Source organism: Acinetobacter sp. 226-1 (genome assembly GCF_030329325.1).
In the GTDB taxonomy this organism is placed as follows: domain Bacteria; phylum Pseudomonadota; class Gammaproteobacteria; order Pseudomonadales; family Moraxellaceae; genus Acinetobacter; species Acinetobacter sichuanensis.
This window is the reverse complement of sequence record NZ_JACANU010000013.1, coordinates 1-57671: the sequence shown is the minus strand read 5'-3', so window position 1 is coordinate 57671 and position 57671 is coordinate 1. Positions and strand designations below refer to the sequence as shown.

Genomic DNA, 57671 nt, shown 5'->3' with positions numbered 1-57671 from the left:
TGGTGCTGCTTCACTCGGTACGCGTATGTATCCACTTGCTGATGCGACTAATAGTGTCTCGTTCAATGGTTTCCATCGTGCCTTTATTCCAGATGTATTGAAGTCACAATTGGAAGAGCAAACACAACACAATAAATCTACAGGGGAAAATTCATGACGATTCTCCAATCTGAAATTGCTGTGGGTAGTGAGCAATTTGAACAGAATAAAGAAGCCTTGCTTGCACAGATTGCAGAAATTCGTGCAGTACAAAATAAAAGTATTGAAAAATCTTATACAGCAAAGCCGAAGTTTGATAAACGAGGCAAAATCTTACCACATGAACGTGTTCGTCTTATTTTAGATGCAGATTCACCTTTTGTAGAACTATGCGGTTTGGTCGGCTATGGCATGCATGATGATAAAGATGGTTCTGATGCAGGTGGGGGAATTCTTGCAGGAATTGGATTTGTCAGTGGTGTACGCTGTTTAGTCACAGCAAGCAATAGCGCAATTAAAGGTGGCACAATTTCCCCGATGGGTGTCCGTAAAACGCTACGTATCCAAGAAATTGCCATGAAGCAAAAACTTCCTGTCGTGGCTTTAACTGAAAGTGGTGGGGCAAACCTAACCTATGCGGCAGAAGTATTTACTGATGGTGGTAAAACTTTTGCTAATCAAGCACGTATGTCAGCAATGGGTATTCCACAGATTTCTGTGGTACATGGTAATGCTACAGCAGGTGGTGCCTACCAACCGGGTTTATCTGATTATGTGATTTCAGTGCGTAAAAAGACCGAGATGTTTTTAGCTGGACCACCTTTGTTATTGGCTGCAACAGGTGAAGTGGCAAGTGCTGAAGAATTGGGTGGTGCCGAAATGCATGCTCAAGTTGCAGGTACTGCAGAATATTTAGCTGAAAATGATGCTGATGGTTTACGAATCGCTCGTGAAGTTCTTGAGCATTTAAATTGGAAAGAACAAACGCATTCACTGGATGAAAACTATAAAGAACCACGTTACGCCATTGAAGAACTACTGGGCATTATTCCCACTGATCCAAAACAACCTTTAGAGATGAAAGAGATTATTGCCCGTCTGGTCGATGATTCAGACTTTCTCGAGTTTAAACAAGAATACGACTCACATACGGTATGTGGATGGTCAAAAATCGGTGGTTTGAATGTCGGGATCATAACTAACAATGGTCCAATTACCACACAAGGTGCGGCAAAAGCGGCACAATTTATTCATCTTTGTGAGCAGACACAGCGACCGTTATTATTTTTGCATAACACCACAGGTTTTATGGTGGGAACAGATGCGGAGCAGAACGGCATTATTAAACATGGTTCTAAATTGATCCAAGCAGTAACCAATTGTACCGTTCCAAAAGTCTCGATCGTGGCACATGGTTCTTATGGTGCAGGGAACTATGCGATGTGTGGTCGTCCTTTAGATCCAGATTTTATTTTTGCATGGCCAAATTCGCATGTCGCCGTGATGGGTTCTGCACAGGCAGGTAAGGTTCTACGTATTGTGGCTGAAGAAAAGCAAAAAGCTGCGGGCATGGAACCCAATGCACAAATGTTAGATTTTCTAGAACAAAGTACAGCGGTCAAATTAGAGCAGCAATCTACTGCTTTATTTAATACGGCAATGCTGCATGATGATGGCATTATCGACCCACGAGACACACGTAAAGTACTTATTTTTCTATTTAAAACAATTTATGAGTCAAGAGCTCGTCAATTGAATACATCAAAATTTGGCGTATCCAGATTTTAAAAAATCAAAAATTGATCGTTGAAAAACGATCATATGGAACAGTAAAAATAAATTTAGGACAAAACAATGAAATTTACTCCAGAACATGAAGCGCTACGCCGTACCACACGCCAGTTTGTAGAAACTGAATTAAACCCTTATATCTCAACTTGGGAAGCGGAAGGTATTTTTCCGATTCACGATGTATTTAAGAAAATGTCAGATCTGGGTTTATTGGGCATTTGTAAACCTGAAGAAAATGGTGGTTTAGGTTTAGATTATTCCTATAACTTAGTGGTTGCAGAAGAATTAGGTCGTGCAGCATGTGGTGGTGTGCCATTGGCGATAGGCGTGCAAACCGATATGGCAACGCCTGCATTGGCACGTTTTGGCAGCAAAGAATTACGTGATGAGTTTCTGACTCCTGCCATTGCAGGTGAGTATGTGGCTTCGATTGCAGTTTCAGAAGTACATGCGGGTTCAGACGTGGCAGCCATCAAAACCACAGCAAAAAAAGATGGTGATGATTACATCATCAACGGCAGTAAAATGTGGATCACCAATTCATTACAAGCGGATTTCTTCTGCTTACTTGCTAATACATCTGACGACAAACCACACGTCAATAAATCAATGATTATTGTCCCTGCAAAAAGTGCGGGAATCAGTTTTTCAGAGCCATTAAATAAACTCGGAATGCGCTCCACTACAACAGCACAGGTTTATTTTGACAATGTCCGAGTGCCACAGCGTAACCTTGTTGGTGCTGAAGGCATGGGCTTTATGATGCAAATGATGCAGTTCCAGGAAGAACGCATGTGGGCAGCGGCAAATGCCATTGGGGGGGTGGAACATGTGATTAAACAAACCATTGAATATACCAAAGAACGTACCACATTCGGTCAACCGCTGATCAACAACCAATATGTACATTTCCGTTTTGCAGAAATGATGACGGAAGTCGAAGCCTTGCGTGCTTTGACCTATCGTGCCTGTCAGATTCATTTGGAAGGGGGCAATGCCACTGAAATTGCATCTATGGCAAAACTCAAAGCAGGACGTTTAACCCGTGAAGTGGCTGATAGTTGCTTACAGTTTTGGGGTGGCAATGGCTTTATGTGGGATAACCCTGCTTCGCAACTGTATCGTGATGGTCGCTTAGGTTCAATTGGTGGTGGTGCAGATGAAATCATGCTCGGCATTATTTGTAAATTGATGGATATTTTGCCATCAAAGCGTAAATAAGGAGAATCAGTATGACACTTTCAGTCTCTCTCACTTCGCAACAATTTGATGACAGTATTGAACTGGAACAAGAGGGAAGTATTCTGTATTTATGGCTTAATCGTCCTGAAAGCCGCAATGCCATGAGCTTGAATATGGTCAAAGCCATTCAGCAAGTCTTTAAAAGCATTGAAAATGATCTGTCGATCCGTGCTGTGATTCTGCGTGGCAAAGGAGGTCATTTCTGTGCAGGGGGTGACATTAAAGACATGACGCAACTGCGTGGCGAAGCTGCGAATGTGGGTTCAAACCAACCTTATGCAGATTTTAACCGTCAATTTGGCTATATGATCGAACAGGTGGATCAAGCACCACAAACAGTGGTGGCTGTGCTTGAAGGTGCCGTTCTTGGTGGTGGTTTTGGTTTGGCATGTGTATCAGATGTTGCTATTAGTCTTGCCGATGCCAAATTTGGTTTGCCTGAAACAGGTTTGGGCGTGATTCCTGCACAGATTGCGCCTTTCGTGGTGAAGCGTATTGGTTTAACTCAGGCACGCCGTTTGGCTTTGTTGGGTAATCGTTTTGATGGACAGACTGCACTGAAAGTCGGTGTAGTCCATGAAGTTGTGAATAGTGAAGATGCATTAAATGCAGTATTGTCTGAAACGATTCAGCAAATTAAACGAGCAGCTCCACAAGCATCTCGTGTCACCAAAGCCTTATTACATCGTACTTTGAATGAGCCTTTAAATAGCTTATTGGATGATGCTGCACAGCAATTTGCCAATGCAGTTGGTGGTGAAGAAGGAATGGAAGGTACGATGGCATTTATTCAAAAGCGCAATCCGAACTGGTTTGATGGTGGGTAATAATAAGTCTAGATCAATTTGGATACGTGAAAAGGTCATCCGCAACATGTTTGAGGCAGGACTAGTTTTGATAATTAATGTTTCTGCGATAAAGAAATCAAAAGCTGGTAGTGAACGAGTTTTGCGGATGACAATGGTTTTGCCTACTTTTCCCGAAAGAAAAGTAGGTCGAGCCGAAGGCTAAACCTTGAATTTAAATTTTAGATGTAAGACTCCGTCAAAAAAATTAATGGTTTCTAGATCAGATGATAAATTCAAAAATTGCTAAAACATTGAACTCTTACTGTGTTGGGATTTGTCTTATTCAACTGAGAATAAGTCGAAGTGAATAATATAAAGTAAATAATAGGGAAAACGAGAATGGCATTTTCAAAAGTATTGGTGGCGAATCGTGGTGAAATTGCTGTTCGCGTGATGAAAACAGCAAGGGCAATGGGCTATGAAACTGTAGCGGTGTATTCCGATGCAGACCGTCATGCACGTCATGTACAAGTTGCCGATGAAGCTGTATATATCGGCGCTTCAAAAGTTTCAGAATCTTATTTATCGATTCAAAATATAATCGACGCCTGTAAAAAAACAGGTGCCGATGCAGTCCATCCGGGTTATGGATTTCTGTCAGAAAATACTGATTTTGCAGCAGCTTGTGCTGAAAATGGGATTACCTTTATTGGTCCTCCTGCACCTGCAATTGAACTGATGGGCAGTAAGCGTCTTTCAAAAATCGCGATGATTCAAGCAGGTGTGCCATGCGTCCCCGGTTATGAAGGTGATCAGCAAGAGATTGAATATTTAGAACAACAAGCCAATCAAATTGGTTATCCATTGATGGTCAAAGCCTCGGCAGGCGGTGGCGGACGAGGAATGCGTTTGGTGCAAAGTTCAGCGGATATTGTTGAAGCATTGAAAACGGCACGTTCTGAAGCTGAAAATGCCTTTGGTTCAGGTGAATTAATCCTTGAAAAAGCCGTGATCGCACCACGACATGTTGAAATTCAAGTCTTTGGTGATACGCATGGCAATTATGTCTATTTATTTGAACGTGATTGTTCGATTCAGCGCCGTCATCAAAAAGTTGTGGAAGAAGCCCCATGTCCTGTTATGACTGAAGCTTTACGTCAAAAAATGGGCGAGGCAGCCGTTGCCGCAGCGCGTTCATGTGACTATGTTGGTGCAGGGACAGTTGAGTTTTTACTTGATCAATCAGGTGAATTTTATTTCTTAGAAATGAATACACGTTTGCAAGTAGAACATCCTGTGACTGAGTTAGTAACAGGCTTAGACTTAGTAGAGTGGCAACTCCGTGTTGCCAATGGTGAGAAATTACCCTTACAACAGTCTGAGTTGACGCTGACAGGTCATGCCATTGAAGTGCGTTTATATGCCGAAGATCCACGTCAGGACTTTTTACCACAAACAGGGCAAGTACAGCGTTGGTTGCCTGCGGATTTACCGAATGTGCGCATTGATCATGGTCTTCGTCCACAAGATGAAATCAGTCCTTTCTATGATCCAATGGTCGCGAAAGTCATTGCTTATGGTAAAACGCGTCAGGATGCAATTCGCCTCTTAGCTCGTGCAGTCGATGATTGCGTGCTGCTGGGTGTAAATAGCAATAAACAATTTTTGGTGAATTTATTAAAGCATCCAATTATTGTCAAAGGTGATACTAATACCGCTTTTATCCAAGAACATTTCCAAGATGATGTGAGTTTGCACAAACAAACTTTGGGTTTAGAGCATTTGGCGATCACGGCTGCTTTATTTACCAATGCATCGAGCAATAGTAGTTGGAATACAGGGATTGCTTTGTCGTTGCCATTAAAGCTTAAACATGATGATCAGCAATTGCAGGTTTTGGTGAAACGTGATCAAAATCAGGTTGAAGTTGAGATTTGCGGTCAGACTTTTGCAATTCAGATTCTTGAGCAAACTACACAAAAACTGATTTACGATGCAAATGGTGTACGCCGTTCGATTGATTATGTTCTGGATGGTACGAGTTTGTATTTGGATGCTGTGAATGGTAATATCAGTATTGAAAATGTTACTTATGCAGCGCCTGAAACGTCAGATGTAGCAGGGGATGGCAAGATTCGTGCGCCGATGGATGGCGCAATGATTAATATTTTGGTGAATGTTGGTGATACAGTCACAAAAGGTCAGACTTTAATTGTATTAGAGGCGATGAAAATTCAGCAACAAATTAAATCAGATAGTGATGGTATTGTTGAGGAAATCATTGCACAAATTGGGCAGCAGGTGAAAAAACGTCAAGTTTTACTGAATATTGCATTTGATACACAATAAAGATTGATCGAAGCGCAAAATAAAAGCCATTTCACTTGAAATGGCTTTTAAAAATTATTTATGAACCATGTGCTGCAATATTATTACTTGCGGTTTTTAGGTTATAAAGTAATTGTCCTAATAAAATATCTTTTGCTGCTAAGGTCACTAAAACCATAGGATGCTTGGCACATGGAACTGCTGTTAAAACAGCTTTACCATTTTCTGCATCTAAAGTTAAACTCTGGCAACCTACGAGTTCAATTTCACCTAAAAATGCGCTGACCATGGCTAAAATAGAACTACTTACCGCAGCGAGTTTACTTGAATTGTATTTATTTATTCTATAAACAGAGCATAATTCAAAACCATCAGTGGAGCATGCCATGACAAAGTTGATGCCTTTTACATTCATCAGTACATCATGAATTTGTGCTTTGGTAAATTCGATCAGCTCATCTGGTGCAGTGCGCTGTTCAGCAATATTCAGCATATAAGTTCCCTATAAGTACTTGATTTCTAGAGTGGTAATTAGTGTTTCAATTAATAATAAAACATGATCTTTAAGACGCGCATCAACCAAAAACAATGGATAATTTAAATTATTTTCAGTTAACCAAGTTCGATATTGATGAGTAGAAGTTTCAGTATTTTCATCAACATGAGTTATACCAATAACAATATTTTCACCATAACTTTTAAAGATATCAATGTAATATTTTAACTCATGTAAGCTATCTGGATGGCTATGATCAATCAGAATAATTGTTCCGATCGCACCTTGACATACAACGCCCCACATAAAATCGAAACGATCTTGTCCAGGTGTACCATACAATCCAATTTTATTGCCATCTTCTAAAGTGATTTCACCATAGTCAATACCAACGGTGGTATTGAGTTTTTTATGACGTTCTTGATCTGTATTAAAAGCTTCAGTTTCTAAGATTGAAATTTCAGAAAGTGTTTTAATGGCTTCGGTCTTACCTGACCCCATAGAGCCTGCAAAAACAATTTTATATTTTTGAATGATCATAAGTCGTCCTATTAAAAACCAAAGCGACGTTTTAATTTGCCAAAAAAGCTACGTAGCCCATTTACTTCTTGTTGATTTTTCTCTTGTTGGTTTGCATCTTGATCAAATTTACATTCTTTGGCACTCACTAATTCAGCATTCTGAATTGCAAGATTGGCAGTAATAAACCGTTGTACGAGAGGCAATTCGAGACCTAGTTTGGTAGCAACATGCTGAATTTCTGCACCTTGCATAAAACAAGCTGAAAGCTGCAAAATAATTTTTCGGTCTTCAGAGGTAGGTTGAGGCCAAAACTTTAATTTAAAATAGGCAAGCTCATATGGCGGCACACATAAATTTGGTGAATTCCAGACCAAAGCAAATAACCAATTTTCAAGGTTATCTTGGTGTTTTCTAGAAATTTCAATAAAATCTTCAATAGTTGCAGGCGCATATTGTAATGAGCCATTGGTTTGCCAGAGTGTGCGTTTAGGGTTAATCCATGCTAAGTGCATATGATGATCAATAATTGCTAAACTACCTAATTCATCAAATACATGAACTTTACGTTGAAAATGATCATATATATCAGTAATGAACTGTACATCTAAGGGCGCTAAGTTTTGTTGTAAAACGGGCTGTTCAGGCACAACAATCGCTTGAGGTTGTTCTTCTATTGGTGGTGGTTGAAGAGCACTCAAAACATTCTGCTGAATCCAGTCTTTTAAAGGTGCAATATCTTGGATGGGCAGATAGAGCATATTGTCTTCAATACGCGTTTGCACACACTCATCTTTAGACACTTTTAAATAGGCTAAATTTTTTCCAAAGATAATTTTCTGAATATTCTCAGTTTCAAAAAAGAATTCGTGAATTAAAACAAGTTGAATATCTTGATCGTTCATTTTTCCCCAATAAATTTCAAAAAATTGAGGAATGACTTCTCGTAGTTTTATTTTTAGCTTTTCAGTCGTAACTAAACCCAGTCCAGAGATTGCGATATTGATACGAGGTTTGTTCATAATATCACTTTAAGAAAAATTAAAAAAACGCGGGCACCTTTTATATAAATGAAATTTAAAAAAACCAGATATATACATCATCATTCCTTATATTCAAAGAAATAGAACCGCTCATGGAGAGAAAAGTCTCTCATATAAGCTTTACCGTCTTTATAAAAGAAACTTAATGTTTATAAACTATAGTTTTATATGTGTTTTAAATCACGTTTTTATAAATTACGTGATGAAAAATACATTTATTTAAAAATCAAAGATATAATATAGAATTATTATATTAGAGATATGCTTTAAAGCAATCATATTTATTGACTATTTTAGCTGATTTTTAAGTTTTTCTTCATTAATTTTGAAAAAATATTTGGATTTATTTTGCAAAAATATATAAAAAGAAAACTACAAAAAGCGGGTTAAGCCTGATGTAGTTGTCTTAAAAGAGACAATTTTAAAAAAGTCTACAATCTTAAGTTTAAGCAAAAACTTTTTGTAAGGCTTCAAACAAAATCCAAAGTACAACAAGAGCAACGATTGGTTCAAAAATTTTTGCCCAAGTTGGATTCAGTTGTGCAGTTGGTTCAAGGGCTAAAGGTTCAGCTTGAGTATGCTCTTTTTGCATATTGACCATGAGATTAAACTCCTTCATTGTTTCATCTAATGATATCTGTTCCTGCTCAATAGTTTTAGAACCTTTTAGCTCTTTTAGGTCATTGGTTAACCAAACCCAATCATCAGCATGACCTGCCAAATGTTCTACTTGCCCTAAAATTAGTTCACGCAGACCACGTTGACCAAAACTGCCTGTTTCATCAAGCTGCTTGATTTCTTTTAACTGAAACTCTAAGAGCTCAATAATCACTTGTTCTAATTCTGTCTTATTTAAACGAGAACGATTATGCGGCGAAGTTGTTAAATGACGGGCAACCTCTTGAACATATAAATGATCTAGACGTTGAATTTCCTGATAAACCACATTTTCATTTTGTTTCCATAAGCTAACGAGTTTACCTAAAGTTAAAGCATTAATTTCAAGTAAATACGTTCTTCTTTCATCAGGAGAATATTGGTTGAGAAGCTGAGGCTTTTGGATCTTAATCTGCTCAGCAAAATATTGTACGAGATCAAAAGCCATGTAGCTCTCCTTATTTATATGAACGTTTTTAATCTAAAAGTCTTAATGTTGGTTTTTTCTTTGGTGTTTCAACTTCTTCTGTTGTGTTTGATTCTGAAGTTTCTTCACGAGTTTCAACATTAGCATATTCTTCAGGATCAAAAAACAAGCCTTGTCCATTTTCACGTGCATATAAACCTAAAACAGCATTGATTGGTACATAAATATCTTTAGAAACACCACCAAAACGTGCTGAAAAAGTAATGGCTTCATTGCTCATATTGAGCATGTGTACAGCATGCGGCACAATATTGAGTACAATTTGCCCATCTTGGATAAACTGGGTGGGAACATCTGTATAGGGTTGAGTTGCATCTACAAGTAGGTAAGGGGTGAGATTATTGTCGCAAATCCATTCGTATATTGCACGAGCGAGATATGGGCGAGTTGGGCTAAGATTAAGTTCTGATTCAGACATGAGAAATTGCTCTATTCTTTGGCTAAAAAGGCTTGAAAACGATTTTTTTCTTGAAGTGTCATCGACTTTTGAAAGCTAGGACGATTAAAAATACGTTGACAATATAAGTGAATTGGGCGGCATTGCTGTTTGGGTAACTCAATTCCCATCTGCTTTAACCGTATAAAAATAGGTGCCAACATACAATCTAAAATTGTAAAGCTTTCAGACATGAAATAAGGAAAATGCTGAAAAAGTGGAGTCAGTGAAATTAAGGTATCTTTTAACTGTTTCTGTGCTTTTTTTTGTGCTTCAACATTAAGTGTGTCAGCATGACGTAACATAATATCCGCAAGTTTGAGCCAATCTTGTTCAAAGCGCCAAATATATTGACGTTGTTCGGCACGAGGTGCAGGCGCATCAGCATAAAGTTTATTTTGACGATAACGATCATCAATATATTCAGAAATAATCGCAGTATTAAAAAGTTTTAAATCATTTTCGATGAGCATGGGCAGTTGATTGTATGGATTTAAGCTTGCTAAGTCTTCATCATCCTCATCAACAATAATCAAGTTATGTTTAATTTGTTTCTCTGTTAGGACAAACCGTACCCAATGCGAGCGAAAATCATCTGCATGACTATAAAGTGTAATCCCTTGCAATTGTGTGTTTTCGAGGTTCATATTCCAAAAACTGAGCTGCGTGAATAGGATAGGATACTAAAATTAGACAGCAAAATCACGGAAACAATGTTATTTCACAACAAAACGAGAGAAAAGAAATACCAATGCTAAAAATTATAATTTATCTCTTTATTTTGATTGGAATGATCTGTTTAGGCACAGCAAATGGGTATTTTAGTCGTGCATTTTGGCGTAGTGAAGCATTGTGGTTAGACGAGGATGATTTTGATGAAGATGTTGATCGTTGGATGAGGTACGGAAATCTTACTTTGAAAATCAGTATGTGGAGTTTTGTAGTTGCTGTATTGCTTGGTGTGTTTTATTGGGTCTTAAAGATGTAGCCTTTTAGAACATAAAAAAACCTCGGCAAAAGCCGAGGTTTTTTGTCCGATTCGGTAAACGAATTAACGTTTAGAGAATTGAGGACGTTTACGAGCTTTACGTAAACCAAGTTTCTTACGTTCAACTTCACGAGCATCACGAGTAACGAAACCAGCTTGACGAAGAGCAGGTTTTAAAGTTTCGTCAGCAGCGATCAATGCACGAGTAATACCGTGACGAATAGCGCCAGCTTGACCACCGATACCACCACCAGCAACAGTGATGTAAAGGTCATATTTTTCAGTAGCGTCTAAAAGCTCAAGTGGTTGGTTAACAACCATACGAGCAGTTTCACGACCGAAGTACTGTTCAAGAGTACGGTTGTTGATTACGAGTTTGCCTGTACCAGCTGACAAGAAAACACGTGCAGTTGCGGTCTTACGGCGACCTGTACCATAATTAGTAGCCATGTGCTGTATCCCTTAGATGTCCAAAACTTGTGGCTGTTGAGCAGCGTGTGGATGCTCAGTACCTGCATACACTTTCATTTTCTTGATCATTGCATAACCAAGAGGACCTTTTGGTAACATACCTTTAACTGCTTTTTCAAGAACAAGTTCAGGTTTGTGAGCGATTAACTTTTCAAAGTTAGTTTCGCGGATACCACCAGGGAAACCAGTGTGGCGATAGTATTTCTTATCAAGTGATTTTTTACCAGTCACTTGAACTTGCTCAGCATTGATAACAACGATGTAGTCACCAGTGTCAACGTGAGGCGTATAAGAAGTTTTGTGCTTACCGCGTAAACGACGAGCGATTTCAGTCGCAAGGCGACCTAAAGTTTTGCCAGAAGCATCAACAACGTACCAGTCGTGTTGAACTTCAGCTGGCTTAGCGCTGAGAGTTTTCATTAAACCACTACCTATTATAGTTGGTTTGGACTATGGAATCTGTCCAAACAAAAGGAGCGCGAATTCTACCTGAAACTTGAAGAATCCACAATCGAAATATAGAATTTCAAGGCAACTATCTTAATTCAAAGCACCTATAAATGAAAGTATTAAAGTAATATTTAAAGAAATGAGTGTTAAATAATCAAATTTTAATAAATAAGATATTGAATTTTAATAAATTTTAAAATAATGAAAAATATTTAAAATAAATGGATTAAATTGTTCCTGTATTGGTGTAAAAGTGAACTTTTATATGGCTATTTACCTGAGAGATTAGCAGCGTAAATTTTTTTGAGTGAATGAGCATGGCGAACACTTTTGATGTTTAGCTCATTGAGGTGAGAAAGGATTTTTTTGTTGAGTTGCCATCGCTGAATTTTCTATGTCAGAAAAGGGTATACTTACAAAAAGTCACCTTTTCGAGTGAGTCTTATGCGTCCTTTATATATTACTAGTGGTGAACCTGCTGGCATTGGTCCAGATATTTGTTTGAGTTTGGCAAGTCGTGTTGATGAACGACCAATCGTGGTATTGGCAGACATCAATATGCTGCGTGATCGTGCCAAGATACTTCAACAGAATATTCAAATCATTGAATATATGGGGCAAACAGCATCTTCTGTACAAGGTCAACTTTATGTCGAACATGTTCCTTTATATGAAGATGTGGTCTTAGGTGAACTGAACCCAAATAATGCAGCTTATGTATTAGAACAATTACGTCGCTCAGCTTATTATGCGATGCAAGGACAGAGTGTTGGTGTGGCAACTGCACCAGTACAAAAGTCTGTGATCAATGATGCAGGTATCCATTTTAGTGGTCATACCGAATATTATCAGGAGTTTGCAGGTGTAGAACGTGTGGTGATGATGCTTGCCACCAAAACCTTACGAGTTGCATTGGCAACGACACATTTACCCTTACGTGATGTTGCAGATGCCATTACCAAAACGCGTTTGCATCAAGTCATCGACATCTTGATTCATGATTTAAAAACTAAATTTAAAATTGAGCATCCTCATATTTTAGTCTGCGGTTTAAACCCACATGCTGGTGAGGGTGGATATTTAGGGCATGAAGAAATAGACACCATTAACCCTGTGCTTGAAACTTATAGAGCAGATGGCATCAAAATGAGTTTAAGTCTACCAGCAGATACTTTATTTACTCCTGAAAATTTAAAAGATGCAGATGCAGTTTTGGCAATGTATCACGATCAGGGTTTACCTGTGTTAAAGGCACAAGGTTTTGGTGAGGCGATCAATATTACTTTAGGTCTGCCATTTATTCGTACTTCGGTTGATCATGGGACTGCGCTTAGTCTGGCAGGTACTGGGTTAGCAAAAAGTTCAAGTTTGCAGGTTGCGGTAGATTTGGCACTTGAGTTGGCACGTAATCTATAAATTATTTTATTTAAATAGACCTCTTCAATAGATGAAAGCTAAAGTCTTGAAAATAATAAAAAGAAGATTTTAACTGAGTAGAAAGGCAATAAAAATAAACTCAATGAAGAGGTCGAATCATCATCACTTTATATATTTGAATCATAAGATAATTGATGAGCAGTTTTCATGGTTATAGGTCTAAAAAATGACGGCATACACATACAGTTTTTCAGGATATATCACGATCTAAGTCGACCTGTGTTAAAATATTCAGGCTTAGGTGAAGCATTTAATCGGCGTTTTGGCATCATTTATGCCATATTTTCAGAACTTTTAGTTTGAATTTAATCGCTCATTCTTCACTATTTTTTATCACTACTCTCATGTTGGAAATGTTTTATGTATCAAATTAATGCCTTAAACCCCAAAGACGAAGGGCATCACACGCGTAAGCGTTTTGGACAAAACTTTTTACATGACCAACGTGTGATTGCCAAAATTGTACGTTCTGTTGCACCGCGTTCAGGTGATAATATCGTTGAAATTGGACCAGGTCTGGCTGCACTGACTTCACCATTGATTGGTGAATGTGAGGCTTTAACTGTGGTTGAGTTAGACCGTGATTTGGCGGCAGGTTTACCTGGACGTGTACCGCATCCTGAGCGTTTGACGATTATTGAAACAGATGCTTTGAAATATGATTTTACTGAGCTTTTTCAGGAAAATCGTCCTTTACGTGTGGTCGGAAATTTACCTTATAACATTTCTACACCGTTACTTTTTCACCTCTTGGAATTTGGTGACAAAGTTAAAGACATGCACTTTATGCTGCAAAAAGAAGTGGTGGATCGTATCACTGCATCACCAAATACCAAGGAATATGGTCGTCTGTCTGTGATGATTCAATATTTCTGTAAGCCAACATTTTTATTTGAAGTACCTCCTGGTTCATTTAATCCACCGCCAAAAGTCACCTCTGCGGTGTTCCGTTTGGAACCTTACGCAACTAAACCAATTGTTGCTAAAAATGAAAAAGCTTTAGCACGTCTGGTTTCACATGTCTTTACTCAGCGCCGTAAAACTTTACGTAATAGCTTAAAAGGCATGTTGGCAGAAGATGGTTTTGAAAATGCAGGTGTAGACCCAATGGCACGTCCTGAAACCTTAACTTTGGCGCAATTTGTCGCATTGTCAGATCAAATGGTGGCTTAACTGATGACCCGTGCAACTCGATATAACTATGTGATTGGTGATGTTCAGGGCTGTTTTGAAGCCTTAAAAGCCTTACTCAAAGAGATTCAGTTTGATTCAGATCAGGACTTTATCTGGTTTGCAGGTGATTTGGTTGCACGTGGTGAAAACTCAGTGGGTGCGATCCGTTTCATCAAAAAACTCTGTGAACGTGGGGCTGCTGCTACGGTTTTGGGCAACCATGACCTGAACTTATTGGCGGTTGCACGTGGCATTAAAAAACTCAAGGATAAAGACCGCATAGATGATGTGATTCATGCGCTTGAAAGTGATGACTTAATAGAATGGTTACGTCGACAACCGCTATGTCTATTCCCCAATGCACAGACCGTTCTAACTCATGCAGGTATTCCTGCGATTTGGGATGTAGCACAAACGGCAAAACTCGCTCAAGAAGTTGAAGCTGTATTGGCAAATGATGATTTTGAGATACTCGATACATTCCTAAAAAAAATGTATGGTTCAGAACCAGATCTTTGGTCAGATGATTTACAAGGCAATGCACGTTTACGTTGCATTACCAATTATTTGACGCGTATGCGTTTGGCTGATGCAGAAGGACGTTTAGAATTTTCTTTTAAAGATGCTTTGGACGAACCAATGCCTGAAGGGTTTCAACCGTGGTTCGAATATCCATCTAAAGCGGCACAAAGCCATCAAGTTGTGTTTGGACATTGGGCTGCGTTACAAGGCAAAACGATTAATCCAAATATTCAAAATGTTGATGGTGGCTGTGTATGGGGGCATCAATTATTGGCTTATCGTTTAGAAGATCAAACGATGTTTAAGGTTGATAATCCTGTACCTTTGGATTTTTAAGTCTTTATTTAAAAATAATCCCACACTGCTGATGTCAGTCAGTTCAGTCCAATGATGCGATAAATTTGTAAAAATCTCCCTCCTTTGATGAAGGAGGGGTAAATGATTTAAAACATTTTTGTGGATTATTTTACAATTTATTATTGATGTTGGTTTGATCTTGGGTGTTATTCAAGACGAATCCATGTCTGACTGCGTCCTAATGCAGAAGTACCAATATATCCTCTAAGTCTTAACATTTTGCCATTTTGGTTAAGTTTTGCTTTGAGTTGATAGATTTTACCTGTTGCAGGATCAAGGATTTGCCCCTGATCATAATCTTTGTCTTTGATGAATTTTAGACCTGTAATAATATTCATCCCAAGAATGGGTTTATTTGTATATGGTGCTGGGCAGTCAGTACATAGTTGTTTTGGCGTATATCCTGGTCTAGGATTGATTTTAACAATGGTGCCTGTGTACAGATTATTACTGTCTTTTTTTAATAAAATCTGAGCTTTATTTTCCCCTGATTTGTCATCAATTTGTTGCCATAGACCAGAGATATCTTGTGCAAATAGGGTGGTATTTGCCCATAATCCGACAAGAAGTACTGCTATTTTAGTTTGGATTTTCATCTTATTTTCCCTGTGATAAGATTTGTTATCACGTATCATAGCGAATAAATAAAACATTAAACCAAGCGATGGTCAAGGCTTTGTTTTGAGAGCAGTGGTCGCTTATTTTTAATGCAATTTACTGTCGGATTTGTTATAAGATATTCATTGTATTAATTTTTAAATAATAAAAACATGATGAATATCAATTGCTTTGTGGTAGCTGAGTTGGGTTAATACGAATCCAAGTTTGGTTACGTCCAATCGTCGAAAAGCCATAATAGCCTCGAACACTGAGTTTCGTCCCATTTTGTGACATTTTGACTTTTAATTTATAAATACGACCAATATTCGGATCTAAAATTTTACCACTTTCATATTCGTAATTATTGATTGCTTTTAAGTCGGTGATGGCTTTCATACCTAAAATAGGTTTATTGGTATAAGGTGCAGGGCAATTGATACAGAACTCTTTGGGTTGATAACCAATGTGTGGGGTTATATGAACAATGACTCCAGAATAAGTACCATTGCTTTCTTTTTTGATTTCAACAATTCCTTTGGTCGCTCCTGTTTTGTCATCGATGGTTTGCCAAGAACCTGTAATATCCTGCGCAGATACCATCATACTCAAACATGCGAATGTAGATGCCCCAATGGTTTTAAATAAATTTCTCATGCCATTTTCTCAATTTAATTTTTAAAATGTATAACTTTCTTTTGAATAACGGTAAGTGTGTATTTTTTATTGCTTTTTATCAAATATTTTTTAATAAATGTGATTTTATTTACATTAATTGTTCAAAAGTGACATTTATTGCAAGGCTTTTTTATAAGAATAAAAATTCATTTGAGATGAGATCTAAACACCATCTCAAATGAAGAATAATTTGTTATTTAATAAAAAGAATAAATGTTGGTAACCAAATGGCAGTAAATACCGCATTAACTGCCATACCAAAAGCCGCATAACGTCCAGCAACAGCACCACGTTGCCAAGCTTGTGCAGTACCAATTGCATGCGCTGCGAGTCCTAAAGCTAAGCCTGATGCACGTTCATCATTGATATTTCTAAGGATGATCGATGAAAATGCAGCACCAATAACACCCGACAAGATGACAATTAAGATCACTAAGGAAATTGGTGAATGTAATAGCGTTGCAATATTAATCGCAATAGGTGTAGTCACCGCACGTGTTGCAAATGCCATGATGGTGGGTTCTGACATATGTAGTAAATACGCCAAACTCATTGGCAGAGCTACCGCACTTATACTCGCAAAAACTAAAATGCTGACTACTGATTTGATGGGTAAATCATCATAACGCATTGCAGCCAAAGGAATAGCAAGAGCCACGGTAACATAGCCTAATAAATGGCTAAAAATCGTATTCATTTGCGTATTATATTGTTCATAAGGAATTTTAAAGAGCATTAAAATTCCAATGACAAAGAACATGCCAATGACTAAAAGTGGTACTTGTGGAAAGCGTTTATTGACAGGTTTAGCTGCCAAATAAGCCACAAGGGTAATGAGGACGCCTGTTAAGACACTAAACATAATTGACTCCCTATAACCATTTTTTTGCCATTTTGGCATAAACCCAAAGCGGAATAAGTGTGCTGACAAACATAATGACTAAAAATAATGGAATTTCTTTGCCCATATTGACGAGCATCAATAATGAACCTGCACAAATAGGTAAAAAAGCAAATCCACTTTCTTTCATCAGTTTATTGTTGGTATCAACCAAGCGAGGTGGAATTTTTTTGAATTTACGCCAAATGACCAAGACAATCAAAAGGCTGAGTAAACCTGTTAAATTTCCTAGCTCAGGATGATTGAGTTGCCCCATGACCCATACAGAAGCTTCACGAAAGAAAATAATCATGGCTATGGTGAAGATCCATGCTTGCCAATCAATTTTTTTGAACAAGTTCATGCTATTTTTTAATCAATTAAATTTATATTTCACGTTTTAACCCATTCAGCGTTTAATTTCAAATTCTTCTAAAGGTCTTTTAAACTGTTGTGCTTTCTCACCGAGGATTTGATCAATCGGTAAATGTGCTTGTTTAATGAGCTGTTCAAGTTTATGTGGTGCCATCGTCACCAATAAATCTAGATTACCTTCATCATCATAATGTTCAGACTGAATAACATTTAATGCATAGAGTTGAGTGCGTAATTTTCCATATTCAGGTTTTAGGTGTACTTGGAAACTTTGAATCTGTCCCATTAAGCATTCTTGGACAGCTTTTTTTAATAAATCAAGACCTTGCTTGGAATGTGCAGAAACATAAACTCGACCTGGTCGGTGTGGTTTATCATAAATAATCTTCGCTTCTTCACCTGATTGATCAATTTTATTATAAACACGTAGGGTAGGAACATTGGCACCAATTTCTTTCAGTACACTTTCCACCGCATCAATCTGTTCCATCATGTCTGGACTACTAGAGTCAATCACATGAAGGAGTAATGTTGCCTCTAAGGTTTCCTCTAAAGTCGCTTTAAAGGATTCGACTAAAGAATGAGGAAGATTACGCACAAAACCAACAGTATCAGCAAGAACTAAAGCCCCGATTCCATCCCAGTTTAAACGGCGTAAGGTTGGGTCAAGTGTGGCAAATAGTTGATCGGCTGCATAGACTTCTGAGTCTGCCAAAATATTAAATAAAGTCGATTTTCCAGCATTGGTGTAGCCAACCAAAGATACCGTTGGAACAGCCGCTTTTTGACGAGCTGCACGACCTTGTAGACGTGTCTGACGCACTTTTTCGAGCTTATCTTTTAATTGACCCATACGAATACGGAGTAAACGACGGTCTGTTTCAAGTTGTGATTCACCTGGACCACGTAGCCCGATCCCCCCTTTTTGGCGCTCTAAGTGCGTCCATCCACGGACTAAACGTGTAGATAAATGTTCAAGCTGGGCAAGTTCAACTTGTAATTTACCCTCATGAGTACGCGCTCGTTGAGCAAAGATATCTAAGATTAAACCTGTACGGTCTATGACACGGCATTTTAAGATTTTTTCTAAATTACGTTCTTGTGCAGGGGATAAAGCATGGTCAAAAATAACGAGCTCTGCTTCTAAACTCTGGACGTATTCTGCAATTTCTTCAGCTTTACCTGAACCGATAAAAAGTTTTGGATCTGGTTTAATTCGTTGGGCACTAAGATGCTCTAAAATATCAGCACCTGCGGATTTGGCTAATAATCGAAATTCTTCGGTATCAATATCATCTAAAAGTTGAACATTAACGCTGACTAATATGGCACGTTCGCCACCTTGATATCGATCAAAATATTCCACAGATATTTAAACTCTCAAATAAATAGATAAAGCTCCATTCTAATGTAAATTTTTATGAAAAATGTAGTTATTGTCAAAGAATTGCAATAAATATTTTAGAGGTGAGAACAAGGCTGCCGCAGTATAAAATGACATAGCCGAGGAGTTTGTTGAAAGGTATTTTAATGCTAAGGTATTCAGAAATATGGATGTTTTTATGAATTTGCATGTGATCATTATCTCTCTTTTTGCCTATATTCGATTTGATTTATTTTAATCTGGATATATGTATATAAAAAATGCGCTTTAGTTGTCTGATTGTTGTGTTTATATGATCAATGCAACTTTCTGTATATCTGTATACAATGGTAAAGAAGTTTAATTTGATTAATATTTGCTTTAGTGAGCGTCTATGTCTCCACAAAACTCGACACAATCAACTGAAATAATCCAAAAAACTGCGAAGTTAAGCGCATTATCTAAAGTTTTTTTATACTCTAAAAAAGTTGCTTTAGGCACAACGGCTATTTCCCAAGGTTTTTATTTGGTTTTTCGTCATCAACTCTATAAAGACCCAAATAATCCAAAAAATACACGTTATGTACAATATTTTTGTCGCCGCTTGTGTGATGTTTTTAATATTGATGTAAAAATTCATGGCGATATTGCCCGTGAACCTGCTTTATGGGTCAGTAATCATGTGTCATGGTTAGATGTTGCTGTTTTAGGCTCGGCTGCACGAGTATTTTTTTTGGCAAAAGCTGAAATAGAACATTGGCCTGTACTGGGCAAACTGGCAAAAGGTGGTGGGACATTATTTATACAACGTGGCTCAGGTGATTCTATTCGTATTCGTGAACAAATTGCTGAGTTTTTAACGCATGATGTCCCTGTTTTGTTTTTCCCTGAAGCCACGACAACAGATGGCAGTAAAGTTAAAAAAGTACATGGTCGCATCTTAGGTGCAGCTTTAGAAGCACAAAAGCCTGTGCAAATTTGTTTGATTTGTTATGTTAATCAAGAGGGCAAGCTTGATACAGTTGCACCATTTATTGGAAATGCGACCTTTGCTGAACATGTGCAAGCTGTTCTTGAAATGCCGAAAGTGACAGCACATTTAAAAACATTGCCTGCGATCTCAGTGGAAGGGCATACTGTAGATACATTAACCAAATTGGTTCAACAAAAAATGCAAGATGGCTTAATGCAATTACAAGCAGAGGTTCTAAAACCGTAAAGCTCTAATGAATTTTATCAGGTGAATAAGGGTTTTATTCACCTGTTTAGTCATTTACATGAAGCCTTCAATAGGCAGCCAAGAAATAAATTTTACCCCTGCTTTTTGCCACCATTTCATTTTAGGTTCTTTACGAATCGTACGGATTTCTGTAGGCGTTGTGCGAATCCAATTGATTTTTTCTTGTGAATCTAAAACCAATTTATAAGCATAGCGCGTAAGATTTTTGTCCATAGTGGTATGTACTGTCTTCGCTAAAGGTTCACTATTTAAAATGACGCCTATTTCAGTATTTAAGTTTGCTGAGCGAGGGTCAAAATTAAAAGAGCCAATAAACACTTGTTTATCATCAAGTGCCATAAGTTTGGCATGCAAACTTGAGCGGCTTAAACCTTTTAGACTAATTTTAGTTTGTTTAGACAATTCTTTGATATTTTCATCGAGTTGATCCTCAGGAATTGCAGGTAAAAACTCGTATAATTCCACGCCATTTTTGAGTAAATTTTCTCGATATTTAGCATAAAAAGCATGGACTAACGCGACATCATTGGCTTTGAATGAGTTGGTTAATACTCGAACTTGCACACCACTTTGTGCCAGTTCAATCAGGCGTTCTTCACCTTCTTTTTGGGGAACAAAGTAGGCAGAGACTAAATCTACACTTTGTTCAGGTTTTGCTAAATGCGTGAGCATCTGAAAGTTTAAATGTTCTTCTTTTTTTGCTTTAGATTTTATTTTTTCAGGAGAATCTTTAATAACTTCGGCTTTCACCCAATCAAGTTGAATATGTTGATTTAACCAATTTTCAAAATCATTTGAATGCGAACTGAGATTCATATAATTTTGAGTGGTAATTTCTTGATAATGTTCGGTAAGTTGTTGCTTTAAACCTTCATAACGTAAGGTATATTTTTGATGGCTCACAATGTCACGTACAGGAAAAGCATAATCATTGTTCCAATATTCATCGAAAGAATGGTTAATATCTTCAACAGCCTGACCAACTAACATGACATCAACATCAGAAAACTGATAATTATCACTTATATTATAATATTGATTACTCATATTTCGCCCACCTATCAAACTGATTTGTTGATCAGCAGTGAAGGTTTTATTATGCATACGACGATTGATTCGTTTAAGGTCAATCACCATTTCAAAAGGACGGAATGAACGAAAATGATAAGGATTAAATAATTTTACATCAATATTCGCATGTTGATCTAATGCTAAATAGACCGCTTCCATATTTTTAGCGTTATTATCATCGATTAATAGACGAACTTTAACGCCTCTGTCCGCAGCTTGGATGATTTTATACAGTGCCAATGAGCCGATTTTGTCATTGTCCCAAATATAATATTGTAAATCTAAGGTTTTTTCTGCCTTATCAATCAGATGTATACGTGCTGCTATTGCATCAAAAGGATCATAGAGTATATGGAAACCTGTTAAATCTGGGTTTGCAGTTTTGAGTGGGCTGACAATTTTAGATAATGTGGTTGCTGTAGTGTCGGTATCTTTGGCATAAACAGGATGTGTCATTTGCTGTTTGGGTAAGGTATTACATGCTGGTAAACCGCAAACGATGACGGCAGAAAGTAACAACATTTTTGTATTAAAAATTTTGTGTTTGTTCGCCATTTGGTGGCTTTGTCGTATCGTATTACTGGTTTGCGTCATAATTTAATCTAAGAATTAACAGAGCTAGAGTATAATTGGCAATGTACAAAAGATAAATAAAGCGAGTAGGCGTTAATCGCCTTTTGAGATTTAGTATGTTGATGAACAATTCAATCATTTTTTATTTTTACCTATGTTTTATCCTTGTTGCTTTATGGGGAATCGCACAGGCTTGGCTGAGCCAATCACGTACTGAAACCATCCATCCTTTTAAATCCTTTGTGCATTTATTGGCATTTTACCTATCTTATTTATTATTTCCGTTGTTCTTTTTTAGTTTATATGCAGGCTGGGTTCATTATTTCTCTTTGCATCAAAGCATTTTTGTTTTCTTGTTATCGAGTTTATTGATATATGCACGCTTTATTGAACCACATTTGGTTCGTGTAGACTATCAACAATATAAATTAAGTCCTGATCAAGCTTTTCAGCGACCTTTTAAAGTTGCTTTAATTGCAGATTTACATATTGGTTTATTTTCAGGGCATGAGCGTCAGCTAAAAACAATTGTACGTAAAATCAATGAACAAAAACCAGATATAGTCGTGGTTGCTGGTGATTGGACGTATGAACCTGAAAATAAACTCGCTGAAGAATTGGCGGTTTTGAAAGAGATTGAAACCCCTATTTATTCAGTAAATGGCAATCATGATGAGCAATATCCTGGTCCACCCATTCAAGACTTATTAGCCCATGCTTTGAAAGTGAATAATGTTATGGATATTGAAGGGCAGATGGTTGAGTTTGACGATTTTCGTTTAATTGGGGTGGGGGATTTGTGGGCAGGTAAAACTGATATGCGCAGTATGCCTTTATTACCACAAGATAAACCTTGGCTAATTTTGTCGCATAACCCTGATACGGTTGATATGGTGCCGAAGTTACCAACACGTCCTTTAATGCTGGCAGGGCATACGCATGGAGGACAGGTACAATTGCCTTGGCTCACCAGTTATGTCATGAAAAAAGTATCGATTTTGGGGCATAAAAGAGGTTTGTATCAGCATGAAAATGCCGCTGTGTTTGTCAGTGTCGGTACAGGAATGGTGGGTGTACCTTTTCGTTTTTGTGTGCCGCCAACCATTGATATTATTGAGTTGAACTAAGCTAGGCTAAGTTTGCCTGAAAAAATGTTAGGCAGTTAAGTTAGGATCAGGACGTTCAGTATTGACTTGAATAAATCATTTAAAAGCTAAATCATTTTTTATTCATGATCTTAGTTGAAAAAAAATAAAGTAAATAAAAAGCCTGCATAGTTGCAGGCTTTTTATTACTAATCAAAGAATTAAATCTGGTTATTTACATCATCATTTTTTGTTTCACGAATTGCTAAGAAGGCAAGCAGTGAAAGAATCGACGCAGCCGTTAAATAATAACCCACCGCATATAAACCATAAGTTGTTGCCAGTTTCGTTGCAATCAATGGCGCAAAAGATGCACCAAAAATACCTGCAAGGTTAAAAGTCAACGCTGAACCTGTGTAACGTACAGAAGTTGGGAAAATTTCAGACAGTACAGTACCAATTGGACCATAGGTTAAACCCATGATAGCAAGACCTGTACATAAGAATAGAAACACAACAAGCGTATTGCCAGATTCCAACATAGTTGAAAAGACTAAACCAAATAATGCAGAAACAATACATACACCTATAGACGTTGCTTTACGACCAAATTTTTCTGCAAAAATTGCTGAAAGTGGAATAAAGGCAGCAAAGCAAAATGTTGCCAATAATTGCAGTTCTAAAAATTCTGCACGAGAATAACCGAGTTGAGTTGTACCCCAGTTTAAAGCAAATACAGTTGTTAAGTAGAACACAACAAAGGTACAGATCGCTGCGATTGTCCCAAGAATGAGCATACCCCAGTGTTTGGTTAACACTTCTTTAAATGGAATATTCACTTCTTTTTGTTTGTTTAAAACTTTTTGGAAGGCAGGTGTTTCGTGTAATTTTAAACGAATCCATAAACCGACAATCACCAATGCAGCACTGGCAATAAATGGAATACGCCAGCCCCATTGCATAAACTCAGCTTCAGACATAAAAGCGCCGAGTGTTAAGAATGAACCTGTTGCAAGAATGAACCCAATTGGAGCACCAAGTTGAGGGAACATGCCATACCAAGCACGTTTACCTTCAGGGGCATTTTCAGTTGCTAAAAGCACAGCACCAGACCATTCACCACCTAGACCTAAACCTTGACCTAAGCGACAAAGTGCCAGTAATAAGGGTGCCATGATTCCGATTTGATGATAGGTTGGGAGTAAACCAATACAAACGGTGGAAATCCCCATGGTGAGGAGTGCAGCAACCAGTGTGGCTTTACGCCCGATACGATCACCTAAATGCCCAAATAAAGCTGCACCAATAGGACGAGCAATAAAGGCGATGGCAAAAGTTGCTAAAGATTGAATAGTTGCGGTAGTTGGATCTGTGCTTGCAGGGAAGAACAGATGAGGGAAAATGATGACAGCTGCTGTTGCATAGATATAAAAATCAAAAAATTCGATCGTTGTACCTACGAGACTTGCAAAAAGTACACGTGTTTTTGAATTTGTCTGAACTTCTTCAGTCGCAGTAATATTAGATGACGCCATGGTAGACCTTACACTTTTAAAAGTAAAACTAGTTTCTAAAGCGTAATCTTTTTAAAAAAGGCGTAATTTCTTAAAAAAACAACGGGATCAATCCAAATACACTCGATCAGGGTCGCTGATATGTGAATGTTTAAGGATTAAATAACGTAAAGATAGATTGCAAAGAATTGTAATCCTGCCCCTATCAACACAAATATGTGCCAAATAGCATGCGTATATCTTACTCTTTTTAAGGCATAAAACAATGCGCCAATCGTATAAGCAAGCCCACCAGCGACCAATAATTGAATAGCTCCATTGGTCAGAAAGCGTTGCATATCATCCATTACAAGCACAGCGAGCCATCCCATCACCAAATAAGCGATCAGTGAAATTTTTTGAAAACGATGGATGAAAACTAACTTGAATAGTGTACCAATTGCTGCAATGATCCAAAGTGCAATAAGCAGGTAATGTGCTTTTGCTGTAGGAATGGCAATTGCCAAGAAAGGTGTATAAGTTCCAGCAATGAGATAATAAATAGCAGTATGATCTAATTTTTTATACCATTGACGTTTTTTTTCATCGACGGAAAAATGATAAATTGCAGAACTTGAAAATAATAAAACCATGCTTAAGCCATAAACAACTAAGCCAAAAAATTGCCAAAAAGGTAAATAACTGCCTTTGACCAACATAAAAATCATCGCAATCGCTGCAAATACTGCACCAATAGCATGACTAATTGCATTAATACGTTCTTCTTGGGGAGCATAGACGTGAATTAGATCTGAATTCATGGTTATAATTTTCTTAAAAATACATTTGTATAATAATGGAGTTTTACCTTTAAAGTAAGAACATTTAAAATGCTAATTTGAATCTATACGAGTTTGTACTATGTCACAGTTGGCTTCGATGTCCGAGCAGGAACAACAATTTATCAATGCTGTACAGCAAGCCATTGAAACACAAGATTTTGATAGACTAATTTTAAGTCAATATAAAGGTGAATTAGCACAATTAGAAAAAATGACTTTTCGTATCATTTCTTTACAAGATCAGTTCATGATGAGTTGTTTATATCGTTATAAAACCCAAGATGTGACCAAAAACTACGCCATGGATGAAAGTTTTGCTGTCATTCAGCAACTTTTTGCACAATGTAAACAAGCCAATCTATTTAGCACCGAACAAGAAATTCAACTGAAAAAAAATAAGAAAAAAGCATTATTAACTTATAGTAAAACTGCACCTCAAGTGAAGCAACAGGAGCAACAACATGATCGTCAAAAACATCGTTATGTAGATCAGGACAGCTACTTTTTACAGCCTTTAGGCATTACCGATAGCAAAGCACAGCTTATTCCAAGTATGGCAAGAAAATGGAAGCAGATTAATAAATTTGTTGAAATCTTTTCAGGTGCTTTAGATAAAATTGATCATCAAGATCAAGCTTTGCAAGTGGTCGATTTTGGTTCTGGTAAAGGTTATTTAACGTTTGCACTATATGATTATTTAGAAAAAAATCAGATTATTCCTCATGTTACAGGTGTTGAGCTCAATCCTAAAATGGTCGAGTTTTGCCAAAAAGTAGCGACACAATCAGCTTTTAAGCATTTAGATTTTTTCCAAGGTGATGTACGTACTTATGCACCTGAAAAACTAGATGTCATGATTGCTTTACATGCTTGTGATGTTGCAACAGATTTTGCGATTCATACAGGAATTCGTTTGAATGCACAAATGATCATGTGCGCACCATGTTGTCATAAAGAGTTGCGCCCACAATTAAACAGCCCTAAAGTGCTTGCACCGATGTTGCAGTTTGGCATTCATGCAGGACAACAAGCGGAAATGTTGACAGATACTATTCACGCGTTATTGCTCAATGCTTATGGTTATGACACCAAAGTTTTTGAATTTGTTGCTTTGGAACATACCAGTAAAAATAAAATGATTTTGGCGACCAAACGTCAGAATTTTACTGCACCTGATGAACAGGTTTTAGCGCAAATTGCAGCTTTAAAAGACATGTATGGCGTTCAAAAACATTCTTTAGAACTCTTACTCAACGATCAATGGGATCAACAAGGTATTGGTTCTAAGTGTTAATGAGATGAAAAAAAAAAGATGCTTTGAATGAAGCATCTTTTTAAAATCAGACGTTTGAAACAGAATTAATTGAAGAAATTGAACAGTAAATAAAAAATAGATTTAAGTTAAAGCTGTTTTAAAATATCGAAAATTAAACACAAGGTAAAAAGTTTGATGTCAGATTATGTCATTCGTAGTGGTTCTTGGGCATTGTTAGAAACTGAAGCGAAAATGGTTCGTACAGAGGTTTTTATTAAAGAACAAAATATTGCGGCAGCCGATGAATGGGATCTAGAAGATCGAAAGTCTTTACATTTTATTGTATATGATCAAAATCAAGCCATTGCAACAGCACGATTACTTGAAAATCATAGTATTGGGCGAGTTGCTGTATTAAATCAATATCGTGGCAAAGGAATAGGGCGAATACTCATGCGCCATATTATGGATGTTGGGCAACAACAAAAAAGACCCTATTTAAAATTATCAGCACAGGTTCATGCGATTGGTTTTTATCAAAGTTTAGCTTTTGAAGTGAAAGGTGAGGAGTATCTCGATTGTGGGATTCCACATGTTGATATGTTTTTTATGAATTGATTGGATGGTTTTAAAATTTGAGTGTCATTTAAAAATTGTAACCTGTTTTTTAAACATGAACAAAGGAGTAGAAAGGTGATAAAAGCCATTATTTTTGATTTAGATCAAACTCTTTTAGACCGAATAGGTTCACTAAAGCGATTTTTAAACTGGCAAATCAATTTTTTGCAACTTGTACCAAATGCTCAAAAACAACAGTTTATACAACGTTTTATTGAGCTTGATGCCAATGGTTCAGTATGGAAAGATGTGGTTTATCAACAGTTAACCATTGAGTTTAAGATCACACAGTTTTCTGTAGCATTTTTATTAGATCTATATTTGCATGATTTTAATCGTTTTTGTTTGGCTTTTGAGGGTGTTGAACACAGTATTCAACAACTGTATCAGGATGGTTATCAACTTGCTTTGGTTTCAAATGGCAGAACACCTTTTCAAGAGCATAACTTTAAGGCTTTAGGATTAAATGAGTATTTTTCAACCATTATTGTGTCTGAGGCGGTAGGCATACGGAAACCAGAAACTGCAATATTTAATTTGGCAAGTCAAAGACTGGGTGTAAAACCTGAACAATGCATTTTTATTGGTGATCATGAGCAAGCAGATATTTTAGGTGCAAAAAGAGCCAAAATGAAAACGATCTTTTTTAATGAAGATATCAATATAAATTCTAATTATGCTGATGAAAATTTACACCATTTTTCTGATCTTATTCTGATATTGAAAAAGATAAAATGGACAAAAAAGGTTTTATCTTAGTGAAAGAGAAGTCTTTTAAGATAAAACCATAATATTTTTTTAATGAGAATTATGTTCTGAATGCGCCTCTGCATTGCCATGTTGCATATGAGACATTTCACCTGATGCAGCGTTTCTTTGTTTTTCTGCTTCAGCGAGTGCTTCTTGTGACATTACAGGTGCATTTTTAAAAGCAGTTTGATTACTCACAGCCTGTTGTTTACTTGGCATATAGTCTGGTTCATTTTCCATTGCTAAATAAAAAATACCAAGAAATAAAATACTTAGAATAAAGGCAATGAAAAGACCTTTCCAACCTTTTTTTTCATCTGCGATTTTTTGAGACTCAACAGCATTTGACATGGGAGTATTCCAAATTTAAAAAATGAGAATCTATGTAATGTTATAACACAAAATATGAAATTATCCGACGAGTTTTTTAAATAAGACCTTAAAATTATTATGGGTTTCTAAATGCTTTAATTTTAAAAACAAAAAAGAGGTATAAATACCTCTTTTTTAAGAACTTAAATGATTAATCAATTTTACCACTTGCTACTTTGTCTTTGAGCAACTGTGGTGCTTTAAAACGTTCGCCATATTTAGCTTCGAGTTCATTGGCACGTGCCAATGCTTTGTCTAAACCGTATTGATTTAAGAATTGAATTGCACCACCTGTCCATGGCGCAAAACCGATACCGAAAATTGAACCGATATTGGCATCCACCACAGATTCCAATACATTTTCTTCGTAGCAACGTAAAGTATCGAGTGACTGAACAAACAAAATACGATCAATCATTTCTTGTTCAGAAATATCAACGTCTTGTTTCCAATGGCTTAGACCATCCCAAAGATGTTTTTTACCACCTTCTGGATAATCATAGAAACCCGCGCCTGCCGCTTTACCTTTACGGTTAAACTCATGGATCATGGTTTTCAAGACATCTTCAGAAGGAGAGTGTGCTAAGTCTTTGCCTTCCGCTTGGAGTGCCTTACGGGTTTCATTGGTTACATGTTCAGATAAAGTCAAAGCAACTTCGTCCTGAATCGCCAATGGACCGACTGGCATACCTGCTTTGAGTGCTGCCATTTCAATACGTGCAGGATGCACACCTTCAGCAAGCAAACGCAGACCTTCATTCACAAATGTACCGAAGACTCGACTGGTGAAGAAACCACGGCTATCGTTCACTACGATCGGCGTTTTGCCAATTTGCTGAACGTAATCGTAGGCTTTTGCTAAAGTTTCAGCAGAGGTATTTTGTCCTTTGATGATTTCAACCAAAGGCATTTTGTCGACTGGGCTAAAGAAGTGTAAACCAATGAAGTTTTTATCATCTTTAGACGCTTTTGCCAGACCTGTAATTGGCAATGTCGAGGTATTTGATGCAAATACACCACCATCCGCAAGGAAAGCTTCGGCTTCTTGAGTCACTTTGGCTTTAAGTTCTTGATTTTCAAAAACAGCTTCAATGATTAAATCACAGCCTTGTAGATCGGCTGCATCAGCCGTTGCAGTGATCAGGCTTAAGACTTGGTCACGTTTCTCAGCGGTCATACGACCTTGTGAAACTTTTTTGTCCAAAAGTTTTTGGCTGTATGCTTTGCCTTTTTCTGCATTTTCAACAGAAACGTCTTTGAGTACCACAGCAATGCCTTTGGTCACCGTTGAGTAAGCAATACCTGCACCCATCATCCCTGCGCCCAATACACCGACTTTGGTGGCTTGCCATTTTGCGACATCTTTCGGGCGGCTTGCACCTGCTTTGATGGCATTTAGACCATGCCAAAACGTACCGATCATGTTTTTCGCCACTTGACCCGTTGCAAGGTAAGTGAAATAACGTGATTCGATGGTGAGCGCTGTATCGACATCGACCTGAGCACCTTCAACCGCTGCCGCCATGATCGCTTCAGGTGCAGGGTAGCAACCTTTGGTTTTGTCACGCAGCATTGCAGGGGCAATTGCCAGAATCTGTGCCACTGCAGGTGTTTTAGGGTCACCGCCAGGGATTTTATAACCTTTTACATCAAATGGTTGTTGTGATTTTGGATTGGCTTTGACCCATGCGATGGATTTTTCCAGCAACTCATCAAGTGAGTCCGCAGTATCGTGAATCAGACCTAAAGATTTGGCTTTATCGACACCAAACTGTTTGCCTTCCATTAAGAATGGGAATGCATTTTGTAGACCCAACAGGCGTACCATACGCACGATGCCGCCACCGCCTGGGAGTAAACCTAAAGTCACTTCAGGCAGACCAAACTTAGACTTCGGATCATTCAATGCGATACGGGCATGACAGCCAAGCGCGATTTCCCAACCACCACCAAGCGCTGTGCCATTGAGTGCTGCAACCACAGGTACACCTAAAGTTTCGATGTAACGTAGTTCTTTTTTCATCAGTTCAACGACAGCCATGAATTCTTTGGCATCTTCAGGACGTGCCTGAATTAAATCATCCAAATCACCGCCTGCAAAGAAGGTTTTTTTCGCTGAACGGAAAATGATGCCTGTGATACCCGATTCTGCTTTTAATTTTTCAACTGTTTCCGTCAATGCTTTTTGAAAGTCAGCATTCATGGTGTTTGCAGATTGGTTTGGAGAGTCTAAAGTCAGAATAACAATGCCGTCCGCATTTTTTTCAAATTGAATTGCGCTCATTCTTATTCTCCTTATATCAACTCAATAATGGTCGCAATACCCATGCCACCACCTACACACAATGTTGCTAAACCACGTTTTTTGCCTTGACGCTCAAGCTCATCAAGCAATGTACCCAAGATCATTGCACCTGTTGCACCCAATGGATGCCCCATGGCAATTGAGCCACCATTGACATTGACTTTTTCTACAGGAACATTCAGTTCATTGATGAAGCGCATTACCACAGAAGCAAAGGCTTCATTGACTTCAAATAAATCAATATCATCAATTGTTAAGCCAGCTTTTGCCAATGCCTTACGTGCAGCAGGTGCAGGACCAGTCAACATAATGGTTGGATCTGTCCCCACGAGTGCAGTAGCCAAAACTTTGGCACGAGGTTTTAAGCCTTGTTCTTTGACTGCTTTTTCAGAAGCAAGAAGAACAACCGCAGCACCATCGACAATACCTGATGAGTTTCCTGCATGATGTACATGATTGATTTTTTGTGCTTCAGGATATTGCTGTAATGCAACTGCATCAAAGCCCATGCTGCCCATCATTTCAAAGCTTGGATTGAGTTTTGCCAAGCCTTCAGCAGTCGTGGTTGGTTTGATAAATTCGTCTTTATCTAAGATCACCACACCCGCTTTGTCTTTTACCGCTACGATGGACTTGTCAAAATGACCTGCCGCTTGTGCCGCAGCCGCTTTGCGCTGTGAGTTTGCCGCAAATTCATCAACATCTGTACGACTATAGCCATCCAAAGTTGCAATCAGGTCTGCACCAATCCCTTGAGGAACGAAGTTTGATTTTAAGTTGGTTTCAGGATCAAGCGCCCAAGGTCCACCATCGGAACCCATTGGAATACGAGACATTGACTCGACACCGCCTGCAACAACCACATCTTCCCAACCTGAACGGACTTTTTGTGCTGCCATGTTGACCGCTTCAAGACCTGATGCGCAGAAACGGTTGATCTGCACACCTGCAACATCATTGTCCCAACCTGCTGCAATTGCGGCAGTTTTAGCAATATCACCGCCTTGGTCAGCGATTGGGGTAACGCATCCCAGCACGATATCATCTACTTTTGAAGTATCTAGATTGTGACGATCTTTTAATTCATTGAGTAATGTTGTGAGCAAAGTAATGGGTTTCACACTGTAGAGTGAACCATCTTTCTTTCCTTTTCCGCGTGGTGTGCGAATGGCATCAATGATATAAGCCTCGCTCATAGCTATTCCTTTTTATGACTTCTAAAATTGTTATGTGTTTTGAGTGTACTTTATAAGCTTGATAGTGCAATGACGAGAACGGGAAAGTCAATTGATAGTTTTGGTCAATTGAATTCAAAGAAAAAATATACAATGAAGCCTGTAGGACATCGTATTCTAATCCTACAAGTGAATTGTTCTGTTCAAAATATTACATGTAATGAGATTTGAATGAGTTTAAAAATTAATTTTAAGGTCTCTGTGAAATGGATGGTATATCTTGTTTCAATAAGTTTATTGGGCGTGCTTTTATTATTGTTTTTTTATGTTTGGATGATTTACGGTACTCATACTTCTGATGAGGGGCAGAGCAGTTTAGCCTGTGAATATGATCAAAATTTTCAAGTCACTCAGGCTGAAATTACCACCATTCAGAATGGAGAAAAGGTAAGCTTTAAAGCAGCTCCATCATTGTGTGAAAAAGATCAAAATAATTTTAAATAAAATAAAACCTGACTTATATCAGGCTTTATTTGAAAAAATATTATTATGTCAATGATACCCATGCAACTGACGGTATAAACCAGGAGTGACACCTGTCCATTTCTTAAATGCACGGTGGAATGTTGAAGTTTCACTAAAGCCAACTTGTTGAGCAACATCTTCCAAAGTTAAATCAGGATTTAACAATAAATGAATGGCAGCATCACGGCGTAAAGCATCCTTCACACCTTGATAACTTTTACCTTCAGCCGCTAAACGACGACGTAAGGTTTGCGGTGACAAATACAACATCGATGCTACATCATTTAAGGTTGGCATTTCTTCACCAATTTGGCTCTTTAACACTTCACGAATACGAGAAGTAAGCGAGTTGGTATTTTTGAATTTGACCAAAAGTTGTGCAGGTGCAGCTTTTAAAAATTCTTCTAATGAAGCTTCATCTTGGCGAATTGGCAAGTCTAAATAATCCGCAGCAAAGGTAATTTCAGTGCGCGGCATGTCAAATTGCATCACTGGCGCAAAGAATAACGCATCGTATTCATCTGCATGATTTGGACGCGGATAACCAAAATGTACACGTTCTAACGGAATACGACGTTCAATGAGCCATGATGCCAAACCATGCCAAATCATGAGCATACTTTCGGTAATAAAATGATCAGGATCCATCGTTTTTGGTATCAATGGAACTAAACGCGCTTCATGTTTATCGCGTTCAACCGCAACAGACCATTCATCGCCAAATAGCTTATAAAACTGTGAAGAAAGTTCTAAAGCATCACCTAAGGTCTTGGCATGAATGATCAATTGGCACATGATGGCAAAAGAACCCAAGCGTCGTGGCTGAATATCAAAGCCAACATGCTCGTCTTGTGTCACCATCCATAACATTTTGACAAAGCGTGTATATTGCTCTGGTGAAATACGTGCTTTAGGTTGACGGAGTAATTCTGCTTCTATGCCCACGTGTGAAAGTAGGGTGTCAACATCCATTCCTAGGCGTTTTACGCCTGTTAGGGCTGCATTCACGAAATGGATACTAATCGTATCACGACTCATGTTAAATCCTTCAGTCTCTTTGATGTTCACTAAAAATTGACCTAAATGACGCTAAAAAATATTTAATTGGCGATTTACAACACTGTATATCACCTTTTTACATCTTAAATTGCCGAAATGATCAAGGTAAATGGCTGAACATGACATTGTTATGTTAGTTTTATATTTCTAATATGAGATAAAAATCAACCTAAATTTGGTAAAAACGATTATGACAACTGCTTTAAAAGGATTGAAAGTACTCGATTTTTCAACTTTGTTACCTGGACCTTTTGCAACAATGTACCTTGCTGATATGGGTGCAGAAGTGATCCATATTGAATCTCCAACCCGTCCAGATCTGGTACGCTTATTCCCTCCATATGCCAATGGACAAGCAACTTCACATAGTTATTTAAACCGAAATAAACAGTCTGTTGCTTTGGATTTAAAAGACCCTAAAAACATAGAACTGATCAAACAAAAAATTTCAGACTTTGATATTGTGATTGAACAGTTTAGACCAGGCGTTATGCAACGTCTTGGCTTAGATTATCAAACTTTGGCAGAAATTAATCCTAAATTGATTTATTGCTCAATCACAGGATATGGTCAAACAGGTCGTTATAAAGATAAAGCAGGGCATGACATTAACTATGTTTCTTTGTCAGGAATCGCGGGGCATAGTGGACGTCAAGACAGCGGTCCACCACCCATGGGAATTCAAATCGCGGATGTTGCAGGCGGTTCCTTACATGCAGTGATTGGGATCTTGGCAGCCGTGACAGAGCGATACAGCAGTGGACGAGGACAATATATTGATATTTCCATGACCGATTGTGTGGTCAGTATGAACAATATGGCTGCGGCTGCAAGTATTGCAGGTGGGCAAAAACAATATGCTGAAAATGAACAATTAAATGGTGGAACATTCTACGATTATTATCGTACTCAGGACGGTCGTTATCTGTCGGTTGGTAGCTTAGAACCGCAGTTTATGAGTGGTTTAGCGGCTACTTTAGAATTACCGATTATTTTACAAAAAGGTGCATCGTTTGATGCAGAAGATCGTAAAACGGTGAAAGAGGCTATTCAGGAAAAAATTCTCACAAAAACATGGGCAGAATGGAGTGAGATTTTTACTCAACTTGATTTCTGTGTTGAACCTGTACTAAGCCTTGATGAGGCACTCAGTTCGCCATTGGCTCAGGAACGAAACTGGGTGGTCAATGTTCCTCTAAAAGCCAATGCAGAACAAGCAGAACCCCAACTTGCTTGTCCAATTAAGTTTTCTCGCTCACAGATGAGATATGATTATATTGGTCAAGAATTAGGTGAAGGAACGTGGTGATTTAAGTTACAACTGACATTGTCTATTCATAAAAAGCCTGATGATTTGGGCTTTTTTAATGGATTAAATTTGAGTAATTTTCACAAAAAATAAAATGATTTTGAAGCTGTTGAGAAATAAAAAAAGAAAGTTCTGAGAATGATTGTGTATATCCTTTAAAATGGGTAATAATCCAAATGTAGACTAAAGTCTAAGAATTTTAAAAATGAAGGATTGGGGTGAAATGGATTTAATACAAACGAATGGATTACCTCGTTATGGTCGCTTTAGTCAATTACCTACCTCGATTTCGGTAGAGCGTTATATTTATAAAACACCTTATGGTAAAACCTTAAAAGGTTGGCGTAAGAATCTAAAATATAAGAAATTTAAATTTTGCAGCATTCAACATGAGCATTATAGTATTGGTTTTGCTGTGGTTGATATTGGTTGGGCTGGGCATGGTTTTATCTATATTTATGACCATCACACTCATGAGGTATTGGAGTGGAATTCAAATAATGTTTTAGGGCATCATACCATTGTCGATGAACAACCTTTATATAATCAGAGTTCTTTTAAAAAATCACCTTTTCATATTGAAATACAACACGCCAATGGTGTGCGCTATATCAATATCAGTAAGCATGGTGATGTAAAATTAAAAGCTCGCATTTTTTGCGCTGCAACAGATGTTTTAAGTATGTGTAGTCCGACTGGAATTAATGGTTGGTCATATACACAGAAGCTCACCACACTTGGCGTAGAAGGTTTTTTCATTAATAAAAAGCAAGAAACTATACATTTTAATGACAAGACCTTTGCTTCTTTAGATGATACATGTGGCTTTTTAAGACCAGAAACAGCTTGGTTTTGGTTATCCAGTAATTTCTGGGACAGTCAAGGACAGCGAATTGGGTTAAATTTAGCATCAGGTGTGAATGAGAGTTTTGGTAATGAAAATTGCTTATGGATAAATGGCATTTTATTTCCATTAGCAGATGTATTATTTGAAAAACAATCAGAACAACACTGGACGATTCGTTCTTTAGATGACAAATTAAAACTTCAAGTTGAAACAGGTTGGCGCCGTTTTGAAAATTTAAATTTACGTTTAGTGGGTAGTCAATTTAGTCAGTGGCAGTCAAAAGTGAGTGGTACGATCCAAACTGAAACAGGTGAAACTATTGTTTTAAAAAATGAATACGCTCTTTTAGAACAGCATTATGCGAAATGGTAAAATATTTTGCTTAATAGTTCTGCTCAATAATTTTACTCAATAATGCTGTTCTAAAATAAACTCAAAGCGCTGCTTGCCAAAATGCCTCACCAGCTTGAATTGGGTCATTCGTTGCAGCCAGTGTATCTACCCAAGTTTGGTATTGACGAATGACAGGGTGTTGGCTTGGGTGAAAATCTTTTTTAAACCAGTCTAAATATTGATGGCGCATCGCAGAGAGTTTACCTTGACGACCAAAAAACCATGGTAAACCTTTAACAGCCATTTGGGCGCGTTGTTTTAAGCCAAAACCGTCATATTTCAGCATGACATTGGTACGATAAAACGTAAAGCTGAAAATTTGTAAGGTAACGAAGGCGAGGGCAAAGTTCCGAAGATACTCAGGTACTTCTCCAACCTCTTTCATCACATCAAAGGCAACGTCACGGTGTTCCATTTCTTCAATGGCATGCCATGCAAATAATGCTCTGACATAAGGGTGGACATTTTCCAGAGTTGCTTTTTCACTATAAAAGGTTTCAGCCATCAGTGCCGTTAAGTGTTCGGCAGCAGCCGTCATCGCAATGTTATATTGTTTAGAGCGGTTTTTTAGAATGTAGTCAAAATGCCCGCCAAGGAATTTAATAAACTGATCAACAGGCATGCCTTGACGCTTCATTTCTTCATTCATTTTGTCATGCGCCAGTCCGTGCTGTGCTTCTTGTTTGATAAAATCACTGACCCGTTGCTGTAAATCGGGATCACTGATTTTGTCACGTAAGGCACGTACACTTTGAATAAAATAACGTTCACCGACTGGAAAGGTCAGACTTAGCGCGTCAAACATGCGGGTACGAAATGGATCATTATCAAACCAGAAGCGTGGTACTTCATTGAGTTTAAAATCTAGATTGCTTCGGACGACAGGGTCAACCTGATGTTTTACATATGCATTCATTGTTTTATTTCTCGCAAATTAAATTTATAGAATGGTTAAGTAGATCAAATGGTTATTGACCTGCTTGCCAAAATGCCTCACCTGCTAGAATAGGATCATTAGTTTGTTCTAAGGTGTCTATCCAGACCTGATATTGCGCAATGATCGGATGTTGGCTTGGATGAAAGCCTTGTTTATACCAGTCAAAATATTGCTTTTTCATGCGAGTCATTACGCCGTGTTTGCCAAAGAACCAAGGCAAGCCTTGAGCAGCAAGTTTGATACGATCAAGACGACTAAAGCCATCATAACTAAGCATGACATTGGCACGATAAAAGGTGAAACCAAACATAGCAACTGTGGTCAAAGCTAAGGTAAATTTTCTTAAAGATTCAGGCACTTCACCCACTTGTTGCATGACATCAAAAGCGACATCGCGATGTTCCATTTCTTCAATAGAATGCCATGCAAATAAAGCACGTACATAGGGATGCGCGTCTGCCAGTGTTTCTTTGCGACTGTAAAATGTTTCTGCCATCAGTGCGGTCAAATGCTCAGCCGCAGCCGTCATGGCAATATTGTACTGGGGAGAGCGATTTTTCAGTTCAGATTTAAATAAACGATTTAGAAATTGGATAAATTGGTCAACAGGCATGCCTTGCTTTTTCATCTCCTCATTCATTTTGTCATGTGCAATGCCGTGTTGGGCTTCTTGACGAATAAAGTCAGCAACACGTTGTTGTAATTCAGGATCACTGATTTGATTGCGAAATAAACGTACACATTCAATAAAGTAACGTTCACCATCTGGAAAAGTCAGACTCAAAGCATCGAACATACGGGTTTTAAATGGATCTCCACCAAACCAAAAACGTGGGATCTCATCTAGCTTAAAATTGAGTTGAGTGCGAACGACAGGTTCGGCTTGATATTTCACCAATGCATTCATGTTGTTTTACTTGCATTACTTCGATGCTTTCAGTATGTCGGTGTTTTACAACTTTGTTTTGACAGATCTTGCCAATTTTTATACATTTTACGACAGAATGAAAATTTAGTATGTCAAATATGGATTTGGGATTGAGTGACAATCATGCAGGAATTACATATACCGAATGGGTATTTTCATCTTTGGCAGACTTATTTGTTTGAACGGGGAATCGACATTTTTACTGCTGATTTTTTAAAAGATGATTATTCACATTTAAAAAAAATTTTACTTCAGCCAATTGATACTCAGTCTTCTTATCTTTTTTTTCAACAAATTCTTAAAAAAACTGAACTTGCTTTAGATTGCCCTCAGATTATTTTTGAAATGGCGCAGTATGTTCGCCCTGAACACTTTGGGGTTTTAGGCTATATGGCAACACGAAGTACCACAGTTGCTGAAGCCTTACATAATATTCTACGTTTTAGTCGTTTAGTGATTGATGGTGATCATATTATTCCGATGAAAATGAAGCAGGTGGGGCAACATATTCATCTTATTTGGCCTTTTCACCATGAAAAATATATTGTCATTAATGAATTGACCAATGCTTTAATGATGCATTTAGCACGAAAAATTGTTGTGCTTCATCAGTTTCCATTATTAGAGGTAAATTTTGCTCATCCACCACAAATGGCGATTTATCATTATCAAAAATTTTATGCGTGTGATGTTCATTTTAATCAATCTGAATATAGCTTTGTTTTGGGTTTAGAAGGATTAAATGCAAAAATTCAACAAGCAGATCCCTCATTGATGCAACTTTTGGTTAAACAAGCTGAGGAAGCCATTGCCTCAAAAACGCGCTATGAAACTTTGCCTCAAAAACTACATTTTATTGTTGCAGAATATCTAAGGCTGCAAGAACAAGCTCCTAAAATTGAAGATATTGCACAAGAATTAAATATTTCTGCGCGAACTTTGCAACGTCAGTTGAATGAATTTGGTCAATCATTTAAAAAAATCGTGGAAATTGAACGCATGCAGCGTTGTGAATTATTACTCGAAAGTGACCTGCAACTGACTGAGATCGCGATGCGTTTGGGTTATTCTGACCAATCGGCATTGGCAAGAGCCTATAAGGCATATAGTGGGCAGACTTTATTACAGAAAAAACAGCAATTAAAATAAAAGTTTTAAATTGTATCTTTTCTATTCAAAATATTCTCAATCCATCAAAATATAAAAGTTTGTAGAGGAAATAATTTAAAAAAGAGGATAACGAGGATTTAAAATGAAAAAATTAATTTTAGCGGCTGTTATATGTATGACTTATACAAATGTGCAAGCCAATGTATGTGAAATTCCACTCAATCAAGTGGCGGTAGGTAGTATGACTTTGATGCAAAGTCTTGATCAATTTAAAAAAATACATAGCAATGCTAAACCAGATAAAGATCGAATTCAGATTTTAGATGTTGATCAAGCTTTTGAAAATGCAGGAGTCACTTCAGTCGGAAGTATAGATTTTGATCCAGTAAAAAACCGTATTATTGGTTTTACGCTCTCTTACAATGAAGGAAAATATGCACAACTTGAAACACCTTTAAATCAGTTCAAAAATAGTATTTTAAAAAACTCAAAACTTCCACAAAAGGGTTGGGTGTTAAGTCAGGACAAAGAAGCGTATCAATATCGTTGTAATGATTATCAAGTATTTATACGACAAGATCATGGTGTAGGGCGTGGTTCACTTGGTGCGGTGATATGGGTATTTAGTCGATATAGTGATAGTTTTGAATAATATTTTATGGTCAATACCACAGATTTAATCATTAAACAGTAAGAAAAAACCTCTTTGTCTGAGACAAAGAGGCAGTCTTTTTTATCGTATTTTGAGTTTTGGAAATCTGAAAATAATCGCCAATACCGCAAAAATTGCTAAAATCCAGCAATAGTAAATTGAGCCAATCAATTCAACTGGTGATAGTTTTGCAATAGAACATGCAAGCAGTAATTGAGCACCATAAGGAATGATCCCTTGTACCACGCAAGAAAAAATATCCATCAATGCAGCAGCGCGTTTTGGGTCTACACCATATTCTTTAGCAACTTCTCGTGCCATATCACCTGATAAAATAATGGCAACGGTATTATTTGCTACAAATAAATTTGAGAAAATAACTAAAAAACTGATGCCGATTTCACCCGCGCGTTGAGTGCCAACTTTAAATAATCGAGTGATACTATAAATCCGTTGAATCAACCACTCTAAGCCACCTTCTTTTTGCATAATTGCAGAGAGTCCCCCCAAGAACATCGACAATAATGTCACTTCAAACATACCTTCGAAGCCTGAATAGATAGATGTATTTAATTTTAATAAGTCAAATGATGGCGTGACAAATAGCCCCATTAAACCTGATAACACAACGCCAAGTGCTAAGACTGCTAAAACATGTAAGCGTGTAAAAGCCAAAAGAAATACTGCCACATAAGGCAAGATCAACCATAAGTTATAATCTTTATATTCAATAGATTGTGGTGAATGGTTGGTCAATATATAAATACCAATGGTGACAATAGCAGCAGGAAATGCAATCCAGATATTGACCCGAAATTTATCTCTTAATTCAACATTTAAACTGCGTGTTGCTGCAATGGTGGTATCTGAGATCATGGACAGGTTATCGCCAAACATGGCACCACTGACCACCGCGCCAATCGCATAAATCGGTTGGATATCCGTTGCTTGAGAAAAACCAAAAGCAATGGGCGCACAAGCTGCAATGGTGCCCATCGAAGTTCCCATGGCTGTAGCCACAAATGCTGAGATGATAAACAGCATGGGCAATACAAACTCAGGTGGAATGATGGATAGTCCAAACTGAACAGTGGCATCCACACTGCCAATGGCACTCGATACGCTGGCAAAAGCACCTGCCAACATAAACACCATAAACATTAAAATGAGGTTGGGATGACTTGCACCTTGTAAAAATTCATCAATTGCTGCATTTAATTTTCCACGATACAACACAATTGCTAAAATAATTGCAGGTAAGGCAGCAACAGGTGCTTTGACTTGATAAAACGCAAATTCAGTACCAATAATAGAATGGTAAATACCACTGCCTAAAAAGATGGCTAAAAAGACAATAAGTGGTAGCAGCGCAAGCCCACGAGCTTGAACTTTACTGTGTGGGGGAGTGGTCATATTCAAAAAATAAAAAAGAGTAGCTTCTATAGTATAAACAGCTTTTGCAATTTCTTAAAAATTAAAATGCATTAGATTTTGTTCATGTTCTGGTGTTATTTAAATGATTTGATTTAAGTTTTTCAATTTATTTACGAATTTTAAAAAAGCAAAAAATAGGTAACTTTGATCATTGTCCAAAAAAATAAAATAGCGCTAAATGTATGTCATAGGTTGTTCGTTATTTTGTATTAATATGAGATACCATTGTGCTACAGCGTTACTCTATCCAATGAGTAAAAAATAGCGTTACAATGCAACGTCTTGTATTTATACAAAACCAACTCCTCAAGTTTAACAATTCAAGGAATGTACAACCCTATGTCACGTTTAGCCACTCGATTTGCACAGCTTAAATCACAACAGCGTAAAGCATTGGTTTCTTATGTCATGGCGGGTGATCCTCAACCACATGTAACCGTACCCTTGTTGCATCAAATGGTTGAAGCGGGCGTAGATGTACTTGAACTTGGTTTGCCATTTTCAGACCCAATGGCAGATGGTCCAGTGATTGCCCTTGCCGCAGAGCGTGCTTTAGCAGCAGGAACCAATACCCTTGATGCTTTAAACATGGTGAAAGAATTCCGTCAAAAAGACAGCACAACACCTGTAGTCTTGATGGGATATTTAAACCCTGTTGAAGTGATTGGATATGAAAAATTTGTCGCTTATGCCAACGAATGTGGTGTAGACGGTGTTCTTCTCGTAGATTTACCACCAGAAGAAGCAAAAGATTTTGATGAAGTATTGAAAAAATACGACATGAATCAAATTTTCTTGCTTGCACCAACTTCGACAGATGAACGTATTCAGCATGTAGTCAAACAAGCCAGTGGTTTTATTTACTATGTGTCATTAAAAGGGGTAACAGGTGCTGCAACACTGGATACCACTGAAGTCGCAACACGCATTCAAAAAATCAAGTCATATACAGATATTCCTGTAGGTGTAGGTTTTGGGATCAGTGATGCAGCTTCAGCAAAAGCTGTTGGGCAAGTTGCTGATGCTGTCATTGTCGGCAGTGCATTTGTCAAACCTTTTGCAAACTTAGCACCAGAACAAGCTGTGGAAGCAGCGGTGAATAAAGTCAAGGAGCTTCGAGCAGCGCTCGATGAGTTAGTATGAATCAAGAAGTGAAATCAGGGAAAATCCTGAGTGCATCAACACCGTGGACAGATCGTTCTGTTCCAGGGATTGAGGTGCCTGATCAACAACAAACACTCAAAGCAACATTTACAGAACCAACCATTGAGTGCCCTGAATGTCACGCATTGGTTACTCGTACTGCGATGTCTTTTAATGCTTATGTTTGTCCATCATGTGATGAACATCTGAAAATGAAAGCACGTGATCGCTTAAACTGGTTCTTTGATAATGTGAGTGCAGAACTCGGTCAAGAATTTGTAGCAAAAGACCCATTACACTTTGTAGACAGTCGACCTTATCCTGAGCGTATGAAAGAAGCGCAAGATAAAACAGGTGAAACTGAAGCTTTAGTGGTCATGCAAGGTCAACTTAAAAATATTCCATTGATTGCATGCGCATTTGAATTTGATTTTATGGGCGGTTCAATGGGTACGGTTGTGGGTGACCGTTTTGTTCAAGCTGCTGAAAAAGCGATTAAGGATAAACAACCTTTAGTTTGTTTTGCAGCTTCTGGTGGTGCACGTATGCAAGAAGGCATGTTGTCTTTGATGCAAATGGCACGTACTTCTGCAGCGATCCAAAAAATGAAAGATGCACATCTGCCTTATATTGTGGTGTTGACGCATCCAGTTTACGGTGGTGTGACTGCATCATTGGCAATGTTGGGTGATGTTCATATCGCTGAACCGAAAGCCATGATTGGTTTTGCGGGTAAACGTGTTATCGAACAAACTGTTCGTGAGAAGCTTGAAGAACCGTTCCAACGTGCTGAATTCTTGCTTGATCATGGTGTAATCGATCAAATTGTTCATCGTCATGCATTACGTGATACTGTATACCGTATTGTAGCGAAACTGATGAATTTGCCTTGAACAACCATCCAGCACCTTTAAAAACAGATGATTTAAATACATGGCTCAATTATTGGAGCCATGTTCATGTTACAGGAATTGATTTGGGCTTAGAGCGCGTCATTCCTGTTGCAGAGCAATTGGGCGTCATGCGACCCAATGCCAAAGTTTTAACGGTGGCTGGAACCAATGGTAAAGGCTCAACTACAACAACACTTGCTGCAATTTTAAATGCACAAGGGCTAAATGTTGGGCTATACCAATCTCCACATATTTATCGTTTTAATGAGCGTGTCAAACTTGCAGGGCAAGAGGTTGATGATCAAACCTTGATTGATGCTTTTGTACAAGTTGATCAAGCGCGCCGTATCTGTGATTTATCTTTATCATTCTTTGAAGCCACTACTTTGGCTGCTTTTGTTATTTTTAAACAAAAACAGTGCGATGTCTGGGTGCTTGAAGTAGGTTTAGGTGGTCGTTTGGATGTGGTCAATGTCATTGATCCTGATGTTGCGGTGATTACTAATATTGGGCTAGATCATACTGATTGGCTCGGTGATACTATTGAAAAAATTGCTTTTGAAAAAGCAGGCATTATTCGTGCAAATATTCCTGTGGTTTTTGGTGGACAGCAAAGTTTGCCACAAGCCATTCAGGACAAAGCGACAGAATGTAATGCAACGCTCTATGCGCTGAACCATGATTACTTCTATGATGATACCAAAGATGGTAAAACATGGGATTTTGCCAGTTCAGGTGTGACGTTAAAGTTACCTTTGGGACAGTTAGCCTTAGATAATATCTCAACGGCTGTCGCAGCGATTTTAGCCAGTGGTTTGAATGTATCACAACAAGCGATGGCGCAAGGTATCGAAACAGCACAGTTACAAGGTCGTTTTGAAATTAGAAAAATTCATTATAAATCACAAGAAAAAACAGTGATTTTCGATGCGGGACATAATCCGCACGGTGTTGAATTTTTGTTAAAGCAATTGCGAAAATTCTTAGAATACAATAAACAGTACACAGAAGTTGTCTCCGTATTTTCAATGTTGTCTGACAAAGATATAGAATCTGTAGTCAAGTTATTGAAAAATACTGTATTAAAGTGGAAAATTGCGCCATTGACTGTAGCTCGTGCAGCACCAATGGAACAATTGGTTGCTGGCTTACAAAATGAGACAGTTGAAAAATTTGAGAGTGTACAAGCAGCATTTCAATCAGCGCTTGCAGAAACCAATAATAATCAGCTGATTTTGGTGTGTGGTTCGTTCCATACCTTAGAAGCGGTCTGGGAGTATTTAGAAGAATGTCAATGAATAACAAACAGCGCTGGATGGGTGGCGTTGTTTTATTAGGTGGTGGTGTGTTATTAGCAGCCCTCCTTCTAAAAGGCAAAGAAGAAATATATCAAACTCAAGTACCAACGACACCTGTTGCAAATGTGCAGCAAAAGGAAAAAGCAGCACCATTAGAGTCCGTGCAGCTTGAACCTTTAACTGTAGATGTTGCAACAGAAAAACGCCTACTTGAAGAGCAACGCCGTGCGCGTGAAAAGGCTGTTGCTGAACAAGAAGCGAAAGCAGCTGATTTTTTACGTATGCAACAACAGGCGGAAGCAGATGCAGCACGTAAGGCAGCAGAAGAATATGCAGCTGCAAATGCGCGTCGTAAAGCAGCTCAAGAAAGCTCGGATAATATTCCTCCTGAACTCAATCAAGATGATAAAACCAAAGCTCAGCAAAAAACTGCTGAACAAAAGAAACTTGAGCAACAAAAGGCAGATGCTGAAAAAAAGTTAGCAGAGCAGAAGCGTCAACAAAATAATGCAGAGGCAGAGAAAAAAGCTGCAGAAGAGAAAAAACGTAAAGCTCTAGAGGAAGAAAAACGTAAAGCAGAAGCTGATAAGAAAAAAGAAGCAGACCGCAAAGCTGAAGCAGAGAAAAAAGCCGAAGCAGATCGTAAAGCTGCGGAAGAAAAAAAGCGTAAAGCCCAAGAGGAAGAAAAGCGTAAATTAGAAGCTGACAAGAAAAAAGAGGCAGACCGCAAAGCTGAAGCAGAGAAAAAAGCTGAAGCAGATCGTAAAGCCGCGGAAGAAAAAAAGCGTAAAGCCCAAGAGGATGCTAAGAAAAAGGCTGAAGCAGATAAAGCACGTGATTTGTTGGAAAATGGTGACAAGCAATGGATGGTACAAGTTGCACTGGCTGCCAATGAAGCCAATGCAGATGCTGTTGCTGCAAAATTACGCGCAAAAGGCTATAAAGTGACAAAAAGTCCAACATCTAAAGGTATTCGCATCATGGTTGGACCGTCAAAAGATCGTGATTCTGCTGATGCAACACGCAAAAAAATCAATTCAGACGATAGTTTAGGTATGAAGTCTGCATGGGTGATTGATTGGGTGCCTTTAGATAGGCGTTAAGTTTTAGACTTATCCTTGAGTTGAAGATGGATTTGAGAGCTGTTCTCGAATCCATTTTATTTTTTCAGGGCTAAATAACTTTTCAATATTGCCCCAAATGGGATGAAAGCCATAACCGCCATGTTTCATTTCATTTAAAGCATCCGCCGTAGACCAATTTTCAAAAATAATACGATACATTGCAATACTAGCACCTGTACGATCAGAGCCATGATAACAATGAATTAATACTTTTTGACCTTTTTGTTGTGCGGTTTGAATAGAGCGCATGACTTGTAGTAAATCATGTTCATTAATTGCCCATGTATGAATGGGAATATGGACTAACTCTAAATTTTGACCTGCAAGTGTTGAGCTATCTTTATCACGACTACGTAAATTGATCACAACATCAATATCATGTTGAGCTAATAATGGAATTAATTGCTTACTGGGTTGCTCACTACGAAAAATGCTATCACTCATTTTATAAAAATTATAATCGGACTGAATGACTTGTCCCCAATTTTGGGGTCTTTGGTCGGCAGGAAGCGTTGAAGTTGTTATGCATCCTGTTAGCGTACTGCTTAAAATTAAAGTCGCTAAAAAATATTGTTTTATCATATTTGATATTTCTTTAAGTCCAATGGGTCATGTGCGCAAATGATCTCAATTTGTGGTTGAGTTTGGGCAAGGGTTTGTAATGCTTGTAAGCTTTGAAGACGTTGTTGATTATCAAAAGCAAGTAATTGTTCAGCCCAATTTAGACCCCAGACACGATATTTGGGGTTAAGTTCTAAGTGAGAGTAATAGGCATCGCCACAAAAAAGTAAATAACCTTCTTGTTGTTTTATCGCAATACCACAATGTCCTGCCGTATGTCCTAATAATGGAATCATTAAAATTTCATCTTTAAAAATATTAAAACCTTGTACACGATGAAAATTAAACCAAGTTTCACCCGCAGCGTGTTCTAAAAAGTGCCAATACGCATGTTGTTGAAATTGTTGAGGACGATAACGTAATTTATTTTTAGCAGAGAGCGTTTGTGCTGCATTAAACTCATTCGATAAAATATGTACGGTGGCATTTGGAAAGTCTGCAATACCTCCTGCATGATCAAAATCTAAATGCGTGACTAAAATATGCCGAACATCATTGGGCTTAAACCCCAGTTGTTGAATTTGATGGAAAGCAGATAAATGTTGATCAGGTACAATTGCAGCAAAATAGTGAATGAGTTTGCCTAAACGCTTTTTAGAATGTAAATAATCTTGTATGCCTAAACCTGTATCAACTAAAACTAAGCCACGATCTGTCTCAAGCAATAAACAATGACAGACAAAGTGTGCTTTTAAGCCTGTTTGCCCAAAAAGAGGTGCGCAGAGTGGGCAAAAACTACCACAATGTAAATGGTGGATTTTATAAATCATACTATTTTGATTGTTAAATTATTCTACATCTCTTATACCTTATTTTTGCAAATCAACCAATGCTTACAAAACATTGTCATTAATGCTGCAATGTTTATGATTTTCTATAGCATACTCATAAATATAACAAACATAATAAGGAGAATACGGATGCAGCTTTATTATTCTTTAACATCGCCTTTTGCGCGTAAAGTTTGTGTGCTGATTCAAGAGTTAAAAATTCAGGATCAATTTGAAATGATTAAGATTGACCCTTGGACAAACCCAGATTTAAGGCAGATCAATCCATTATCAAAAGTTCCAACTTTGGTTTTAAATCATAAAGAAGTTTTATTTGATTCGGCATTAATTTGTGAATATTTAAGTACCTTAAAAGATAAAGCACTGATTTATCCCACTGAGCGTGTTGAATATTTTAAAAGTTTAAGGTTACAAGCATTAGCTGATGGTGCTATGGCAGCCGTAGGGCGATGCTATGCAGAGTTTAAAAAACCTGAACATTTACAATCACAAGATATGTTACAACGCTTTCAAGCAACACAGGTAGCGACACTGATTTGGTTGGAACAACATTTAGATAATTTCACCAAAAACTTTGGGATAGGTGAAATTTCTGTGGCGTGTTTGTTGGCATATATTGATTTTAGATTTCCTGAACAAGATTGGAAGATAAAATATAGCCAACTTGCAGCATGGTTTGAGCAAGTGAAGGCACGTGATTCAATGCAATTCACTCAGTACCAAGTGTAAGGATGAAAGTGTCTAGCTATTTTTGAAAAAAAAGAACTCCATCTGAGAAAGGTGGAGTTCAATGGAGAAAGCACAATTTTTGTTTTTGAAGTTTAATTTAGTCTTTATTCGGTTGTGGCGTTAAGCGTAAATAAGGTTTAACCGCCGTATAACCTTTTGGGAAGCGTTCTTTTAGCTCAGCTTCATCTTTAATTGAAGGCACAATAACAACATCTTCACCTTCTTGCCAATTTGCTGGTGTAGCAACTTTATAGTTGTCTGTGAGTTGTAATGAATCAATCACCCGTAGAATTTCATTAAAATTACGTCCTGTTGAAGCAGGATAAGTAATAATTAAACGGACTTTTTTATGAGGATCAATAATTAATAAAGAGCGTACAGTGGTTGTTTCGCTGGCATTGGGGTGAATAAAATCATAAAGTGTTGAAACTTTACGATCTTTGTCCGCTAAAATTGGAAAATTTACCGTTGTATGTTGTGTTTCATTAATATCTTGAATCCAACCTTGATGTGACTCCACATCATCTACCGAAAGCGCAATTGCTTTTACACCACGTTTGGTAAATTCATCTTTGAGTTTTGCTGTATAACCCAGCTCTGTTGTACACACAGGTGTATAATCTGCGGGATGAGAAAATAAAATACCCCAATCATTACCTAAAAATTCGTAAAAATTAATCTTCCCTTCACTAGAGTTCTGTTCAAAGTCAGGTGCTGTATCACCCAAACGAATTGTCATGATATTGTCCTCAAAATTTAGAATGTTTAAAGTTGTTGTTTAGCTCGTCAAAATCACTATGGCTTAAATTTCTTATAATTAAAAATAGTGTTTTTGTATTTCTTTATGAGAAAATAAGATATAAAACCTGAACAAGATGTAAAAATTCACGATTTCTGCTGAATAGTTCTATCTGTCTATCGTGCAAATTTGCTACATTAGTTCGCCTTAGCTCATACACGCGAAAGTCGGTGCACAGATTTTTTTTAATTGGTTTTGTGTAAAAACCTTGTACTTCAAATTTCTAACACCATAATAACGTCTGAGAAAAATTTATTTTGATAAGCAAGTTTTAGAGAGTCTATACATGTTGGCAAGCCTGATCGGAGGAATCTTCGGTACTAAAAACGAGCGTGAACTAAAACGCATGCGTAAAATTGTCGATAAGATCAATGCGCTTGAGCCGACAATATCTGCTTTAAGTGACGCTGACTTATCTGCAAAAACTGAAGAATTTAAACAAAGATATAAAAAGGGTGAAAGCCTTGATAAGTTAATGCCAGAAGCATTTGCAGTTTGTCGTGAAGCGGGTAAACGTGTCATGGGCATGCGTCATTATGACGTGCAATTGATTGGCGGTATTACCTTACATGAAGGTAAAGTTGCAGAAATGCGTACAGGTGAAGGTAAAACCCTAATGGGTACTTTGGCTGTTTACCTCAATGCAATCAGTGAGGCAGGTGTTCATGTCATCACAGTCAATGATTATTTGGCACAGCGTGATGCAGAGTTAAACCGTCCACTGTATGAGTTCTTAGGTTTAACTGTTGGTGTGATTTACTCCATGCAAGCACCAATGGAAAAAGCTGAAGCTTACCGTGCAGACATTACTTACGGTACAAATAACGAATTTGGTTTTGACTATCTACGTGACAATATGGTTTTCTCAATGGTAGAGAAAAAACAACGTGGGTTAAGTTATGCCATCATTGATGAAGTGGACTCTATTTTAATTGATGAAGCACGTACACCTTTGATTATTTCTGGTCAAAGTGAAGATTCATCGCAACTTTATCAATTAATGAATAATATTCCGCCAAAATTAACTCCACAGAAAGAAGAAAAAGTTGCAGACGGTGGGCATTTCTGGATTGATGAAAAGCAACGCTCTGTTGAAATGACTGAAGTCGGTTATGAAACAGTAGAGCAAGAACTCATTCAAATGGGGTTGTTGGCTGAAGGTGAAAGTTTATATTCAGCAGCAAATTTAAACTTAGTTCATCATGTAACTGCTTCAATTCGTGCGCATTTCTTATATCAACGTAATGTGCATTATATTATCAATGATGGCGAAGTGATCATTGTTGATGAAAACACAGGTCGTACCATGCCTGGTCGTCGCTGGTCTGAAGGTTTGCATCAAGCAGTTGAAGCGAAAGAAGGTTTAGAAATTCAACCAGAAAACCAAACTTTAGCAACCACAACATTCCAAAACTATTTCCGTTTATATAAAAAGCTTTCAGGTATGACAGGTACTGCTGATACTGAAGCTGCGGAAATGAAAGAAATCTACAACCTAGATGTAGTGTTAATTCCAACCCATCGCCCAATGTTGCGTAAGGACTTAAATGATTTAATTTATTTAAATCGTGAGGGTAAATACAATGCAATTATTGAAGAAATTCAAAAAATTCATGCTGCAGGCGTAGCGCCAATTTTGATTGGTACAGCGACGATTGAGGCTTCTGAGATTCTTTCAGATAAACTGCGTGATGCAGGTATTCACCATGAAGTTCTCAATGCAAAACAACATGAGCGTGAAGCTGATATTATTGCTCAAGCAGGTGCGCCGAATGCTGTAACGATTGCAACAAATATGGCGGGTCGTGGTACAGACATTTTGCTTGGTGGTAACTGGAAAGCTTTACTTGCAAAAATTGAAAATCCAACTCCAGAAGATAGTGCACGACTTCGTGCAGAGTGGGAAAAAAACAATGAAATGGTGTTGAGTTCAGGTGGTTTACATATCATCGGTTCAGAACGTCATGAATCACGCCGTATTGACAACCAGTTACGTGGTCGTTCAGGTCGTCAAGGTGACCCTGGTGTATCACGCTTCTTCTTATCACTTGAAGATGACCTCATGCGTATTTTCGCAGGTGATCGTGTGATTGCGATGATGCGCGCAATGGGCTTGCAAGAAAATGAAGCCATTGAACATAAAATGGTGTCACGTTCAATCGAAAATGCGCAACGTAAAGTTGAAGCACGTAACTTTGACATTCGTAAAAATCTTTTAAAATACGATGATGTCAATAATGAACAACGTAAAATCATTTATTCACAACGTGATGAGATTTTAGAAGAAGCAACACTTCAAGATTATATTGAAGAAATGCATCAAGAAGTCATGAAAGGTTTAATCGAAACTTATATTCCACCTGAATCAATTCATGATCAGTGGGATATTGAAGGTCTAGAAAATGCTTTGCGTGTTGACTTAGGGATTGAGCTACCTGTATCACAATGGCTTGAAGAAGATCGTCGTTTAGATGAAGAAGCTTTGGTTGAGCGTATCAGTGATGAAGTCGTGCAACGTTATCGCCAACGTCGTGAAAATATGGGCGCTGAGTCTGCTGCAACTTTAGAACGTCATTTCTTGTTGGGTTCATTAGATCGCCACTGGAAAGACCATTTAGCTGCAATGGATTATTTACGTCAAGGTATTCATTTACGTGGCTATGCGCAGAAAAATCCAGAGCAAGAATACAAAAAAGAAGCGTTTAATTTATTTGTAAATATGCTTGGTGTGATTAAATCAGACGTTGTGACTGATCTTTCTCGTGTGCATATTCCAACTGCGGAAGAGTTAGCAGAGATGGAAGCACAACAACAAGCGCAAGCAGAAGCAATGCGTTTGAACTTTGCACATGATGAGTTTGATGGTTTAACTGGTGAGTTGAGTACGAGTACTCAAGCTGAAAATGAGCCTTTAAATTTACAAAAGCCTCAAACATTTACACCACCTGAAAGCCGTAATGCACCATGCCCATGTGGTTCAGGTTTAAAATATAAACAATGTCACGGTAAAATTTAACATTTACCAACGTTAGCGTAATCTTTAAAAAAAGCAGGGCAAATGTTCTGCTTTTTTTACAAGTTATTACAGGAGGTGAATATTTATTGCACCTTTCACGATTAAATGTTATTTACTTGCTCAGTCCATGTTTAAAGATTTAGGAAAGATAATGAAAATACAATTCAAAGCATTATTTGTCGCAGCTTTAGCAATGCCAGTGCTGACTTTTGCAGATACTCAGCCACAAACTACAACGGTTGCCAATGTTCAGGCAGCAACAGGTGTAACTACTGCGCAGGCAGAAATTAAAAATGATTCAACGACAGTCATTAGTCCTCGCACAGGTATTCGCTATACTTTAGGAAATACAGGTGGTCGTCCAATTATTCTAAAAACAGCAGCAATTGCTGCGGTAACACCTGCAACGATCAATCGTGTGGTTGCTTCTAATCCAGCTTTATCAGCATCGAGTCAAGAAAAAGTAAAACAGGCGCTTTTAGTTTCAGAAAGTACGGTCGCTCAAAATCAAGTCGCTACGCAATAATGCTTGAAAAGTTATAAATCTATATCTAAACCAGTTGTTGTCGGACGCTGGTTTTTTCTTTTTTTAAGATCTATCACAATAAAAATGAATTCACTCCGTTATAGGCTCGATTTTTTGTCTATTTTCTAATAAGCTGTTGTTTTATTAATTTCATTCTGGATATTTGAAAATGGCAGTTGGTGACGTAACTATGCCACACATGCATGTGGTGCAAGGTGTAAAAATTGGCTCAGCAGAGGCGTATGTACGTTATCCAAATCGACGAGATTTAGTTGTTTTTGAGTTTGCACAAGGAACAACGGTCGCAGGCGTATTTACTCAAAGTGCCTTTGCTGCTGCTCCTGTTTTAATCAGTAAAAAGCACTTAGCTGAAAATACACCGCGTTATTTAGTGATTAATACAGGTAATGCAAATGCGGCAACAGGTGTGATTGGTTATCAAAATGCAGAAGCAACTTGCACAAAATTAGCAGAATTAACAGGTGTACAAGTTAATCAAATTTTGCCATTTTCAACAGGTGTTATTGGTGAGCAATTACCACTTGAACGTTTAACACAAGGTTTACAACCTGCTTTAGATACATTAAATGAAAATGCTTGGTCTGATGCTGCATCAGGGATTATGACGACAGATACCACGCCTAAAGGCACATCTGAGCAGTTTGAGCTAGATGGCATTACTTATACGATGACAGGTATTTCTAAAGGCGCGGGTATGATTCGCCCGAATATGGCAACCATGTTGAGCTTTGTTGCAACAGATGCACCTATTAGCCAAGAAATGACACAGGCATTATTACAAACCACAGTAACCCACTCATTTAATCGTATTACCATTGATGGTGATACTTCAACAAATGATTCTTGTATCTTTGTTGCGACTGGTTTGGCAGGTGGTACTCAAATTCAAAGCCAAAGCGATGCTCGTTATCAGAAAGTATTAGATGTACTTGCAGGTATTATGAATCGTCTTGCACAATTGATTGTACGTGATGGTGAAGGCGCGACAAAATTTATTACTGTACATGTTGAAGGTGGTGAAAACACACAAGAGTGTTGTGATGTAGCTTATAGTGTTGCCGAATCACCTTTGATTAAAACGGCATTGTTCGCTTCAGATCCAAACTGGGGACGTATTGTCATGGCGATTGGTAAAGCTGGTGTACCAAACCTTGACACTAGCAAGGTTCAGGTATGGTTAGGTGATGTGCAAATTTGCTTAGATGGTGGTGCAAATCCTGAGTATACCGAAGAGGCAGGAGCTGCTGTGATGGCTGAAAAAGAGATTAATATTCGTATTGATCTTGGTCGTGGTACAGCGAAAGATACAGTTTATACCTGTGATCTGTCATATGATTATGTCAAGATCAATGCGGACTATCGCTCTTAAAATTAAAAAATTTTAAAGAACCTCCGTTGTGAGGTTTTTTTATAAGTCAATGTTTTTTTAATAACTGGTCAAATGAGCCAACGCCAAAATTGCCAGTGTATGACATGAAACGCTTGTTTAATCACAAGCATACGGATAGAGAATACGTTTTATGAATGATGCGACCAATTTAATTGCCAACGAAGCAAAATCAATTGTACAAGCGCATTTAGATCGTTTGGGTGAATCTAAGAGTAATGTGTTAACTGAAGAAGCAAAACAAGCGAAGTTTGCACAAATTAAAGCAGAGCTAGAAAAACGTGATGCTGTTTTAGTAGCGCATTACTATTGTGACCCTGAAGTACAAGAACTTGCAGAGCTAACAGGTGGCTGTGTCTCTGATTCACTTGAAATGGCGCGTTTTGGACGAGATCATGCTGCATCAACATTGGTGGTGGCAGGCGTAAAATTTATGGGGGAAACCGCTAAAATTTTATCACCTGAAAAAAAGGTTTTAATGCCAACTTTAGAAGCAACTTGTTCACTTGACTTAGGTTGTCCTGTAGATGAGTTTACTGCGTTCTGTGATGCTCATCCTGATCATACAGTGGTTGTTTATGCCAATACTTCAGCTGCTGTAAAAGCTCGAGCAGACTGGGTGGTAACTTCAAGTTGTGCAGTTGAGATTATTGAATATTTAGATAGTTTAGGTGAAAAAATCATTTGGGCACCTGATCAGCATTTAGGGCGCTATATCCAAAAGAAAACAGGCGCAGAAATGTTGCTTTGGGATGGCTCTTGTATTGTGCATGAAGAGTTTCGCTCACGCGGTATTACCAATATGAAAGCCATTTATCCAAATGCTGCTGTATTGGTTCATCCTGAGTCACCAGAATCAGTTATTGATGTTGCAGATGCGGTGGGGAGTACATCACAACTGATCAAAGCTGCACAAACTTTGCCACACGACACTTTGATCGTGGCAACAGATCGCGGTATTTTTTATAAAATGCAACAAGCTGTTCCAAATAAGACACTGATTGAAGCACCTACCGCAGGAGAAGGGGCATCATGTCGTTCATGTGCACATTGTCCATGGATGGCAATGAATGAATTAGATGGCATCTTAGACGTTTTACAAAAAAATGATCAAGAAATCTTTGTGGATGCTCAATTAGCAGAGCGAGCGAAGCTACCATTAGATCGTATGTTGAACTTCAGTGCGAGTTTAAAACGCTAAAATTGTATAAAAAATAATAGAAATGTTTGATAAATATACATTTGACGTATTTTTTTGATTTTTTTTCAATATAGGTGTTGACGTCTAAGGGCGTCACGCCTAGAATGCACACCGTACCGAACGACATGTTCGATACGAAAGCTGAGATGAATCGGAGCATAGCACAGCCTGGTAGTGCACCTGGTTTGGGACCAGGGGGTCGTAGGTTCGAATCCTACTGCTCCGACCAATTCTTCAAGGCAAAGGTTAATTGATAATGTAAATTATCAGTCATGCGCCTGTAGCTCAGTTGGATAGAGCATCCGCCTTCTAAGCGGATGGTCACAGGTTCGAATCCTGTCAGGCGCGCAATTTGCTGCTTGATGTTGTAGAATCTGAAGCTTGTTGTAATGGTGGATGTAGCTCAGTTGGTAGAGCCCTGGATTGTGATTCCAGTTGTCGCGGGTTCGAATCCCGTCATTCACCCCAATCTCTTATGAGATATCGGAGCATAGCACAGCCTGGTAGTGCACCTGGTTTGGGACCAGGGGGTCGTAGGTTCGAATCCTACTGCTCCGACCAATTTAAGTTTACCCAAGTTTAAAACTTAAATATAAATTATCCGCTAATTAAGCGGTTTTTTTATGCCTAAAATTTAATAATCTGAAATTTGAATATAAAAAAAGGTCTATGACAGACCTTAAAATGATGAAAGTGAAATTATGGAATAATAATTACTGACACACGGCGGTTTTCTGCGCGATGTTCTTCGCTGTCATTGGTTTTAATGGGTTGTTCTGAACCTTTACCTATAATTTGAATATTACTTGGGTTGAAATGCTGAGCAATAAAGATATTCGCCACACTTTGGGCGCGCTTTTGAGAAAGCGTTGTGTTATAGCTTGCTGAGCCCACATCATCTGTATGACCCACGATTTTAACTTTGGTTAAGTTATATTTTTGCAACTGTTTTGAAAGATGCATAATAGAGTCGCGGTTTTGATCTTTAATTTCAGACTGATCAAAATCAAATAATAGACGTTCAGGCAGCCCTAAACTCCAACCTTCATCTGTTAATACAAAACCTTCTTTTTTTAATGCACGGACTTGATTGTATTTTAAGCCTCCTAAATTTAAACAACCTGTAAGTGCTAAGCATAATAAGGCAAGAATTGGAAGCTTTAGGTGTGTTGTAAACATATGGTATCCCCTGATTAAAGTTAGTTATGGTAAATAAACCAATGATGAGTCAGTGATTTTGCTTTATACATTGCCTGATCTGCCTGAGAAATTAAATCTTCAGGAGAAATTGCCTGATTCGATAAAGCGATTCCTAAACTAAAACTAAAAGCTATACTTTGATTTTTATAGATCAAAGGTTTTTCACAACTTTTAATCAAATTTTCAGCAATTGAAATTAAGTGATCTACACGTTGGATTGAGCTTAAAATGATGGCAAATTCATCACCGCTTAGACGAGCTACAAAATCATCCTGACGAATATTTTGTTTTAAGCGAGCAGCCATTTCTTTTAAAACAGCGTCTCCAGCTTGATGCCCATATTGATCATTAATCACTTTAAAATTATTTGTGTCGATGAAAAGCAAAGCAATCTGTTGTTTTGTCGAAGTGTTTTTAAATGAATGTATTAGCGCTTGATAAAAATAACTACGATTAGGTAAACCTGTTAAGTGGTCATGTTGTACTTGATAAGAAAGTTGTTGATTTTCCTTTTGCAAATGTGTATGCCATGATTGAATTTCTTCAAGTAATTGATTAAATACGCCATTTAAATGATTAAACTCTTGAATATCATTTTTAGGAAAACGTAAATTGTAAGCACTTTGTGTGCTGACGAGCTGAGCAATTTGAACAATAGGTGTCATTGATTGCATGATATGGCGATAGGTGAGATTTACAGACCACCATAACGCTAAAATCATAAAGAGCATTCCAATGCCTAAACCAACAAAAATTTTAATAATAAAAATTAAAATTTCATTGGAACTACCATAAAGAATAATTTTTCCAACATAATTACCATTATGTAGTACCGCAACATTAATCGCATCATGTAAAAAAATATGATCAAACAAATTTTGTAATGCAGAATAATGATCTATGCTTTTAATACTTTCAGAAATTTTTTGATCCTGATGATCATAGACTTCAATCAAGCGCACAGAATGTTGTTGAGTGTATTCATGTAAGATTTGTGATAAAGCAATTTTATCTTGAAAGACGAGTGCGGGTTGAATCCGCTCAGACACAGTACGACTAATTAATTGTAAATTTTGCTCAGCAAAAGATTTGACTGTAAAAACAGAAATTGTGGCAAAAGTAAAAGTGCAAATTAAAAAAGTAATTGCAAAAATAGTAAATTGAGACTTTCTAAAAAGAGTTTGCAATGATGTCGATTTATAAAATTTATGAATCATTTGTATTACTCCGAATTTTTGGCTAAGAGTAAGACGCGAGGATCCACATGGACTTTCGATCTGGCTAAGCTGTCTAAATTAACTTTAAAAACTGTATTGCCATTTTTTGCATTATTTAAGCAAAAAACGCTACCTATTTCACATTCATTATTGCTTGTACTAAAGGATAGAATTGATTGTGTTAAAGCTATGTTTATAAGTTTTTGTTCAATTGCTGGTGTTGTATTTGAGAAAAAAATAGCATCACAATTTGTTGATTTAACATCATTAGAATTAATATCTTTTACTGTGAAAGCTAAATTTTGTGATTTTAGATAAGAAGAAAACTGTTGAGTTGCATAATTATTTTCAAGAACGCATAAAGTAGCAGGTGGGTTGTTCCATTTGACATAACTTAAAATAGAAAGTGTCATCATATAAATATTATGCGTTGAGTTCGCTATTGAGAAATTACTAAATACAAGCAATCCCCCTACAAGCAAAATTTTTATCAGCTTACTCTGCAACATAATCATTATAAAAGTAGAATAATAATGATTGCATTCTAATGAAAAATGATAATGAGTTCAAAAAATCTATGTAAATGAAAAATTTTTTATGCCAATAATGCTTAAAAAATAGCAAAAAACTTCAATTTTGAAGAATAAATAAGCAGTCATGCATAAAAAAATAAAA

At 37.7% G+C, this 57671-nt stretch carries 57 protein-coding genes and 4 tRNA genes (1 of these 61 running past the window's edge); 32 read left to right on the top strand and 29 right to left on the bottom strand.

Going from position 1 to position 57671, the window contains the following annotated elements; genetic code table 11:
- From HX124_RS15310 to HX124_RS15290, 5 genes are all read left to right on the top strand, one after another.
- Positions 1-157, top strand: partial view of an SDR family oxidoreductase gene (locus HX124_RS15310; protein WP_286383808.1) — the final stretch only. It extends 758 nt beyond the left edge of the window; only the last 157 of its 915 coding nucleotides appear in the window; its start codon lies beyond the left edge, outside the window; it ends in the stop codon at positions 155-157.
- A complete protein-coding gene (locus HX124_RS15305; protein WP_286383809.1) occupies positions 154-1767 on the top strand; it encodes an acyl-CoA carboxylase subunit beta in 1614 nt (537 codons plus the stop codon). The genes HX124_RS15310 and HX124_RS15305 overlap by 4 nt, the downstream gene beginning before the upstream one ends.
- A 66-nt stretch (positions 1768-1833) precedes the next feature.
- Positions 1834-2991, top strand: coding sequence for an acyl-CoA dehydrogenase family protein (locus HX124_RS15300; RefSeq protein WP_286383811.1), 1158 nt, complete (start codon positions 1834-1836; stop codon positions 2989-2991).
- Positions 2992-3002: 11 nt separating this feature from the next.
- On the top strand, positions 3003-3839 hold the full coding sequence (locus HX124_RS15295; RefSeq protein WP_286383813.1) for an enoyl-CoA hydratase/isomerase family protein: 837 nt from the start codon (positions 3003-3005) through the stop codon (positions 3837-3839).
- 360 nt (positions 3840-4199) lie between these two features.
- Entirely contained in the window at positions 4200-6149 is a 1950-nt protein-coding gene (locus tag HX124_RS15290; RefSeq protein WP_286383814.1) for an acetyl-CoA carboxylase biotin carboxylase subunit, read from the top strand.
- Positions 6150-6207: 58 nt separating this feature from the next.
- Here the strand turns inward: HX124_RS15290 and HX124_RS15285 are convergent, their stop codons facing one another.
- The 6 genes from HX124_RS15285 to HX124_RS15260 form a co-directional block, all read right to left on the bottom strand.
- Positions 6208-6621, bottom strand: coding sequence for a roadblock/LC7 domain-containing protein (locus HX124_RS15285; RefSeq protein ID WP_286383815.1), 414 nt, complete (start codon positions 6619-6621; stop codon positions 6208-6210).
- Positions 6622-6630: 9 nt separating this feature from the next.
- Positions 6631-7164, bottom strand: a complete 534-nt coding sequence (locus tag HX124_RS15280) for a GTP-binding protein (RefSeq protein ID WP_107008106.1) — start codon at positions 7162-7164, stop codon at positions 6631-6633.
- 11 nt (positions 7165-7175) lie between these two features.
- The gene (locus tag HX124_RS15275) at positions 7176-8165 is read right to left on the bottom strand and encodes a hypothetical protein (protein WP_286383816.1); all 990 of its coding nucleotides are present in this window, start codon (positions 8163-8165) and stop codon (positions 7176-7178) included.
- 466 nt (positions 8166-8631) lie between these two features.
- Positions 8632-9291 carry a hypothetical protein gene (locus tag HX124_RS15270; RefSeq protein ID WP_286378289.1) on the bottom strand — a complete coding sequence of 220 codons (660 nt, stop codon included), beginning with the start codon at positions 9289-9291 and terminating at the stop codon, positions 8632-8634.
- 28 nt (positions 9292-9319) lie between these two features.
- The gene (locus HX124_RS15265; protein ID WP_107008109.1) at positions 9320-9748 is read right to left on the bottom strand and encodes a ClpXP protease specificity-enhancing factor; all 429 of its coding nucleotides are present in this window, start codon (positions 9746-9748) and stop codon (positions 9320-9322) included.
- 11 nt (positions 9749-9759) lie between these two features.
- The gene (locus HX124_RS15260) at positions 9760-10413 is read right to left on the bottom strand and encodes a glutathione S-transferase N-terminal domain-containing protein (RefSeq protein ID WP_286383817.1); all 654 of its coding nucleotides are present in this window, start codon (positions 10411-10413) and stop codon (positions 9760-9762) included.
- A gap of 104 nt (positions 10414-10517) precedes the next feature.
- Between HX124_RS15260 and HX124_RS15255 the strand changes: the two genes are divergently transcribed.
- Entirely contained in the window at positions 10518-10754 is a 237-nt protein-coding gene (locus tag HX124_RS15255; protein ID WP_286383818.1) for a hypothetical protein, read from the top strand.
- Positions 10755-10817: 63 nt separating this feature from the next.
- Here the strand turns inward: HX124_RS15255 and rpsI are convergent, their stop codons facing one another.
- Both rpsI and rplM read right to left on the bottom strand, forming a co-directional pair.
- Complete coding sequence (gene rpsI / locus HX124_RS15250) at positions 10818-11204, bottom strand: 30S ribosomal protein S9 (RefSeq protein ID WP_286378286.1); 387 nt, start codon at positions 11202-11204, stop codon at positions 10818-10820.
- Positions 11205-11216: 12 nt separating this feature from the next.
- Complete coding sequence (gene rplM, locus HX124_RS15245; RefSeq protein ID WP_107008114.1) at positions 11217-11645, bottom strand: 50S ribosomal protein L13; 429 nt, start codon at positions 11643-11645, stop codon at positions 11217-11219.
- A 474-nt stretch (positions 11646-12119) separates the two neighbouring features.
- On the opposite strand from rplM, the gene pdxA reads away from it, so the two are divergent.
- The 3 genes from pdxA (at position 12120) to HX124_RS15230 (ending at position 15143) form a co-directional block, all read left to right on the top strand.
- Positions 12120-13091 (top strand): 4-hydroxythreonine-4-phosphate dehydrogenase PdxA, encoded by a 972-nt coding sequence (pdxA, locus tag HX124_RS15240; protein WP_286383819.1) that lies wholly within the window; start codon positions 12120-12122, stop codon positions 13089-13091.
- 381 nt (positions 13092-13472) lie between these two features.
- Positions 13473-14285 (top strand): 16S rRNA (adenine(1518)-N(6)/adenine(1519)-N(6))-dimethyltransferase RsmA, encoded by an 813-nt coding sequence (rsmA, locus tag HX124_RS15235; RefSeq protein ID WP_107008116.1) that lies wholly within the window; start codon positions 13473-13475, stop codon positions 14283-14285.
- Between the two features lie 3 nt (positions 14286-14288).
- Positions 14289-15143: a symmetrical bis(5'-nucleosyl)-tetraphosphatase gene (locus tag HX124_RS15230; RefSeq protein ID WP_286383820.1), complete on the top strand. Its 855-nt coding sequence runs from the start codon at positions 14289-14291 to the stop codon at positions 15141-15143.
- A gap of 167 nt (positions 15144-15310) precedes the next feature.
- Here HX124_RS15230 and HX124_RS15225 read toward each other — a convergent pair whose 3' ends face one another.
- The 5 genes from HX124_RS15225 to hflX all read right to left on the bottom strand — a co-directional run bounded on the left by HX124_RS15225 (position 15311) and on the right by hflX (position 19060).
- Entirely contained in the window at positions 15311-15760 is a 450-nt protein-coding gene (locus HX124_RS15225; RefSeq protein ID WP_286383821.1) for a DUF2147 domain-containing protein, read from the bottom strand.
- A gap of 184 nt (positions 15761-15944) precedes the next feature.
- Positions 15945-16418: a DUF2147 domain-containing protein gene (locus HX124_RS15220; protein ID WP_502872836.1), complete on the bottom strand. Its 474-nt coding sequence runs from the start codon at positions 16416-16418 to the stop codon at positions 15945-15947.
- A 214-nt stretch (positions 16419-16632) separates the two neighbouring features.
- Positions 16633-17301 (bottom strand): LrgB family protein, encoded by a 669-nt coding sequence (locus HX124_RS15215; RefSeq protein WP_286383822.1) that lies wholly within the window; start codon positions 17299-17301, stop codon positions 16633-16635.
- Positions 17302-17311: 10 nt separating this feature from the next.
- A complete protein-coding gene (locus tag HX124_RS15210) occupies positions 17312-17683 on the bottom strand; it encodes a hypothetical protein (protein ID WP_286383823.1) in 372 nt (123 codons plus the stop codon).
- 45 nt (positions 17684-17728) lie between these two features.
- Entirely contained in the window at positions 17729-19060 is a 1332-nt protein-coding gene (gene hflX / locus HX124_RS15205) for a ribosome rescue GTPase HflX (RefSeq protein WP_107008121.1), read from the bottom strand.
- Between the two features lie 391 nt (positions 19061-19451).
- Between hflX and HX124_RS15200 the strand changes: the two genes are divergently transcribed.
- A complete protein-coding gene (locus HX124_RS15200; protein WP_286383824.1) occupies positions 19452-20276 on the top strand; it encodes a lysophospholipid acyltransferase family protein in 825 nt (274 codons plus the stop codon).
- Positions 20277-20330: 54 nt separating this feature from the next.
- On the opposite strand, the gene HX124_RS15195 is transcribed toward HX124_RS15200, so the two are convergent.
- Positions 20331-21962: a phospholipase D family protein gene (locus HX124_RS15195; protein WP_502872768.1), complete on the bottom strand. Its 1632-nt coding sequence runs from the start codon at positions 21960-21962 to the stop codon at positions 20331-20333.
- Positions 21963-22057: 95 nt separating this feature from the next.
- Between HX124_RS15195 and HX124_RS15190 the strand changes: the two genes are divergently transcribed.
- Positions 22058-23068 (top strand): metallophosphoesterase, encoded by a 1011-nt coding sequence (locus tag HX124_RS15190; protein ID WP_286383825.1) that lies wholly within the window; start codon positions 22058-22060, stop codon positions 23066-23068.
- 179 nt (positions 23069-23247) lie between these two features.
- Here the strand turns inward: HX124_RS15190 and HX124_RS15185 are convergent, their stop codons facing one another.
- Together HX124_RS15185 and trhA are read right to left on the bottom strand one after the other, a co-directional pair.
- Positions 23248-24561: an MFS transporter gene (locus HX124_RS15185; protein WP_286383826.1), complete on the bottom strand. Its 1314-nt coding sequence runs from the start codon at positions 24559-24561 to the stop codon at positions 23248-23250.
- Between the two features lie 137 nt (positions 24562-24698).
- On the bottom strand, positions 24699-25340 hold the full coding sequence (gene trhA / locus HX124_RS15180) for a PAQR family membrane homeostasis protein TrhA (protein WP_286383827.1): 642 nt from the start codon (positions 25338-25340) through the stop codon (positions 24699-24701).
- A 100-nt stretch (positions 25341-25440) separates the two neighbouring features.
- Between trhA and HX124_RS15175 the strand changes: the two genes are divergently transcribed.
- The 3 genes from HX124_RS15175 (at position 25441) to HX124_RS15165 (ending at position 27993) form a co-directional block, all read left to right on the top strand.
- A complete protein-coding gene (locus HX124_RS15175) occupies positions 25441-26655 on the top strand; it encodes a class I SAM-dependent methyltransferase (RefSeq protein ID WP_286383828.1) in 1215 nt (404 codons plus the stop codon).
- Between the two features lie 156 nt (positions 26656-26811).
- A complete protein-coding gene (locus HX124_RS15170) occupies positions 26812-27234 on the top strand; it encodes a GNAT family N-acetyltransferase (RefSeq protein WP_286383830.1) in 423 nt (140 codons plus the stop codon).
- Positions 27235-27309: 75 nt separating this feature from the next.
- On the top strand, positions 27310-27993 hold the full coding sequence (locus tag HX124_RS15165; protein ID WP_286383831.1) for an HAD family hydrolase: 684 nt from the start codon (positions 27310-27312) through the stop codon (positions 27991-27993).
- Positions 27994-28032: 39 nt separating this feature from the next.
- Here the strand turns inward: HX124_RS15165 and HX124_RS15160 are convergent, their stop codons facing one another.
- The 3 genes from HX124_RS15160 to HX124_RS15150 form a co-directional block, all read right to left on the bottom strand.
- Entirely contained in the window at positions 28033-28335 is a 303-nt protein-coding gene (locus HX124_RS15160) for a hypothetical protein (RefSeq protein WP_286378274.1), read from the bottom strand.
- A gap of 172 nt (positions 28336-28507) precedes the next feature.
- Positions 28508-30640 carry a 3-hydroxyacyl-CoA dehydrogenase NAD-binding domain-containing protein gene (locus HX124_RS15155; protein ID WP_286383832.1) on the bottom strand — a complete coding sequence of 711 codons (2133 nt, stop codon included), beginning with the start codon at positions 30638-30640 and terminating at the stop codon, positions 28508-28510.
- Between the two features lie 11 nt (positions 30641-30651).
- On the bottom strand, positions 30652-31857 hold the full coding sequence (locus HX124_RS15150) for an acetyl-CoA C-acetyltransferase (protein WP_286383834.1): 1206 nt from the start codon (positions 31855-31857) through the stop codon (positions 30652-30654).
- A gap of 210 nt (positions 31858-32067) precedes the next feature.
- Here HX124_RS15150 and HX124_RS15145 point away from each other — a divergent pair, with 210 nt between their 5' ends.
- On the top strand, positions 32068-32340 hold the full coding sequence (locus tag HX124_RS15145; RefSeq protein ID WP_286383835.1) for a hypothetical protein: 273 nt from the start codon (positions 32068-32070) through the stop codon (positions 32338-32340).
- A 48-nt stretch (positions 32341-32388) separates the two neighbouring features.
- Here HX124_RS15145 and HX124_RS15140 read toward each other — a convergent pair whose 3' ends face one another.
- Positions 32389-33399, bottom strand: coding sequence for an AraC family transcriptional regulator (locus tag HX124_RS15140; protein ID WP_004724010.1), 1011 nt, complete (start codon positions 33397-33399; stop codon positions 32389-32391).
- 211 nt (positions 33400-33610) lie between these two features.
- Here HX124_RS15140 and HX124_RS15135 point away from each other — a divergent pair, with 211 nt between their 5' ends.
- The gene (locus HX124_RS15135) at positions 33611-34729 is read left to right on the top strand and encodes a CaiB/BaiF CoA transferase family protein (RefSeq protein ID WP_286383836.1); all 1119 of its coding nucleotides are present in this window, start codon (positions 33611-33613) and stop codon (positions 34727-34729) included.
- A gap of 223 nt (positions 34730-34952) precedes the next feature.
- On the top strand, positions 34953-35948 hold the full coding sequence (locus HX124_RS15130; RefSeq protein WP_286383837.1) for a DUF2804 domain-containing protein: 996 nt from the start codon (positions 34953-34955) through the stop codon (positions 35946-35948).
- A gap of 61 nt (positions 35949-36009) precedes the next feature.
- Here HX124_RS15130 and HX124_RS15125 read toward each other — a convergent pair whose 3' ends face one another.
- Both HX124_RS15125 and HX124_RS15120 read right to left on the bottom strand, forming a co-directional pair.
- Positions 36010-36885 carry a metal-dependent hydrolase gene (locus tag HX124_RS15125; RefSeq protein ID WP_286383838.1) on the bottom strand — a complete coding sequence of 292 codons (876 nt, stop codon included), beginning with the start codon at positions 36883-36885 and terminating at the stop codon, positions 36010-36012.
- A 52-nt stretch (positions 36886-36937) separates the two neighbouring features.
- Positions 36938-37813, bottom strand: a complete 876-nt coding sequence (locus tag HX124_RS15120; protein ID WP_107008135.1) for a metal-dependent hydrolase — start codon at positions 37811-37813, stop codon at positions 36938-36940.
- 144 nt (positions 37814-37957) lie between these two features.
- On the opposite strand from HX124_RS15120, the gene HX124_RS15115 reads away from it, so the two are divergent.
- Both HX124_RS15115 and HX124_RS15110 read left to right on the top strand, forming a co-directional pair.
- On the top strand, positions 37958-38983 hold the full coding sequence (locus tag HX124_RS15115; RefSeq protein WP_286383841.1) for a helix-turn-helix transcriptional regulator: 1026 nt from the start codon (positions 37958-37960) through the stop codon (positions 38981-38983).
- Between the two features lie 103 nt (positions 38984-39086).
- Positions 39087-39596: a hypothetical protein gene (locus tag HX124_RS15110; protein WP_286383842.1), complete on the top strand. Its 510-nt coding sequence runs from the start codon at positions 39087-39089 to the stop codon at positions 39594-39596.
- Positions 39597-39677: 81 nt separating this feature from the next.
- On the opposite strand, the gene HX124_RS15105 is transcribed toward HX124_RS15110, so the two are convergent.
- The gene (locus HX124_RS15105; protein WP_286383843.1) at positions 39678-41009 is read right to left on the bottom strand and encodes a Na+/H+ antiporter NhaC family protein; all 1332 of its coding nucleotides are present in this window, start codon (positions 41007-41009) and stop codon (positions 39678-39680) included.
- A gap of 360 nt (positions 41010-41369) precedes the next feature.
- Between HX124_RS15105 and trpA the strand changes: the two genes are divergently transcribed.
- The 4 genes from trpA to HX124_RS15085 are packed head-to-tail and all read left to right on the top strand — an operon-like array spanning position 41370 to position 45467.
- Positions 41370-42173 carry a tryptophan synthase subunit alpha gene (gene trpA, locus HX124_RS15100; RefSeq protein ID WP_107008139.1) on the top strand — a complete coding sequence of 268 codons (804 nt, stop codon included), beginning with the start codon at positions 41370-41372 and terminating at the stop codon, positions 42171-42173.
- Positions 42170-43066, top strand: coding sequence for an acetyl-CoA carboxylase, carboxyltransferase subunit beta (gene accD / locus HX124_RS15095; RefSeq protein ID WP_286383844.1), 897 nt, complete (start codon positions 42170-42172; stop codon positions 43064-43066). The genes trpA and accD overlap by 4 nt, the downstream gene beginning before the upstream one ends.
- On the top strand, positions 43063-44364 hold the full coding sequence (gene folC / locus HX124_RS15090; RefSeq protein WP_286383845.1) for a bifunctional tetrahydrofolate synthase/dihydrofolate synthase: 1302 nt from the start codon (positions 43063-43065) through the stop codon (positions 44362-44364). Before accD ends, folC begins: the two co-directional genes overlap by 4 nt.
- Entirely contained in the window at positions 44355-45467 is a 1113-nt protein-coding gene (locus HX124_RS15085; protein ID WP_286383846.1) for an SPOR domain-containing protein, read from the top strand. Before folC ends, HX124_RS15085 begins: the two co-directional genes overlap by 10 nt.
- Positions 45468-45476: 9 nt before the next feature.
- On the opposite strand, the gene HX124_RS15080 is transcribed toward HX124_RS15085, so the two are convergent.
- Positions 45477-46070 (bottom strand): dual specificity protein phosphatase family protein, encoded by a 594-nt coding sequence (locus HX124_RS15080; RefSeq protein WP_286383847.1) that lies wholly within the window; start codon positions 46068-46070, stop codon positions 45477-45479.
- Positions 46067-46879: an MBL fold metallo-hydrolase gene (locus HX124_RS15075; protein ID WP_286383848.1), complete on the bottom strand. Its 813-nt coding sequence runs from the start codon at positions 46877-46879 to the stop codon at positions 46067-46069. Before HX124_RS15075 ends, HX124_RS15080 begins: the two co-directional genes overlap by 4 nt.
- 150 nt (positions 46880-47029) lie before the next feature.
- Between HX124_RS15075 and HX124_RS15070 the strand changes: the two genes are divergently transcribed.
- Positions 47030-47629, top strand: a complete 600-nt coding sequence (locus tag HX124_RS15070; protein ID WP_286383850.1) for a glutathione S-transferase family protein — start codon at positions 47030-47032, stop codon at positions 47627-47629.
- A gap of 97 nt (positions 47630-47726) precedes the next feature.
- Here HX124_RS15070 and HX124_RS15065 read toward each other — a convergent pair whose 3' ends face one another.
- Complete coding sequence (locus HX124_RS15065; protein ID WP_286383851.1) at positions 47727-48368, bottom strand: peroxiredoxin; 642 nt, start codon at positions 48366-48368, stop codon at positions 47727-47729.
- Between the two features lie 346 nt (positions 48369-48714).
- Between HX124_RS15065 and secA the strand changes: the two genes are divergently transcribed.
- The 8 genes from secA (at position 48715) to HX124_RS15025 (ending at position 55140) form a co-directional block, all read left to right on the top strand.
- Positions 48715-51444, top strand: coding sequence for a preprotein translocase subunit SecA (secA, locus tag HX124_RS15060; protein ID WP_286378259.1), 2730 nt, complete (start codon positions 48715-48717; stop codon positions 51442-51444).
- 151 nt (positions 51445-51595) lie between these two features.
- Positions 51596-51970 (top strand): hypothetical protein, encoded by a 375-nt coding sequence (locus tag HX124_RS15055; RefSeq protein ID WP_107008148.1) that lies wholly within the window; start codon positions 51596-51598, stop codon positions 51968-51970.
- A 169-nt stretch (positions 51971-52139) separates the two neighbouring features.
- Entirely contained in the window at positions 52140-53360 is a 1221-nt protein-coding gene (gene argJ, locus HX124_RS15050) for a bifunctional glutamate N-acetyltransferase/amino-acid acetyltransferase ArgJ (RefSeq protein WP_286383852.1), read from the top strand.
- Positions 53361-53511: 151 nt separating this feature from the next.
- Positions 53512-54579: a quinolinate synthase NadA gene (gene nadA, locus HX124_RS15045; protein WP_286383853.1), complete on the top strand. Its 1068-nt coding sequence runs from the start codon at positions 53512-53514 to the stop codon at positions 54577-54579.
- Between the two features lie 152 nt (positions 54580-54731).
- Positions 54732-54808 (top strand) — tRNA-Pro (locus HX124_RS15040).
- A 45-nt stretch (positions 54809-54853) separates the two neighbouring features.
- Positions 54854-54927, top strand: a tRNA-Arg gene (locus HX124_RS15035).
- Positions 54928-54971: 44 nt separating this feature from the next.
- Positions 54972-55047: transfer RNA gene (locus tag HX124_RS15030), tRNA-His, on the top strand.
- 16 nt (positions 55048-55063) lie between these two features.
- A tRNA-Pro gene (locus HX124_RS15025) sits at positions 55064-55140 on the top strand.
- Between the two features lie 138 nt (positions 55141-55278).
- On the opposite strand, the gene yfiB is transcribed toward HX124_RS15025, so the two are convergent.
- The 3 genes from yfiB to yfiR are packed head-to-tail and all read right to left on the bottom strand — an operon-like array spanning position 55279 to position 57505.
- Positions 55279-55758, bottom strand: a complete 480-nt coding sequence (gene yfiB, locus HX124_RS15020) for an outer membrane lipoprotein YfiB (protein ID WP_286378256.1) — start codon at positions 55756-55758, stop codon at positions 55279-55281.
- 20 nt (positions 55759-55778) lie between these two features.
- Positions 55779-56996: a diguanylate cyclase DgcN/YfiN gene (gene dgcN, locus HX124_RS15015; RefSeq protein ID WP_107009980.1), complete on the bottom strand. Its 1218-nt coding sequence runs from the start codon at positions 56994-56996 to the stop codon at positions 55779-55781.
- Positions 56997-57001: 5 nt separating this feature from the next.
- Positions 57002-57505 (bottom strand): regulatory sequestration protein YfiR, encoded by a 504-nt coding sequence (yfiR, locus tag HX124_RS15010; protein WP_502872835.1) that lies wholly within the window; start codon positions 57503-57505, stop codon positions 57002-57004.
- Positions 57506-57671 lie beyond the last annotated feature (166 nt).

What these genes read in the sequence shown, in the direction of transcription:
- HX124_RS15305 (WP_286383809.1), top strand. Translation starts at nt 154, where the DNA reads ATGACGATTCTCCAATCTGAAATTGCTGTGGGTAGTGAGCAATTTGAA.
- HX124_RS15300 (WP_286383811.1), top strand. Translation starts at nt 1,834, where the DNA reads ATGAAATTTACTCCAGAACATGAAGCGCTACGCCGTACCACACGCCAG.
- HX124_RS15295 (WP_286383813.1), top strand. Translation starts at nt 3,003, where the DNA reads ATGACACTTTCAGTCTCTCTCACTTCGCAACAATTTGATGACAGTATT.
- HX124_RS15290 (WP_286383814.1), top strand. Translation starts at nt 4,200, where the DNA reads ATGGCATTTTCAAAAGTATTGGTGGCGAATCGTGGTGAAATTGCTGTT.
- HX124_RS15285 (WP_286383815.1), bottom strand. Translation starts at nt 6,621, where the DNA reads ATGCTGAATATTGCTGAACAGCGCACTGCACCAGATGAGCTGATCGAA.
- HX124_RS15280 (WP_107008106.1), bottom strand. Translation starts at nt 7,164, where the DNA reads ATGATCATTCAAAAATATAAAATTGTTTTTGCAGGCTCTATGGGGTCA.
- HX124_RS15275 (WP_286383816.1), bottom strand. Translation starts at nt 8,165, where the DNA reads ATGAACAAACCTCGTATCAATATCGCAATCTCTGGACTGGGTTTAGTT.
- HX124_RS15270 (WP_286378289.1), bottom strand. Translation starts at nt 9,291, where the DNA reads ATGGCTTTTGATCTCGTACAATATTTTGCTGAGCAGATTAAGATCCAA.
- HX124_RS15265 (WP_107008109.1), bottom strand. Translation starts at nt 9,748, where the DNA reads ATGTCTGAATCAGAACTTAATCTTAGCCCAACTCGCCCATATCTCGCT.
- HX124_RS15260 (WP_286383817.1), bottom strand. Translation starts at nt 10,413, where the DNA reads ATGAACCTCGAAAACACACAATTGCAAGGGATTACACTTTATAGTCAT.
- HX124_RS15255 (WP_286383818.1), top strand. Translation starts at nt 10,518, where the DNA reads ATGCTAAAAATTATAATTTATCTCTTTATTTTGATTGGAATGATCTGT.
- rpsI (WP_286378286.1), bottom strand. Translation starts at nt 11,204, where the DNA reads ATGGCTACTAATTATGGTACAGGTCGCCGTAAGACCGCAACTGCACGT.
- rplM (WP_107008114.1), bottom strand. Translation starts at nt 11,645, where the DNA reads ATGAAAACTCTCAGCGCTAAGCCAGCTGAAGTTCAACACGACTGGTAC.
- pdxA (WP_286383819.1), top strand. Translation starts at nt 12,120, where the DNA reads ATGCGTCCTTTATATATTACTAGTGGTGAACCTGCTGGCATTGGTCCA.
- rsmA (WP_107008116.1), top strand. Translation starts at nt 13,473, where the DNA reads ATGTATCAAATTAATGCCTTAAACCCCAAAGACGAAGGGCATCACACG.
- HX124_RS15230 (WP_286383820.1), top strand. Translation starts at nt 14,289, where the DNA reads ATGACCCGTGCAACTCGATATAACTATGTGATTGGTGATGTTCAGGGC.
- HX124_RS15225 (WP_286383821.1), bottom strand. Translation starts at nt 15,760, where the DNA reads ATGAAAATCCAAACTAAAATAGCAGTACTTCTTGTCGGATTATGGGCA.
- HX124_RS15220 (WP_502872836.1), bottom strand. Translation starts at nt 16,418, where the DNA reads ATGAGAAATTTATTTAAAACCATTGGGGCATCTACATTCGCATGTTTG.
- HX124_RS15215 (WP_286383822.1), bottom strand. Translation starts at nt 17,301, where the DNA reads ATGTTTAGTGTCTTAACAGGCGTCCTCATTACCCTTGTGGCTTATTTG.
- HX124_RS15210 (WP_286383823.1), bottom strand. Translation starts at nt 17,683, where the DNA reads ATGAACTTGTTCAAAAAAATTGATTGGCAAGCATGGATCTTCACCATA.
- HX124_RS15200 (WP_286383824.1), top strand. Translation starts at nt 19,452, where the DNA reads ATGTCTCCACAAAACTCGACACAATCAACTGAAATAATCCAAAAAACT.
- HX124_RS15195 (WP_502872768.1), bottom strand. Translation starts at nt 21,962, where the DNA reads ATGACGCAAACCAGTAATACGATACGACAAAGCCACCAAATGGCGAAC.
- HX124_RS15190 (WP_286383825.1), top strand. Translation starts at nt 22,058, where the DNA reads ATGTTGATGAACAATTCAATCATTTTTTATTTTTACCTATGTTTTATC.
- HX124_RS15185 (WP_286383826.1), bottom strand. Translation starts at nt 24,561, where the DNA reads ATGGCGTCATCTAATATTACTGCGACTGAAGAAGTTCAGACAAATTCA.
- trhA (WP_286383827.1), bottom strand. Translation starts at nt 25,340, where the DNA reads ATGAATTCAGATCTAATTCACGTCTATGCTCCCCAAGAAGAACGTATT.
- HX124_RS15175 (WP_286383828.1), top strand. Translation starts at nt 25,441, where the DNA reads ATGTCACAGTTGGCTTCGATGTCCGAGCAGGAACAACAATTTATCAAT.
- HX124_RS15170 (WP_286383830.1), top strand. Translation starts at nt 26,812, where the DNA reads ATGTCAGATTATGTCATTCGTAGTGGTTCTTGGGCATTGTTAGAAACT.
- HX124_RS15160 (WP_286378274.1), bottom strand. Translation starts at nt 28,335, where the DNA reads ATGTCAAATGCTGTTGAGTCTCAAAAAATCGCAGATGAAAAAAAAGGT.
- HX124_RS15155 (WP_286383832.1), bottom strand. Translation starts at nt 30,640, where the DNA reads ATGAGCGCAATTCAATTTGAAAAAAATGCGGACGGCATTGTTATTCTG.
- HX124_RS15150 (WP_286383834.1), bottom strand. Translation starts at nt 31,857, where the DNA reads ATGAGCGAGGCTTATATCATTGATGCCATTCGCACACCACGCGGAAAA.
- HX124_RS15145 (WP_286383835.1), top strand. Translation starts at nt 32,068, where the DNA reads ATGAGTTTAAAAATTAATTTTAAGGTCTCTGTGAAATGGATGGTATAT.
- HX124_RS15140 (WP_004724010.1), bottom strand. Translation starts at nt 33,399, where the DNA reads ATGAGTCGTGATACGATTAGTATCCATTTCGTGAATGCAGCCCTAACA.
- HX124_RS15135 (WP_286383836.1), top strand. Translation starts at nt 33,611, where the DNA reads ATGACAACTGCTTTAAAAGGATTGAAAGTACTCGATTTTTCAACTTTG.
- HX124_RS15130 (WP_286383837.1), top strand. Translation starts at nt 34,953, where the DNA reads ATGGATTTAATACAAACGAATGGATTACCTCGTTATGGTCGCTTTAGT.
- HX124_RS15125 (WP_286383838.1), bottom strand. Translation starts at nt 36,885, where the DNA reads ATGAATGCATATGTAAAACATCAGGTTGACCCTGTCGTCCGAAGCAAT.
- HX124_RS15120 (WP_107008135.1), bottom strand. Translation starts at nt 37,813, where the DNA reads ATGAATGCATTGGTGAAATATCAAGCCGAACCTGTCGTTCGCACTCAA.
- HX124_RS15115 (WP_286383841.1), top strand. Translation starts at nt 37,958, where the DNA reads ATGCAGGAATTACATATACCGAATGGGTATTTTCATCTTTGGCAGACT.
- HX124_RS15110 (WP_286383842.1), top strand. Translation starts at nt 39,087, where the DNA reads ATGAAAAAATTAATTTTAGCGGCTGTTATATGTATGACTTATACAAAT.
- HX124_RS15105 (WP_286383843.1), bottom strand. Translation starts at nt 41,009, where the DNA reads ATGACCACTCCCCCACACAGTAAAGTTCAAGCTCGTGGGCTTGCGCTG.
- trpA (WP_107008139.1), top strand. Translation starts at nt 41,370, where the DNA reads ATGTCACGTTTAGCCACTCGATTTGCACAGCTTAAATCACAACAGCGT.
- accD (WP_286383844.1), top strand. Translation starts at nt 42,170, where the DNA reads ATGAATCAAGAAGTGAAATCAGGGAAAATCCTGAGTGCATCAACACCG.
- HX124_RS15085 (WP_286383846.1), top strand. Translation starts at nt 44,355, where the DNA reads ATGTCAATGAATAACAAACAGCGCTGGATGGGTGGCGTTGTTTTATTA.
- HX124_RS15080 (WP_286383847.1), bottom strand. Translation starts at nt 46,070, where the DNA reads ATGATAAAACAATATTTTTTAGCGACTTTAATTTTAAGCAGTACGCTA.
- HX124_RS15075 (WP_286383848.1), bottom strand. Translation starts at nt 46,879, where the DNA reads ATGATTTATAAAATCCACCATTTACATTGTGGTAGTTTTTGCCCACTC.
- HX124_RS15070 (WP_286383850.1), top strand. Translation starts at nt 47,030, where the DNA reads ATGCAGCTTTATTATTCTTTAACATCGCCTTTTGCGCGTAAAGTTTGT.
- HX124_RS15065 (WP_286383851.1), bottom strand. Translation starts at nt 48,368, where the DNA reads ATGACAATTCGTTTGGGTGATACAGCACCTGACTTTGAACAGAACTCT.
- secA (WP_286378259.1), top strand. Translation starts at nt 48,715, where the DNA reads ATGTTGGCAAGCCTGATCGGAGGAATCTTCGGTACTAAAAACGAGCGT.
- HX124_RS15055 (WP_107008148.1), top strand. Translation starts at nt 51,596, where the DNA reads ATGAAAATACAATTCAAAGCATTATTTGTCGCAGCTTTAGCAATGCCA.
- argJ (WP_286383852.1), top strand. Translation starts at nt 52,140, where the DNA reads ATGGCAGTTGGTGACGTAACTATGCCACACATGCATGTGGTGCAAGGT.
- nadA (WP_286383853.1), top strand. Translation starts at nt 53,512, where the DNA reads ATGAATGATGCGACCAATTTAATTGCCAACGAAGCAAAATCAATTGTA.
- yfiB (WP_286378256.1), bottom strand. Translation starts at nt 55,758, where the DNA reads ATGTTTACAACACACCTAAAGCTTCCAATTCTTGCCTTATTATGCTTA.
- dgcN (WP_107009980.1), bottom strand. Translation starts at nt 56,996, where the DNA reads ATGATTCATAAATTTTATAAATCGACATCATTGCAAACTCTTTTTAGA.
- yfiR (WP_502872835.1), bottom strand. Translation starts at nt 57,505, where the DNA reads ATGTTGCAGAGTAAGCTGATAAAAATTTTGCTTGTAGGGGGATTGCTT.